53 protein-coding genes (2 of these 53 running past the window's edge) are annotated in these 56865 nt (G+C 64.8%); 36 read left to right on the top strand and 17 right to left on the bottom strand.

Features of this window, described 5'->3' with window-relative positions; genetic code table 11:
• Nucleotides 1–525 carry the start of an FAD-binding oxidoreductase gene (locus DU505_RS10910; protein WP_114479009.1) on the bottom strand. The gene continues 882 nt to the left of window position 1, outside the view, so 525 of the gene's 1407 nt are visible here — the first part of the coding sequence; its start codon is at nt 523–525; its stop codon lies off the left edge, out of view.
• A 149-nt stretch (nt 526–674) separates the two neighbouring features.
• Between DU505_RS10910 and DU505_RS10905 the strand changes: the two genes are divergently transcribed.
• Nucleotides 675–1694, top strand: a complete 1020-nt coding sequence (locus DU505_RS10905) for a GlxA family transcriptional regulator (protein WP_114479008.1) — start codon at nt 675–677, stop codon at nt 1692–1694.
• A gap of 29 nt (nt 1695–1723) precedes the next feature.
• On the opposite strand, the gene DU505_RS10900 is transcribed toward DU505_RS10905, so the two are convergent.
• The 4 genes from DU505_RS10900 to DU505_RS10885 all read right to left on the bottom strand — a co-directional run bounded on the left by DU505_RS10900 (nt 1724) and on the right by DU505_RS10885 (nt 6498).
• Nucleotides 1724–3016, bottom strand: coding sequence for an NAD(P)-binding domain-containing protein (locus DU505_RS10900; RefSeq protein WP_114479007.1), 1293 nt, complete (start codon nt 3014–3016; stop codon nt 1724–1726).
• Entirely contained in the window at nt 3013–3573 is a 561-nt protein-coding gene (locus DU505_RS10895; protein ID WP_114479006.1) for an OsmC family protein, read from the bottom strand. Before DU505_RS10895 ends, DU505_RS10900 begins: the two co-directional genes overlap by 4 nt.
• A gap of 106 nt (nt 3574–3679) precedes the next feature.
• Nucleotides 3680–4231 (bottom strand): DUF4242 domain-containing protein, encoded by a 552-nt coding sequence (locus tag DU505_RS10890; protein ID WP_114479005.1) that lies wholly within the window; start codon nt 4229–4231, stop codon nt 3680–3682.
• Nucleotides 4228–6498, bottom strand: coding sequence for an ATP-binding protein (locus DU505_RS10885; protein ID WP_181872800.1), 2271 nt, complete (start codon nt 6496–6498; stop codon nt 4228–4230). Before DU505_RS10885 ends, DU505_RS10890 begins: the two co-directional genes overlap by 4 nt.
• 161 nt (nt 6499–6659) lie before the next feature.
• Here DU505_RS10885 and cysK point away from each other — a divergent pair, with 161 nt between their 5' ends.
• The 7 genes from cysK to yddG all read left to right on the top strand — a co-directional run bounded on the left by cysK (nt 6660) and on the right by yddG (nt 13100).
• Complete coding sequence (gene cysK / locus DU505_RS10880; protein WP_114479003.1) at nt 6660–8198, top strand: cysteine synthase A; 1539 nt, start codon at nt 6660–6662, stop codon at nt 8196–8198.
• Nucleotides 8199–8212: 14 nt separating this feature from the next.
• Nucleotides 8213–8809 carry a carboxymuconolactone decarboxylase family protein gene (locus DU505_RS10875; RefSeq protein WP_114479002.1) on the top strand — a complete coding sequence of 199 codons (597 nt, stop codon included), beginning with the start codon at nt 8213–8215 and terminating at the stop codon, nt 8807–8809.
• Between the two features lie 40 nt (nt 8810–8849).
• On the top strand, nt 8850–9425 hold the full coding sequence (locus tag DU505_RS10870) for a TetR/AcrR family transcriptional regulator (RefSeq protein WP_114479001.1): 576 nt from the start codon (nt 8850–8852) through the stop codon (nt 9423–9425).
• Between the two features lie 135 nt (nt 9426–9560).
• Nucleotides 9561–9938 (top strand): group I truncated hemoglobin, encoded by a 378-nt coding sequence (locus DU505_RS10865; protein ID WP_114479000.1) that lies wholly within the window; start codon nt 9561–9563, stop codon nt 9936–9938.
• Between the two features lie 357 nt (nt 9939–10295).
• Entirely contained in the window at nt 10296–11381 is a 1086-nt protein-coding gene (gene corA, locus DU505_RS10860; RefSeq protein WP_114478999.1) for a magnesium/cobalt transporter CorA, read from the top strand.
• A gap of 1 nt (nt 11382) precedes the next feature.
• The gene (locus DU505_RS10855; protein WP_245947889.1) at nt 11383–12156 is read left to right on the top strand and encodes an AraC family transcriptional regulator; all 774 of its coding nucleotides are present in this window, start codon (nt 11383–11385) and stop codon (nt 12154–12156) included.
• Nucleotides 12157–12197: 41 nt separating this feature from the next.
• Nucleotides 12198–13100: an aromatic amino acid exporter YddG gene (yddG, locus tag DU505_RS10850; protein WP_114478998.1), complete on the top strand. Its 903-nt coding sequence runs from the start codon at nt 12198–12200 to the stop codon at nt 13098–13100.
• A gap of 45 nt (nt 13101–13145) precedes the next feature.
• Here the strand turns inward: yddG and DU505_RS23040 are convergent, their stop codons facing one another.
• Nucleotides 13146–14084 carry a GntP family permease gene (locus DU505_RS23040; protein ID WP_340148270.1) on the bottom strand — a complete coding sequence of 313 codons (939 nt, stop codon included), beginning with the start codon at nt 14082–14084 and terminating at the stop codon, nt 13146–13148.
• Nucleotides 14024–14596 (bottom strand): GntT/GntP/DsdX family permease, encoded by a 573-nt coding sequence (locus DU505_RS23035; RefSeq protein ID WP_340148269.1) that lies wholly within the window; start codon nt 14594–14596, stop codon nt 14024–14026. The genes DU505_RS23040 and DU505_RS23035 overlap by 61 nt, the downstream gene beginning before the upstream one ends.
• Before the next feature lie 305 nt (nt 14597–14901).
• On the opposite strand from DU505_RS23035, the gene DU505_RS10840 reads away from it, so the two are divergent.
• The 3 genes from DU505_RS10840 (at nt 14902) to DU505_RS10830 (ending at nt 16688) form a co-directional block, all read left to right on the top strand.
• Complete coding sequence (locus DU505_RS10840; RefSeq protein WP_114478997.1) at nt 14902–15105, top strand: hypothetical protein; 204 nt, start codon at nt 14902–14904, stop codon at nt 15103–15105.
• Nucleotides 15106–15413: 308 nt separating this feature from the next.
• A complete protein-coding gene (locus DU505_RS10835) occupies nt 15414–16163 on the top strand; it encodes a helix-turn-helix domain-containing protein (protein ID WP_114478996.1) in 750 nt (249 codons plus the stop codon).
• A 192-nt stretch (nt 16164–16355) separates the two neighbouring features.
• The gene (locus DU505_RS10830) at nt 16356–16688 is read left to right on the top strand and encodes a TfoX/Sxy family protein (protein WP_114478995.1); all 333 of its coding nucleotides are present in this window, start codon (nt 16356–16358) and stop codon (nt 16686–16688) included.
• Between the two features lie 8 nt (nt 16689–16696).
• Here the strand turns inward: DU505_RS10830 and DU505_RS22975 are convergent, their stop codons facing one another.
• Nucleotides 16697–16822, bottom strand: coding sequence for a hypothetical protein (locus DU505_RS22975; RefSeq protein ID WP_255774873.1), 126 nt, complete (start codon nt 16820–16822; stop codon nt 16697–16699).
• On the bottom strand, nt 16819–18027 hold the full coding sequence (locus DU505_RS10825; RefSeq protein WP_114478994.1) for an MFS transporter: 1209 nt from the start codon (nt 18025–18027) through the stop codon (nt 16819–16821). Before DU505_RS10825 ends, DU505_RS22975 begins: the two co-directional genes overlap by 4 nt.
• 161 nt (nt 18028–18188) lie before the next feature.
• Here DU505_RS10825 and DU505_RS10820 point away from each other — a divergent pair, with 161 nt between their 5' ends.
• The 8 genes from DU505_RS10820 to DU505_RS10785 all read left to right on the top strand — a co-directional run bounded on the left by DU505_RS10820 (nt 18189) and on the right by DU505_RS10785 (nt 24985).
• Nucleotides 18189–18371 (top strand): hypothetical protein, encoded by a 183-nt coding sequence (locus tag DU505_RS10820; RefSeq protein ID WP_114478993.1) that lies wholly within the window; start codon nt 18189–18191, stop codon nt 18369–18371.
• Nucleotides 18372–18453: 82 nt separating this feature from the next.
• Nucleotides 18454–19248: an AraC family transcriptional regulator gene (locus DU505_RS10815; RefSeq protein ID WP_114478992.1), complete on the top strand. Its 795-nt coding sequence runs from the start codon at nt 18454–18456 to the stop codon at nt 19246–19248.
• Between the two features lie 146 nt (nt 19249–19394).
• Nucleotides 19395–20429 (top strand): histone deacetylase family protein, encoded by a 1035-nt coding sequence (locus DU505_RS10810; RefSeq protein WP_114478991.1) that lies wholly within the window; start codon nt 19395–19397, stop codon nt 20427–20429.
• Nucleotides 20430–20498: 69 nt separating this feature from the next.
• The gene (locus DU505_RS10805; RefSeq protein ID WP_114478990.1) at nt 20499–20855 is read left to right on the top strand and encodes a RidA family protein; all 357 of its coding nucleotides are present in this window, start codon (nt 20499–20501) and stop codon (nt 20853–20855) included.
• Nucleotide 20856: 1 nt separating this feature from the next.
• Nucleotides 20857–21798 carry a bifunctional Delta(1)-pyrroline-2-carboxylate/Delta(1)-piperideine-2-carboxylate reductase gene (gene lhpI, locus DU505_RS10800; protein ID WP_114478989.1) on the top strand — a complete coding sequence of 314 codons (942 nt, stop codon included), beginning with the start codon at nt 20857–20859 and terminating at the stop codon, nt 21796–21798.
• A complete protein-coding gene (locus tag DU505_RS10795) occupies nt 21795–22913 on the top strand; it encodes a class II histone deacetylase (protein WP_114478988.1) in 1119 nt (372 codons plus the stop codon). The genes lhpI and DU505_RS10795 overlap by 4 nt, the downstream gene beginning before the upstream one ends.
• Nucleotides 22910–23878: a branched-chain amino acid transaminase gene (locus DU505_RS10790; protein ID WP_114478987.1), complete on the top strand. Its 969-nt coding sequence runs from the start codon at nt 22910–22912 to the stop codon at nt 23876–23878. The genes DU505_RS10795 and DU505_RS10790 overlap by 4 nt, the downstream gene beginning before the upstream one ends.
• Before the next feature lie 90 nt (nt 23879–23968).
• Nucleotides 23969–24985, top strand: a complete 1017-nt coding sequence (locus DU505_RS10785; RefSeq protein WP_114478986.1) for an Lnb N-terminal periplasmic domain-containing protein — start codon at nt 23969–23971, stop codon at nt 24983–24985.
• Nucleotides 24986–25585: 600 nt separating this feature from the next.
• On the opposite strand, the gene DU505_RS10780 is transcribed toward DU505_RS10785, so the two are convergent.
• From DU505_RS10780 to DU505_RS10765, 4 genes are all read right to left on the bottom strand, one after another.
• Entirely contained in the window at nt 25586–26344 is a 759-nt protein-coding gene (locus DU505_RS10780) for an RNA methyltransferase (protein WP_114478985.1), read from the bottom strand.
• Between the two features lie 124 nt (nt 26345–26468).
• The gene (gene groL, locus DU505_RS10775) at nt 26469–28112 is read right to left on the bottom strand and encodes a chaperonin GroEL (protein ID WP_114478984.1); all 1644 of its coding nucleotides are present in this window, start codon (nt 28110–28112) and stop codon (nt 26469–26471) included.
• 65 nt (nt 28113–28177) lie between these two features.
• On the bottom strand, nt 28178–28471 hold the full coding sequence (locus DU505_RS10770; protein ID WP_114478983.1) for a co-chaperone GroES: 294 nt from the start codon (nt 28469–28471) through the stop codon (nt 28178–28180).
• A 221-nt stretch (nt 28472–28692) separates the two neighbouring features.
• Nucleotides 28693–29214: an FxsA family protein gene (locus DU505_RS10765; RefSeq protein WP_114478982.1), complete on the bottom strand. Its 522-nt coding sequence runs from the start codon at nt 29212–29214 to the stop codon at nt 28693–28695.
• A 252-nt stretch (nt 29215–29466) separates the two neighbouring features.
• Here DU505_RS10765 and DU505_RS10760 point away from each other — a divergent pair, with 252 nt between their 5' ends.
• Nucleotides 29467–30228 (top strand): SDR family oxidoreductase, encoded by a 762-nt coding sequence (locus tag DU505_RS10760; RefSeq protein WP_114478981.1) that lies wholly within the window; start codon nt 29467–29469, stop codon nt 30226–30228.
• A gap of 89 nt (nt 30229–30317) precedes the next feature.
• Here DU505_RS10760 and DU505_RS10755 read toward each other — a convergent pair whose 3' ends face one another.
• From DU505_RS10755 to phhA, 3 genes are all read right to left on the bottom strand, one after another.
• Nucleotides 30318–30596 (bottom strand): ComEA family DNA-binding protein, encoded by a 279-nt coding sequence (locus DU505_RS10755; protein ID WP_114478980.1) that lies wholly within the window; start codon nt 30594–30596, stop codon nt 30318–30320.
• Nucleotides 30597–30866: 270 nt separating this feature from the next.
• Complete coding sequence (locus tag DU505_RS10750) at nt 30867–31208, bottom strand: 4a-hydroxytetrahydrobiopterin dehydratase (protein WP_114478979.1); 342 nt, start codon at nt 31206–31208, stop codon at nt 30867–30869.
• 35 nt (nt 31209–31243) lie between these two features.
• Nucleotides 31244–32074, bottom strand: a complete 831-nt coding sequence (gene phhA / locus DU505_RS10745) for a phenylalanine 4-monooxygenase (protein WP_114478978.1) — start codon at nt 32072–32074, stop codon at nt 31244–31246.
• Nucleotides 32075–32395: 321 nt separating this feature from the next.
• On the opposite strand from phhA, the gene DU505_RS10740 reads away from it, so the two are divergent.
• Nucleotides 32396–33955 carry a sigma-54-dependent transcriptional regulator gene (locus DU505_RS10740; protein WP_114478977.1) on the top strand — a complete coding sequence of 520 codons (1560 nt, stop codon included), beginning with the start codon at nt 32396–32398 and terminating at the stop codon, nt 33953–33955.
• Nucleotides 33956–33957: 2 nt separating this feature from the next.
• Here the strand turns inward: DU505_RS10740 and DU505_RS10735 are convergent, their stop codons facing one another.
• Nucleotides 33958–35943: a RecQ family ATP-dependent DNA helicase gene (locus DU505_RS10735; protein WP_114478976.1), complete on the bottom strand. Its 1986-nt coding sequence runs from the start codon at nt 35941–35943 to the stop codon at nt 33958–33960.
• A gap of 58 nt (nt 35944–36001) precedes the next feature.
• Here DU505_RS10735 and DU505_RS10730 point away from each other — a divergent pair, with 58 nt between their 5' ends.
• From DU505_RS10730 to urtB, 15 genes are all read left to right on the top strand, one after another.
• Nucleotides 36002–36583 (top strand): endonuclease dU, encoded by a 582-nt coding sequence (locus DU505_RS10730; protein ID WP_114478975.1) that lies wholly within the window; start codon nt 36002–36004, stop codon nt 36581–36583.
• A gap of 97 nt (nt 36584–36680) precedes the next feature.
• Complete coding sequence (locus DU505_RS10725) at nt 36681–37334, top strand: dienelactone hydrolase family protein (RefSeq protein WP_114478974.1); 654 nt, start codon at nt 36681–36683, stop codon at nt 37332–37334.
• Nucleotides 37335–37398: 64 nt separating this feature from the next.
• On the top strand, nt 37399–38988 hold the full coding sequence (locus tag DU505_RS10720; protein ID WP_245947887.1) for a hypothetical protein: 1590 nt from the start codon (nt 37399–37401) through the stop codon (nt 38986–38988).
• A complete protein-coding gene (locus DU505_RS10715; RefSeq protein WP_245947885.1) occupies nt 38985–39848 on the top strand; it encodes a hypothetical protein in 864 nt (287 codons plus the stop codon). Before DU505_RS10720 ends, DU505_RS10715 begins: the two co-directional genes overlap by 4 nt.
• Complete coding sequence (locus DU505_RS10710; protein WP_114478973.1) at nt 39845–44752, top strand: coiled-coil domain-containing protein; 4908 nt, start codon at nt 39845–39847, stop codon at nt 44750–44752. Before DU505_RS10715 ends, DU505_RS10710 begins: the two co-directional genes overlap by 4 nt.
• 723 nt (nt 44753–45475) lie before the next feature.
• Nucleotides 45476–45784: an MTH1187 family thiamine-binding protein gene (locus DU505_RS10705; RefSeq protein ID WP_114478972.1), complete on the top strand. Its 309-nt coding sequence runs from the start codon at nt 45476–45478 to the stop codon at nt 45782–45784.
• Between the two features lie 274 nt (nt 45785–46058).
• The gene (hppD, locus tag DU505_RS10700; protein WP_114478971.1) at nt 46059–47159 is read left to right on the top strand and encodes a 4-hydroxyphenylpyruvate dioxygenase; all 1101 of its coding nucleotides are present in this window, start codon (nt 46059–46061) and stop codon (nt 47157–47159) included.
• 163 nt (nt 47160–47322) lie between these two features.
• Entirely contained in the window at nt 47323–48783 is a 1461-nt protein-coding gene (locus tag DU505_RS10695; RefSeq protein WP_114478970.1) for a sodium-dependent transporter, read from the top strand.
• 118 nt (nt 48784–48901) lie between these two features.
• On the top strand, nt 48902–50626 hold the full coding sequence (locus DU505_RS10690) for an ATP-binding protein (protein ID WP_114478969.1): 1725 nt from the start codon (nt 48902–48904) through the stop codon (nt 50624–50626).
• Between the two features lie 70 nt (nt 50627–50696).
• Nucleotides 50697–51443: a response regulator gene (locus DU505_RS10685; RefSeq protein ID WP_114478968.1), complete on the top strand. Its 747-nt coding sequence runs from the start codon at nt 50697–50699 to the stop codon at nt 51441–51443.
• A gap of 254 nt (nt 51444–51697) precedes the next feature.
• Nucleotides 51698–52696: a tripartite tricarboxylate transporter substrate binding protein gene (locus DU505_RS10680; protein WP_114478967.1), complete on the top strand. Its 999-nt coding sequence runs from the start codon at nt 51698–51700 to the stop codon at nt 52694–52696.
• A gap of 126 nt (nt 52697–52822) precedes the next feature.
• Nucleotides 52823–53305, top strand: coding sequence for a tripartite tricarboxylate transporter TctB family protein (locus DU505_RS10675; RefSeq protein WP_114479028.1), 483 nt, complete (start codon nt 52823–52825; stop codon nt 53303–53305).
• Nucleotides 53306–53345: 40 nt separating this feature from the next.
• Entirely contained in the window at nt 53346–54845 is a 1500-nt protein-coding gene (locus tag DU505_RS10670; RefSeq protein WP_114478966.1) for a tripartite tricarboxylate transporter permease, read from the top strand.
• Nucleotides 54846–55158: 313 nt separating this feature from the next.
• Nucleotides 55159–56553 carry an urea ABC transporter substrate-binding protein gene (gene urtA, locus DU505_RS10665; protein ID WP_422667016.1) on the top strand — a complete coding sequence of 465 codons (1395 nt, stop codon included), beginning with the start codon at nt 55159–55161 and terminating at the stop codon, nt 56551–56553.
• Between the two features lie 103 nt (nt 56554–56656).
• A protein-coding gene (gene urtB / locus DU505_RS10660; protein WP_114478965.1) for an urea ABC transporter permease subunit UrtB crosses the window boundary here: on the top strand, nt 56657–56865 show its 5' portion. Its footprint extends 1465 nt past the window's final position; only the first 209 of its 1674 coding nucleotides appear in the window; the start codon lies at nt 56657–56659; the stop codon falls past the right edge of the window.

Genomic DNA, 56865 nt, shown 5'->3' with positions numbered 1-56865 from the left:
GGTGTAGACCACCTCGCCGTTGCCGGTGACGACCTCGGCACCGATCAGGTTGTCGCAGGTGAGGCCGTGCTTGCGTCGCAGCCAGCCGAGCCCGCCGCTGAGGCAGAGCCCCGCGATACCGGTCTTCGATACCAGGCCGGTCGGGGTGGCCAGGCCATGGACCTGGGTCTCCCGATCGACATCCTGCAGCAGGGCCCCGCCCTGGACGCGGGCAACGCGCGCGTTTGCGTCCACGATGACCGTGTGCATGAGCGACAGGTCGATCATCAGGCTATTGTCCCCGACCGCCGTGCCAGCGACGTTGTGGCCGCCACCGCGGACCGAGATCGGCAGGTCCCGCTTACGGGCGAAGGCCACCGTCGCGACCACGTCCGCCGTTCCGCGACAGCGCGCGATAAGCGCCGGCCGGCGATCGATCATGCCGTTCCAGACCTGGCGTACCTCATCGAAGGCCGGGTCATCGGGACCCAGGAGGTTGCCTCCAAGGGTCATTTTCAGGGTTTCGGTGCTTGCATCAGTGATCATCGTTCTCTCCCCCATGATGTCGAAATCCGTCTTTCTCGTGTCGATCGGTCGAATCCGACCGACTGCTGGCAGTTTGCTCGCGAGCGGACTTGCGGCGCAGAGCGGGGGGCGCCAAATTTAGGGTAGATTCCCGTCAAGCAGGGGGAGCCATGCATGATGTGACGGTCGTTCTGGTCGAGGGGGGAATGCCGTCCACGGCGGTCGCGCCATTGGAGATCTTCGGGACGGCGGGCGTGCTGTGGAATTTCATGTGCGAGCGACGCGCCGAGCCGCGGTTTCGGGTGCGCACGGTGTCCAAGGATGGCCGGCCCGTGCGTACGGGCGTCTCCCTGCTCCTGCAGCCGGATTGCGGGATCGAGGCGATCGAGTCCACGGATCTGATCCTGGTCGCTGCGGTGGGTGCCGACCTGGAGGCGGCTTTTCCCCTTCATGCCGCCCTCTATCCATGGCTGCGGGAGTGGCATGAGCGCGGTACCACCATCGCCGGTGTCTGTGCCGGCGTGGCGTTGCTGGCGGAGGCGGGGATACTCGATGACCGGCCGGCCACCACCCACTGGGCGGTCGTCGATGCCTGTCGCCGGCGCTATCCCCGTGTCCACTGGCAGCCCGAGCGCGTCATCACCGAGTCCGGCAATGTACTCTGCAGCGGCGGCGTCTACGCGGCGGTGGACCTGAGCCTGTACCTGATCGAGAAGCTCTGCGGTCACAAGCTGGCCATGGAGACGGCACGGGCGCTGGTGCTGGAGACGCCGCGTACCTGGCAGATCGGCTACGGGGCCGAGCCACCGGAGTATGCCCACGAGGACCAGCGAATCCAGAAAGCGCAGGAGTGGCTGTTCCGTCATTTCACCGATATCGCCTCGATGGAGCAGTTGGCCCGGAATGTCGGCATGAGCGAGCGTACCTTCGAGAGGCGATTCAAGCGCGCGACCGGCGAGACCCCCAGGCATTATCTGCACCGGGTGCGCGTCAATGCGGCGCGGCACCTGCTGGAGAATGAGCAGCAATCGGTACAGGAAGTGAGTAGTGCGGTGGGATATGACGACGTGAGTCACTTTCGTCGCCTCTTCAAGCGTCACACGGGCATGACCCCGCAGGCATATCGGGAGAACTTCGGCGCCTTCGTCTCCGGCAACGTCGCCCGAGTCGGGCGTACGCCGCATCACTAGCAAGGATCCGGGGGCGCCGGCGGTTAGCCTCAGCTCGGTAGGGCAATACCCCTGTTGCTTCTAGCCAGCCAGGCGTCCAGGTGTTCGCTGAGTTCTCGGGCATCGTCGTCGGCGCCGTGGATGGCCCCCGACTTGCGTCGACGCATGAAGGGCAGGCCCATGGCGTAGAGGCCTGTCGCTACCACGCCACCGTCGTGCCGCAGGCGCCCGTGGGCGTCGAATACCGGCATGTCGAGCCAACTGAAGTCGGGTCGAAACCCGGTGGCCCACAGCACCGTGCGGATCTCGCCGCCGGCCAGGTCGAGCCCAAGGCAGGGCCGCTGCGGTACGCGCGTGGAAGGCAGGTGCTCCGGGGCGGGCAGGGCATCGTGCCAGCCGTGGGCAAGGGCCCAGGCATTCAGGTTGTCGAGCAGCCGGGCGAGCTTGAGGTCCGCCGCCGCGGCGTGCAAGGCAAGCGAACCCGAGAACTGCAGCCGGGTGCCGGCGATGCCCGCCAGGCGCCCCACCAGGCGTACGCCGCGCCCACTTAGGGCGTTGAGGTCCAGGTCCTTGGGCTCGGCGCTGCCCAGCAGTTGCGGCGAGGGCTGGCGTCGGGCGCGGGCCAGGTCCTCCACTTCGTCGAAGCGCTGGTCGAGCATCCCGGCGTGCTCCAGCCACCACTGGATGTCGCGGCCACGGTAGCGCCGCGGCAAGCGCAGGTGTTGCCCCACGGCCAGGGTCACGGGGCGGCCGCTGCGCTGGATCTCGTCGGCCAGCTGCACGCCGGTGGCCGAGGCGCCCACCACCAGCACGCCGCCCGGCGGCAACTGCCCGGGGTGGCGATACGCATGTGGCGTCAGGCTTTCCACCCAGGGTGGCAGCGCCTCGGCCATGGAGGGCACGACGGGAAGCTGGCAGGCGCCCGTGGCGATCACCACCGCCCGGCAGCGCCAGTCGCCCCGGTTGGTCACCACCCGGTAGCCGCCCTCCGCCGGCCGTACCGAGACCACCTCGGTGCCGGTATGGACCGGGGCCGCAAGGCCCCGGGCATAGCCGTCGAGCAAGGCGATCAGCTCCGGCATGCTCATGAAGCCTTCCGGCTCCGGTCCGTCATAGGCCAGCCCGGGCAGCCGGCACTGCCAGTTGGGCGTGAGCAGGCGCAGCGAGTCCCAGCGTTCGTTGCGCCAGGCGTTGGCCACCTCGCCGCGCTCCAGGATCACGTGGTCGATGCCGCGCCGCGCCAGGTGGTGGCTCATGGCGAGCCCGGCGTGTCCCGCGCCGATGACCACGGTGGTCACGGCGCGGGCCTGGCGGTGCAGCGGGCGTGAGTGCCCCGCGGTCATTTCACCTTGACCTGCACGTGAGTGGGGTTGGTGAGCAGGTCGTAGACCGCCGAGCGCTTCTGCGACTGGGCCACCAGCGCCTCGATGTCGGCGCGGCTGGCGTCGGCATCGATGTCGAAGGCCACCCGGATGTCGTCGAAGCCGTTGCGGACGTCGGGGTCCATGCCGAGGATGCCCTGGATATCCATGTCGCCTTCCACCGTGGCCTTGACCGAACGCAGCTGGATGCCGCGATGCTGGGCCACGGCGGCGACACCGGCGGTGAGACAGGCGGCCAGGCCCACCAGCACGTATTCCACTGGGGTGGGGCCATGGTCCTCGGCGGCGAACACCTCGGGGTGGTCCGCATTGTAGGTGAAGCGTGAGCGGTGCTGCTGTGCTTCGCCGAGGCCATGGAAATCCTCGACGGCAATGCGGGTATGGGTGCCGCGGACCCACTCGCTGTGGGCACGCCAGGTGAAACGGGCAGCCTGGGGGGCCTGGGATAGCGCCTCGCGGGCGCCCAGCAGGGCTTCGACGTTGACGCCGTTGTCGATCTGTTGGGTAGCGGTGTGCATCTGGACTCTCCTCGTGTTGTTGTGTCTCGTCATGGGTTGACCTCTGCGGTCAGGAACGAGATTCGGCGGGCCCTGTGTGAGCCAGCGTGGGAGAGGGCGTGGTTTTTCAGGGTTGCGGCGTGGAATCCGCCGCTGGTGCGACGCGCTGGAAGGCCCAGGTACGCGTCACCGGCATGCCGGCCTGACGCTGGGCCAGGCGTACCGATTCGGCATCCGGAGCGTGGTAGAGGCAGCACATGCGCTGCCGGTCGAGGGAGAAGAAAGTGCGCAGGAAGCGCACCTGATGATTGTGCAGGCATGCTGACCCGGCATCTTCCAGGGCCTGGATCGCCTCGAATGTCACCGGGGCGGCGAAGTGGCGCTCCACCATGACGTTGACGTTGGCCAGGTCTGTGGCTTTGAGTTCGGGGGCGTCGTATACCCGGCCGCCCCACAGCGAGCTGACGTCGGCTCCGGCCTGGCGCAAGCCGATGCGTGCCGATTCCGTGTCGGGTGCCACGAAATGGCAGACCAGACGGCGTCCGTCCCGTGCCAGCAGGCTCTCCTGCCAGTGGATCCGATGCAGGTCGAAGCAGGGCTGGGCGGCCAGGGACAGCGAACTTACCAGCTGGGATTCTAGAGGGCGGTCGAAGCCACGTTCAAGGAAGACGTCGATCACGACTCATCCTCCGCTGCGGGCTGGGCCAGGAGTGCCTGCCAGCGCCGTCGGGCCCAACCGGCGACAGGCTCCTGTGCCAACGCTTCGGCGGCCTGGGCATGGTGGCGCCAGCCGGTTTCGTCGACGAGGCGTCGTGCGGATTCGGCCAGCAGTGCGTGAGCCAGCAGCTGCTCGCTGCGACGTTCCAGCACCCGTGCGTGCTCCAGGGCTTCGCTGGCGCGACTTCTGGTGCTTTCGGCCCGACCTCGTGCGAGGTCGAGCCGTGCCGCCTGCAGCAGTAGCACGGCCAGGCGGTGGCGGGCATCGGCGTGGCGCAGGGGGACGAGTGCGACGCCGAAGGGGTCGGAGTCGTCCTCCTGGGCATAGTGGCAAAGGGCCTCCGCGGCAGCGGCATAGGGCGCCTCGCTGCCATCGCGCAGGCGTTTGCCGAGTTCGCGCAGCTGGGCACTGCGCTCCCGGGCCTGTGCGTAGTCGTCCCGCTCGAAGTCCATCAGCAACAGCGTCTCCTGGGCCTGGAACTCGCCCAGCCTGTCACCCATGGCCTTGCACAGGGTGCGGGCCTCCTTGAAATAGCTCTCCGCCTTATCGAAACGATCCTCGTGCAGGCTGAGCAGGCCTTGGGCCAGCGGAATGGCGGGATGGCCGATATTCTGCTGGATGGCCAGTTCGCGTGCCTGGACGAGCAGTTCGGCGGCCTGGTGCAGGTCGCGCTCCAGCATGGCCAGGCAGCGGGCGGTTTCGGCCATGGCGATGACCTGTTCGCGGCCTTCGCCACAGCGCGTCGCGCGTTCCGCCTGCAGTGTCTGCTCATGAGCGTCGCTCCACTGGCCGTGGGCCCAGCGGATATGGCTGGCCAACTGGTAGCCGAGCCGTGCATGGGCCAGGGCACCGTGCTCCAGGGCCTGCTCGGCGAGCGCGACCACTTCGCCGGCGCCGGCCTCCCAATCCGCCATGGGGGCGGCACTGTAGAGAATGTCGTGAAGCTCCAGGCCCAGGCAGATGCGCCGAGTCCCGGTCATGTCCTCGGTCAGTGCCAGACCTTGCTGGGCGAAGCGCTGGGCTTCCTGGTTGGCGAAGATGCGCAGGCAGAAGCGTCCGGCTTCGACCATTGCCTGGGCGGCCAGCTCCAGGTCGCCGCTGGCATGGGCGTGGTGTGCCAGGCTAGTGGCCTGGCGTATGTCGCTGAGCGGCCTTTCGGCCAACCACTCGGCAATTCGCCGATGCATGGCCTGGCGCCGCGCCGGGGTAATCGCGTGGTAGAGCTTGGTGGCCAGTTCGCCCTGCGTGAAGCACAGCCCTTCGGCGCCGATGGAGAGCCACTGGTGCCGTTCGGCCACCTCCAGGGCCATGCCGATACGGTTGGTGTCGAGCCCCGAGACCTGGCCCAAGGTGGCGGGGTCGGGATCGGGGGCCAACAGCGCCGCCCAGCGCATCACCTCGAGGGTATCGCCTTCCAGGGCATCGCTTTGCAAGGCGGCAGGGCCTTCATCGGCAGTGAGATGAGGCGGTATCGTCGTGCCGGCATTCGCTGCCAGTGGGCCCGGCGCATGCCTGGGTTCCCGCCAGGCACGCAGCAGCTGGCCGTTGAGCGGCAGACCCGCCTCGCGGATCAGCCGCACACCCAACTGCAGCTGCTGTTCGGCTTCCCGCGGCCGGTGCAGGGCCAGCAACAGGCGCACCAGCTGTGCCCGTGCCGCTTCGCTGAAGGGGGCGAGGCGCACCCAGGAATGAGCGTGGGGCAGTGCGCGCTCGGGGTTGTTGGAGAGACGCTCGACCAGGGCCGTCAGCAGGGCCATTTGGGCGCGTATGGCGGCTTCCCGCTCGGCCAGGCACCAGCCATGGAAGTCGGGGAAGCGGTCCAGCTCCAGGCCTTCCAGGAAGGGGCCGCGGTAGCGGCAGGCGGCGCGTTCGAGAGTCTCGATGGCGGTCGTTGTCAGGTTGGTGCCTTGCAGTGCATGCAGGCCGACCACGTCGATGTCGATATCCGTGGTATCCAGGCTCACGCCGAGCCGGTCGGCCCTGAGCCGGGGCCGGCCTGGGGTATCCACCAGGCGGCGCAGCTTCGACAGGCTCCAGCGCAGCGAGCCCCGCGGGTCGTCGGGCAGCTCCCACAGCAGGTCGCAGAGGTGTTCGCGGCGCAGGGGGCGGGAGTGTCGGGCCAGGTAGGCGAGCAGGGCACGGGTTTTCCTGGAGGGAGGCAGCGCCAAAACCTGACCATCCCGAATCACTTCGAGATCGCCGAGCAGGTTGAGGGTCAGCGCGTTCATGTCAGGACCCGATGCAGGGGAACTATTGGAGTATAGTCCGTGCGGCCGCAGCGTCTGACACATCCTGGCTCTCGGTGCTGGCAAAAAACCACGCTGGCTACCACGCCGGCTTCGTCGGCACGGGGCAACCCTTCGGGCATAGCCAACCGAGGAGACTCACCATGCCCCGCTACGCCAGCATACTGGAAACCATAGGACGTACCCCGCTTGTGCGATTGGCCCGTCTCGTGCCGCCGGACGTCAACGTGCATGTGAAGGTGGAGGCCTTCAACCCCATGGGCTCGGTCAAGGACCGCATGGCGCTGGCGGTGATCGAGGCCGCCGAACGCAGCGGCGCCTTGCGCCCGGGCCAGACGGTGATCGAGGCCACCAGCGGCAATACCGGTATCGGCCTGGCCATGGTGTGCGCACGCAAGGGCTACCCGCTGGTGGTGACCATGGCCGAGAGCTTCAGCCTCGAGCGCCGACGCTTGCTGCGCTTCCTGGGCGCGCGGGTGGTGCTTACACCGGCCTCCGAGAAGGGCAGCGGCATGCTGGCCAAGGCGATCGAACTGGCCGAGACCCACGGCTACTTCCTGTGCCGCCAGTTCGAGAACGAGGCCAATGCCGAGGTGCATAGCCGCACCACGGCGCGAGAGATTCTCGACGACATGCAGGGTGAGCCGATCCATGCCTGGGTGACCGGTTTCGGCACCGGCGGCACCCTCAAGGGCGTCTCCCGGGTGCTGAAAGCCGCCGATCCGACGACCCGCGTGGTGGTCGCCGAGCCGGACAATGCCCCGCTGCTGGGCAGCGGCGAGGCACAGCCACAAGGCAAGAGCCACCCGCGTTTTCGCCCGCACCTGATGCAGGGCTGGAGCCCCGATTTCATCTCGGCGCTGACCCGGCAGGCGCTGGCCGCCGGCATGGTGGACGAGGTGGTGCCGGTGGCGGGGGAGGATGCGCTTCGCCTGGCCCGCGAGCTGGCCTGCAAGGAGGGTATCTTCGTCGGCATTTCTGCCGGTGCGACCCTGGCTGCGGCCTTGCAGGTGGCCCGTCGGGCGCCGGCCGGCAGCCATGTAATCTGCATGCTGCCCGACACCGGCGAGCGCTACCAGTCCACGTCGCTGTTCGAAGGCATCGAGGACGAGATGAACGCGGAAGAGCTGGCGCTGTCGCGTTCCACGCCCGGTTGTCGCTTCGATACGCCCGCGGCTACGCCGGCCCCCCGGCCACCCGCCACGCCCGTGGCACAAGATGCCACAGGGCAGGTAGCGTCCAGCGATGAGAAAGCGTCCAGTGATGACAAAGCGCCAAGCGATATCGAGGCCGAGCGTCGGCTCGACGACTACCTGACTCAGGCGCCGGTGGTCATGTTCGCCCTGGCCTGGTGCGAGTTCTGCTGGGCCGCGCGCAAGCTGTTCGACCGCCTGGGCGTCGAGTTCTTGAGCGTGGAGCTGGATGCCCCGGCCTGCCAGGCCCATGACATGGGCGTGCGCCTGCGTCCGGTGCTGGCACGGCGGACCGGCGCGCCCACCATTCCGCAGATCTTCATCGGCGGCGAGCCGCTAGGTGGCTGCGGCGAGCTGTTCGAGGCCTGGCGCGACGGCAGCCTGGGCGAGCGGCTCAACGCCTGCGGCATCGCCTACGATGCCGAGGCCGAGATCGATACCGAGCGCCTGCTGCCGGCTTGGCTGCATCCACGCTCCGCTACGGCCTGACACAGGAGAAACCCATGAGCTTTATCCAGACGATTCCCCCGGAGCTGGCCGAGGACGAGGTCAAGGCGATGTACCAGCGCCAGGAGGCCCACTTCGGATTCTTGCCCAACTATGCCCGCGTGTTCTGCCATCGACCCGAGGTAATGAAGTGTTGGGCGGCGCTGATCGCGACCATCCGCCGGCCCATGGAGCCGCGCCGGTATGAGCTGGTGACGCTCGCCGCCGCCCGTGCCCTGGGCAACAGCTACTGCTCGCTGGCGCACGCCAAGGTCCTGTCGGGGCTGCTGGGCATGGAAGCGACCCAGGCCATGGTGACGGGCGAGGCGGGGCCGCTCAGCGAGGCGGAACGCGGGATGATGGCCTTCGCCGCCAAGGTGGCCTGCCGCGCCCAGGAGGTCGGCGCCGAGGATATCGAAGCGCTGCGGGCTCACGGCTTCGCCGACGACGAGATCTTCGACATCGTCGCCGTAGTGGCGGGGCGCGCCTTCTTCACCCGTATCCTCGATGGCCTGGGTGCCGAGCCCGATGCCGCCTTCCGCGAGCTGCCGCCCGATCTGATAGGACCACTCAGCGTGGGCAGGCCGATAGCACTTGACGAAGCGCAGGCTTGAGCCACACTGCTAGTAGACTGGTCGGTCTAGTGGATGACAAATGACTCATGTAACGAAGGAGCGGTTGCTCGAGGCGGGGCTCGCCATGTTGCTGAAGCAGGGGTACAGCGATCTAGGAATTCAGGCTTTGCTGGCGGCAACGCAAACGCCCAAGGGTTCTTTCTACCATCACTTCAGCAGCAAGGAGGACTTCGCGCTTCAGGTCGTCGATCGCTATATGATGGATGTGCATTACGGCCTGGACCTGAGCCTGGGCAATACCTCGCTGGCCCCCGTGGAGAGAGTTCGTCGGTTCTTCGAGCTCTCCTGGGAGAAGTACCGCCAGGAAGGTTACCTCGGCTGCCTGCTAGGCGGCCTGGGCCAGGAGCTTTCCGGTATCAGCCCGGCATTTCGCGACAAGATCGAGAGCTGCTTTGTCGCTATCGCCGAGCGTATCACCGGCTGCCTGGAGGAGGCTCAGAAACAGGGAGACCTGCCGCCTGACAGCGACCCCAGGGAAATGGCGGACCTGCTGGTGGATTGCTGGGAAGGCGCGGCGCTGCGCAGTCGCCTGCGTCGCAATTCCGGCCCGCTCGAACGGATGCTCGACTTCTATTTTACGGCCGCTTCCCGATAGAGAGGTATGGCTTCGATCCGCCGAGGTCGTTGTTTTGAGCAAAAAGTGTACCGACTGGTCTATTCCGGGTAGTCATCCCGGCTGCCCCAAACCAGTGGTAAGGGTTGGCGATTCGGCCAGCCCGGGAGGTACAAGATGACAGCTAGCAGCCTCTATGAGCGCCTGGGCGGCGAGCGGGGCATTGCCTTGCTGGTCGACGATATCGTCGCGGCCCACATGCAGAATCCGAGCATTCAGGCACGATTCCTGCCTTACGCAGAAGATCCGGACCATCTGGAAGAAGTGAAGGGCCACCTGCGGAATTTTCTCTCGGCAGGAGGTGGTGGGCCCCATGAGTATCACGGCAGGAGCATGCCCGAAACGCATCGCGGCATGAACATCAGCGAGGCGGAGTACATGGCCGCCATCGATGACATTCTAGGCGTACTCGACAAGCATGAGATCGACCCCCGGACGCGCCAGGAGATGCTCGGTATTGCCTACTCGCTCAAGGACGAGATCATGCACGTCTGACGGCAAGGCACGTCAGAGCATCGTCTCGACGTACAGGCCCGGCGCCTCATGGCGCCGGGCCTCTTTCGTCACAGGAAAATGGCTTGAAGGCGCTCTTGCCCCCCCCCCACCATCACGCCTGCAGCCGCGTCTCCAGGCAACCATCCAATGCCTCTGCCACGGCCTCGATCGATTGCGGGTCGACCTCGGTGCCAGGCGCTCCAGGGCCTCCAGCGATCGGTCGTGGCCCCCCTCGAGTCCGATCTCGATGAGGCCGCCGTATGTGGTTTCGGCTGCCATGTGAAATACGACAGGGTTCGCCATTGGGCCAGAGCATGCCAGTATTAGGGTTGGCTGAACCGCCAAGGATATCGACCGATGACCCGACTGTTCCACAAGCACTACCACCCGGCCGGCACCGCCCCCGGAACCCTGCGCGAGCTGTCGATGGAGCAGGCCGCTCTGCACGGGCCGGCCACGTTCTCCCTGGCTTGCCGCGATGCTGGCCGCTGGGGTGAGGTGTGTGAGATCGGGCCTGAGTCCATCCCCGAGTCCGGCCCGGACAAGCCGCTGTGCTGGCTGCACGTGCAAGGCATGCCCACTGCCGAGGAGTTGGAACGGCTGGGGGATCGCGTGGGGCTGCATCCGCTGGCCCAGGAGGACATCCTCAATGGCGGCCAGCGGCCCAAGGTCGAGCGCTTCGATGCGTCGCTGGTGGTCATTCTCGGCATACCCGAGGTGGATGCAGAGGGCGGCCTGCATCTCTATCAACTATCGCTCTTCATGGGCAGCAATATCGTCGTCAGCGTTATCGCCGAGAACCTGGATCCCTTTATCGAAGTGCGCCGTCGGCTCAAGGAGCGCGGCGGACGTGCGCTGGGAGAACCGGACGATCTGCTTTATGGCTTGCTCGATGCCGGGGTGGACCACGCCTTCCCGGTGCTGGATGGCGTGGGCGAGCGCATCGAGGAGCTCGAGATGGAGATCCTCAATCGTCCCGACAGCTCGACGCTGGAGCGGCTGCATGGCCTGAAGCGGGAGCTGATCATGCTGCGCCGCTATTTATGGCCCACCCGCGAGGTGATCAATCAGCTGCTGCGCGATCACAACGACCTGTTCACGCCCGATACGCGCTTGTGGATGCGAGACGTCTACGACCATACCGTGCAGGTGATGGACCTGGTGGAAAGCTATCGCGACATGACGGCGAGCCTGCTCGACATCTATCTCTCCAGCATGAGCAACCGGCTCAACGAAAGCATGCGTACCCTGACCATCATCGCCACCATCTTCATGCCGCTGACCTTCATTGTCGGCGTGTACGGCATGAATTTCGCCCACCCCACCAGCCCCTTTGCCATGCCCGAGCTGGGCTGGTATTGGGGCTATCCTATGGTGTGGGGCCTGATGATCGCCGTCGCCATCGGCATGGTGGTTTGGTTCAAGCGCAAACACTGGTTCTAGCATGGGTACCGACACTCTGGAACGTCCCGTCATCGAGACACGCCGCTATCCCGATCGTGTGCTGAGCGACCGCCATGGATATCACCAGCTGCTGCTGGGGCTCGACGGCGCGCTGGAGCTCGAGTCGGGAGGCCGGCTCATGCACGTGACCCGCGGTATGCTGGCCCCGGTGGCAAGCGGAGACGTGCACCACTACCTGGCGCCGGGCAACAACAGCGTTCTGGTGCTCGACCTGCCCGAGGCGTGGTGCGAGGTGCTGGCCTTCGAGGGGCTGTTGCAGGGGCCGCCGCGGTGCCTGCCCGAAGCGCTGGTGAGTAGGGCCCAAAGGCTTGGTGGAACGGGTGAGTCCCTGGGTCGCTGGCTTGAGCTGGCCCTCGCGGACGGGGGCCGGCGCGCCTTACCGCCGCGGCTGAAACTGCTCGAGCTGTTGCCTGCCGTACGCGCCGACCTGGCGCATCCATGGCGCGTTGCCGACATGGCAGGCCGCTGCCACCTGGCCGAGGCTGTCTTTGCCCGGCAGTTTCGTGCCCTGACCGGCCTGTCGCCCCACGAATGGCTGGTGCAGCAGCGGCTGGCGCGAGCCCGCGAGCTGCTTCGGGTCGGTAATGCCTCGCTCACCGAGGTGGCCCAGGCCTGCGGCTTTGCCGACAGCGCCCACTTCTCGCGCAGCTTCCGCCGGCGGCATGGCGTCTCGCCGAGCGCATGGCGGCGGCTAGAGGCCGCGGGCGGCGCCTCGGAAAGAGGTCAGGATTCGACAAGCCGTGTTGCGACATGAAGTAGATGCTGGGACCTCGACAATGCTGACGAGGTCTCATCATGTCCACCCTGACCCGGCGCCAGGCCACGGCCATCGGGGCTACCACCATTCTCAACTGGGCGCTGCTCGCCACCCTGACCCAAGTCTCGGGGCCGGTGCCACCGTTCCTGCTCACCGGCCTGGCATTCGGCATCGCCTTCTTCTGCTTTCTCGCCTGGAGCCTCGGGCGGGGCGAGTCGTTCATTGCGCCGCTGCGCCAGGGCCCTTCGGTCTGGGCGCTCGGCGTTGGTGGGCTGTTCGGCTACCACGCGCTCTACTTCGTCGCCCAGCAGAACGCGCCGCCGGCCAATGCCGGGCTGATCAGCTATTTGTGGCCGCTGCTCATCGTGCTGTTCGTCGGCCTGTTGCCGGGGGAGCGACTGCTGGCCAGGCACGTGGTCGGTGGGTTGCTGGGCTTCGCCGGGGCGGCAGTGCTGATCGGCGACGACCTGGGCGGCGGTGGCAGCACGCTGGGCTACGGTGCCGCCTTCGCCTGTGCCCTGGTGTGGAGCGGCTACTCTGTACTGTCGCGTGCGAAGAAGGCGGTCCCCACGGCTGCGGTGGGCGGTTTCTGCCTGGCCACGGCGCTGCTGGCCTTCACTTGCCATGGGCTATTCGAAGCGACGCGCTGGCCTCAGGGCGTTCAATGGCTGGGCGTGATCGGCCTGGGCCTGGGGCCGGTGGGCAGCGCCTTCTTCACCTGGGACATCGGCGTCAAGCACGGTGACCTGCACCTGTTGGGATTGCTGGCCTACGCCACGCCGCTGCTCTCCACCCTGGTCTTGATCGTGGCCGGCTATGCCGAAGCCACACCGTTGCTGGCGTTGGCGGCCGGGGTGATCACATTGGGCATGCTGATCGGCAGCGGTGCGCTGGCCCGGCGCAGGAAGCGGGAGCCTCCGGCACGTCCCGATGCCGTCTGAGCCGGGATGGCCAAAGTGCTTAGAATGAGCGCTCGTACGAGCCGTTCAGAACGAACCGACCAGCGAGCCCACCACGATCAGCACGACCAGGGAGATGATGGGTCCCACCACGGCCACCGCAGCGATGTCCAGGTAGGCCTGGCGATGCGTCAGTCCGCAGATGGAGAGCAACGTGATCACCGCGCCGTTGTGGGGCAGGGCGTCCAGGCCACCGGTAGCCACTGCGGTGACCCGGTGCAGCAGCTCGGGTGCGATACCGGCCGCCTGCCCCATGGCCAGGTAGGTGTCGCCGAGGGTGGCCAGTGCGATGCTCATGCCACCGGAGGCAGAGCCGGTCATGCCGGCCAGCAGATTCACCGCGATGGCCAGCGAGATCAGCGGGTTGTCGCCGCCAGCGGTGGTGACCCAGGCGCTGATAGCCTCGAAAGCCGCCAGCGAGGCGATCACCGAACCGAATCCGACCAGGCTTGCGGTATTGAAGATAGGGAGCAGCGAGGCGTTGGCGCCGCTGTCCAGCGAGGCGGTCAGGTTATGCAGTCGCTGCCAGTTCAACGCAATCAGCAGCAGGATCGAGAGCACCAGGGCGGCGATGACCGACCAGACGCCGCGCACCGACTCGATGCTGGTGGCACCATAGGCCGGATCCGACAGGTAGCCGGTGTCCATGGCCGGGATGATCACCGCGGTGAACAGCAGGTTCAGTGCGATCACCATTACGATGGGCAGCAGTGCCAGAGGCAGCGACGGCAGCCCAAGGCGGGGCTGCGGATCGACCTCGGCCAGGTCGAAGCCTTCGCCTGCGGCGCGTTCGCGCAAATGATCTTGGGGTGTGGGTTCGGTTTCCTGCTCGCCGTAGCCTTCACCGGCCGCTCGGGCCTGCCTGGCGCGGTAGCTCAGCCAGGCCTGGCCCAGGCCCAGCATGATCAGCCCGGCCATGATGCCAAGCCCCGGTGCGGCGAAGGGTGAGGTGCCGAAGAAGGGCATCGGGATGGCGTTCTGGATCGCCGGCGTGCCGGGCAGGGCAGGGCAGTCATGGTGAAGGTGAAGGCGCCCAGTGCGATGGTGCCGGGGATCAGCCGCTTGGGCAGGTCGGCCTTGCGAAACAGCGCCGCGGCGATGGGGAAGACGGCGAAGGCCACCACGAACAGCGATACGCCGCCATAAGTCATTACCGCACAGGAGAGCACCACGGCCAGGATGGCTCGCCTTTCGCCAAGTCGTTCGACAATGGCTCCGGCCAACACCTCGGCGCTGCCGGAATCCTCCATCAGCTTGCCGAAGATCGCCCCCAGCAGGAACAGCGGGAAGTAGCTGACGATGAAGCTGCCCGCCGAGCCCATGAATACCTGGGTGTAGCTTGCGAGCAGCGGGGTGTCCACGGAGACCAGCGCCACCAGGGCGGCCAGCGCCGGGGCCAGAATCAACAGGCTCAGGCCGCGGTAGGCCAGGTACATCAGCAGGACGAGGGCTGTGACGACAGCAAGGATGCCGGTCATGCCTTTATCTCCTCAGGCGTCTCGAGACAGCGCCATGCCGTTACCCCGCTTGAATTGTCACCTTGGCTGCCGTGTGCAATGGGCTGGTTTGCTTCCCTGTGCATGCCATCTCCTGCGTCCATTATGTTGCGATGCAGTATAGGCGGTCCGAGGCGGCATTCCTACATTCTGACCATTCAGAGTGAAGGCTTGGCTGATGTATTGGTTGGCGAATAGAATTGAACTAAAGTCTAAGGACATGGATAATGTGGAAATTGCTTCCATAAATCACATTGAGGCGGTTCGCCAAGAACCGTAGGGAATACATGACGACACTGCGTTTCAACACTATCTGGGATCAGCCCCTGGTCAGCCGTCGCGACACGAGCGAAGCAACAGTCGACGCCGAGACCGACAAGGCATCACCCACCGAGCGCTTTCTGACCATCTGGGACAGTCCTCGCCCGCCTCGGGCCAAGGCGGCCGCGAGCAAGCGTGCCCGGCGCAGGCTGGCGAAGTTCTACATGTAAACTGTTTATGCGAGCTGTATAGGTACCCTTTAGCGCGACCGTCGCTAGATGACCTGCGGGACAAAGCGAAGCGCCCATGCCGATCGGCATGGGCGCTTCGCTTTTGTGGCTTGTTCTACTCATAGGGAGTCATGGCCGCCAGCAAACCCACCCAGTTGCTCAATTGTCATGATTTTTTTCTAGCCTTGATGCATCTCAAGCACTGAGCCACTGTATAAGAGGCATAGGACGTACGGGTTTTCCACGCTCTGCGAGAGGTGGGCATAAGAACTGGTCACGAGAACTAGCCACAAGACCAAGGAGAGAAAATGACGTTCGTATCAGCTCGGCACCTGCCTTACGTCGGCGCCCGTTGTGAGCGTTGCAGCCTGCATTCGCGCTGTTTGACCATGGGCCTCGAGGGAGCAGTTCTTGCCGACTTCGATGCAATGCTTGAGCGACCACGTCCGCTCAAGCGGGGCGAGACTCTGGTACATCAGGGTGATCGCTTTGCCAATCTCTATGCGGTGCGTTCAGGCAGCTTGAAACAGGTGGTGGCCCAGGGAGAAGTGCGCGATCAGGTCACGCACTTTTATCTGCCCGGTGAGCTAGTGGGCCTGGACGGAATTGGTGGAGGGGATTGCCCCGGCAACTTGGTGGCACTTGAATCGACTTACGTATGCGAGTTCCCGTTCTCTCGGCTGGAAGTGTTGATGCAGGATTCCTCCGCGTTGCAAAACCGGCTCTTTCACACCATGGGGGAGGAGCTGCGCGACCATCAGCGCATGATGTGCCTTCTCTCAGGGCGCACCGCCGATCAGCGCATGGCGAGCTTTCTGTCGGGGCTGTCGGAACGTTTCAGGCTGCGCGGTTACTCACCTACCTGTTTTTATCTTTCAATGTCGCGTGGCGATATCGGTAGCTATCTAGGGCTAGCGATCGAGACCGTCAGCCGCGTGCTCGGTCGTTTTCAACAGCAACAACTCATTACGCTCGAAGGGCGTCAGGTCTCGCTTGTGGCTCTTGAGAAGCTGAGGCGTATCGCGGAAGAAGGCGCCGGTCGTCACTCAGGGGGCTGACTGTCGCATCGAAGTAAAACAGAGTGCCACCACTGCTGCTTGTTCTTCTGGCCCACAGTGGCTATGGGATTGTCGTCACCAACGATACCGCCTGAGCGCTGTTGCAAGTCGTTATTGCAGGTGAGGTTGCAAGGCGAGGTAGCCCGGCGAGAATGATGTATAGCACGCTACTCATCAGTATGGGGCGGGTGCATGAGCGAATACACGGACTATCTGCAGGATGTCTTCGCACAGTTCGGCCCGGTGTCCGCACGAGGCATGTTCGGCGGATACGGGCTTTATCATCAGGGTTTGATGTTTGCCCTTGTGGCCGACGATACCCTCTATCTGAAGGCGGATGCCGGCAACGTCGGCGACTTCGAGCGGGAAGGGCTAGAGCCGTTCCTCTACCTCAAGGGTGGCCGCGAGGTACGCATGTCCTACTATCGAGCGCCGGAGGCGATCTTCGAGGACCATGAACTGGCGGCGGAGTGGGCGGGCGGAGCCTTCCAGGCGGCGTTACGCGCCAAGGCGGGTAAGCGCTGATATCGAGCTCAGCACAGTCGGGTGCCGAGCAGAAGCAGCGAGGCGTCGGCGGTCTGCCAGCCCCACCAGGCCAGGGCCAGGGCGCCCGTGATTGCTACCGCGGCCACCAGCTTGAACAAAAGCGTTTGGGTCATGCCTGGACCTCCGTGGGCTTGGGACGCTTGACTGGTGCTTCACTGATGAACCAATGCAGCAGTGCCGCAACCACCGAGAGCAGGATGGCGAGCTTCCATACCACATCATAGTCGCCATGCAGGTCGTAGAGCATGCCGCCCAGCCACACGCCGGTGAACGAGCCGACCTGGTGAAACAGGAAGACGATACCGCCGAGCATGGAAAGGTGGCGTACACCGAAGACCGAGGCGACGATACCATTGGTCAGCGGCACCGTGGAGAGCCACAGCAGGCCCATGGCGATGCCGAACAGATAGGCGCTCGCGGGGGTCAGCGGCAGAAACACGAAGGCGGTGATCACCGCGCCGCGTGTCAGGTATAGCCAGCTCAGTAGTCGCGGCTTGGAGTAGATGCCTCCCAGCCAGCCGGCGGCGTAGGTGCCGAAGATGTTGAACAGGCCCACCAGCGCCAACACCGTACTGCCCACCCCCACGGCCAGCCCGTTGTCGAACAGGTAGCCGGGCAGGTGCACGCCGATGAATACCACCTGGAAGCCGCACACGAAGAAGCCGAGGCACAGAAGCCAGAACCCGCGGTGCCCGGCGGCTTCGTCCAGCGCGGCGCGCAACGAGAGATCGGTGGCCTGGCGTGCCGAGGGGCGGTCCTTGAGCATGGCACCGAGTGGCAGCATCATGGCGGCAAGGGCCCCCATGGCCAGCAGCGCGGTTGACCAGCCGAGCCAGCCGAGCAGGCCGAGGGTTCCCGGTAGCATGGCGAACTGGCCAAACGAGCCCGCCGCGCTGACGATACCCATGGCCATACTGCGCTTCTCCGGTTCCACGGCACGGCCCACGGCGCCGAGGATCACCGAGAAGGTGGTGCCGGAAAGCCCCAGGCCGATCAACAGCCCGGCCGAGAGCGACATGCCCAGCGCTGATTCCGAAAGCCCCATGAACGCCAGCCCCAGCGCGTAGAGCGCACCGCCGACCATTACCACCCGGGCGGCACCGAAGCGGTCCGCCAGCGCCCCGGTAAAGGGCTGGGCGAACCCCCAGATCAGGTTCTGGAGTGCCAGGGCGAAGGCGAATACCCCGCGTCCCCAGCCCAGCTCGCTACTCATCGGTTCCAGGAACAGGCCGAATCCATGGCGCAGGCCCATGGCCAGGGATATGACAAGGCTGCCCAGGATGATGATCAGCAGGGAGTGACGACGAAGGGCGTCCATGGAAAGGGCCTGTTTGCAGACTAATGAACCCCGACTATCGCGTGTTATCCGTGGGCTGACAATGTCGCTGTTTGGCGACCCGTTTGTAGCCGCGGTGCCACATGTGTACGGGCGTTGTCATTCGCTATGATGAACACCGTTCGTCAACCTGGAGATACGTCATGTCACGACGCCTGTTGTTCCCTGTCATCCTCGTCCTGGCCGCCATGTTGGTGGCGGGCTGCAGCTACCAGCCGGCCCGTATCAAGTCCCAGCCCCTGGTGGTCATCGACGAAGGGTATGGTGGCCATTCCCACGGTTCACGCTTCTGTCCTCCCGGGCAGGCAAAGAAGGGCCGTTGTTGAAATGTAACGGGCCAGTTTCATGATGCCGCTTGGCAGGGTAGTGTAGGAGTTCCCTTGACCGAGCGGACATCAAGAAACTGTCATGTCTCTACTCGACCTGCGTGCCTGCAACCTGGGGCAAGAACACATTGCCCATGACCATCCCCACCATCAACTGATCCTGGCGACCTGCGGTAGTACGGACCTCGAGGTCGAGGGCATGGGCGACCGTGTCACTGGTGGGCGCGGCTGCCTGATCCCCTGTTCCTACCATCACCAATACGAGGGCGATGGTCGCAACCGCACGCTGGTGCTCGACATTCCCCTGCCCGCACTGGGGGAGATACGCGACGGCCAGGGCCTGCAGCGGCTGTTCGAGCGGCCACGCTTCTTCCTCGTGCCGACCCGGCTCAATCGGCTTGCTGCCACGCTGATGAGCCAGCTCGAGCAGTTTCCGGCCCTGCATAGCGAGATAGCCGCGCTGCTGCTGCGTGCCCTCTATCTGCATTTTCAGGAAGAGGCGCCCGGCCTTGCGTCTCTCTCTTCTTTGCCTCAATCCCGGCGACCCGTTGAGCGTATCGATGTCGAGCGCCTCGATGCCTGGATCGATCGGCATCTTGCCGACGAGATACGAGTGGAGCAGATGGCCGCGCTGTGTGCCCTCAGCCCTGGGCATTTCCATGCCTTGTTTCGAGAATGCACCGGTGTCACGCCGCTGGCCCATGTCCAGCAGCGTCGGCTCGAGCATGCACGCACGCTGGTCAGGCACAGTGGCCTGAGTCTGGGCCATATCGCGGCGCTGGTCGGCTTCCAGGATCAGGGCAGCTTTTCTCGCGCCTATCGGCGCCATTTTGCCGTCACCCCTTCCGCAGAGCGCCATGCCCACGCTGCCAATTAATGAGTCTGGGGCAAGTCTTCGGTAGTTGCGGGCAAGCGACACGCCTCGACACGTTCTAATCTCAAAGACAAACAGAGGTGCGACGCCGGCCGGGTCCAGGCTGGAATGCGGGTCGTCTCCGGTCATGCGTCACGAAGGAACCCAAGATGAAGCTCTTCTACCATCCTGACCAGGAACGTCATGCCCCGACGACCTTCCTGGTGCGTGGCCAGCCCACACCGTCACCGGAGGGGCCGGTGCGTGCCGAACTGCTGGCTGGCGGGCTATCGAAGGTGGGGCTTTCCCTGACCGCCCCCACCGAGACAGACAGCCCAACGCTGCGTAGCCGCCTGGTCAAGATCCATACGCCACGTTACCTGACGTTCCTCGAAACGATTCATGGGCGCTGGAGCGAGCTGCCAGCCGCGTCGGAGCTGGTGTCGCCCAACGTTCATCCCTGTGGCGGCGGGCATCACTATCCGCGTCACCCCGTGGGACAGGCCGGCTGGCATCTGCATGACATGGCCTGTCCGATCGGCGCCGACAGCTTTGTCGGTCTCCTGGCCAGCGCCGCCACGGCACAGGCCGCCGCCGAAGCGCTGTTGGGCGGCCATGGCACCACCTACGCGCTATGCCGCCCCCCGGGTCACCATGCCGGCCCCGATCGGGCGGGCGGTTTCTGCTTTCTCAACAATTCGGCACTCGCCGCCACCGTGCTGCGCGAGCACTTCTCCCGGGTGGCCATCCTGGATGTCGATCTTCATCACGGCAACGGGACCCAGGATATCTTCTACTACCGCGGCGACGTCTGGACCGGATCGCTTCATGTCGATCCTGCCGATTTCTACCCCTTCTTCTGGGGAGGCGCCAACGAGGAGGGCATGGGCGAGGGGCTGGGCACCAACGTCAACCTGCCACTACCGCTGGGCAGCGATGGCCAGGCCTTTCTCGACACCCTGGATGAACTGATCGAGCGGATGAACGATTTTCGACCCGAGGCGCTGGTGGTGGCGCTGGGCCTCGACGCCCACCGCGACGACCCCCTGGCCGGCATGGCCCTGGAAACCGCGGACTTCACTGCCATCGGGCGTCGCCTGGCGGCGCTGTCGCTGCCCACGGTGCTGGTGCAGGAGGGGGGCTATCCCACCGATCACCTGGGCGACAACCTGGCCGCCTTCCTGTCCGGTTTCACCGGCGGCTGAGTCGTTGGTCCCCCAGGCGATAGCCCGCAATCCCACGACGATACGAAATTGAAACCAGAGAGGAATGACATGAGCATCAGCTATCACGACAGCAATGCCCGCATGAGCCAGGCCACCATTCACAACGGTACCGTCTACCTGGCCGGCCAGGTGCCCCAGGACGCCAGCGCCGACATGCGGGGCCAGACGGAGCAGGTGCTGGCGCGCATCGACGAACTGCTGGCCCAGGCCGGCACTTCCAAGGAACGCCTGTTGTCAGCTCAGATCTGGGTGACCAGCATGGCGGAATTCGACCAGATGAACGCTGCCTGGGACGCCTGGGTGGTACCGGGTCGACCGCCGGTTCGCGCGGCCCTGGAGGCCAAGCTGGCCAAGCCCGAATGGAAGGTCGAGATCATGGTCGTGGCGGCGCTGCCGGAGGCCTGAGATGCGCATCGTATCCGCTGAAGAAGTCGCTGCAGCGCTTCCCTGGCCGGCGCTGGTGGAACGGCTGGCGACCACCTTTCGTGCCGGGGTGGAGTCGCCACCGCGACACCACCACGCGATGCATCGGCCTGATGGCGAAGCCACCATGCTGTTGATGCCCGCCTGGGAGCGCGCCGGCTACATCGGGGTGAAGATGGTCAATGTCTTCCCCCAGAACGCAGACCATGGCCTGCCTGCCATCTCGGGCGTCTATTTCCTCAGTGAAGGCGCCCACGGGCGGCCGTTGGCCTGCCTGGACGGCAGTGAGCTGACGCGTCGTCGTACGGCCGCCGCTTCGGCCCTTGCCGCACGGGAACTGGCGCGGGAGGACGCCTCGTCACTGCTGGTGGTGGGGACGGGCAAGCTGGCGCCCATGGTGATCGAGGCTCATGCTGCGGTACGACCGATCACGCGGGTACGTATCTGGGGTCGCAACCCCGAGAAGGCGCGGCAGCTGGCCGCGGTGTATGCCGATCGATTCGAGACCGAAGCGGTGACAGACCTGGAAGCGGCGGCCCGCGAAGCCGATCTTATCAGTTGCGTGACGCTCTCAACGGAGCCGCTGATTCGCGGCGAGTGGCTCGCCACCGGCACGCATCTGGACCTGATCGGCGCCTTCCGTCCGAACATGCGGGAAACCGATGGTGAGTGTCTGCGCCGCGGCGAGGTATTCGTCGACACCTTTGCCGGTGCCCGGGGCGAGGCCGGCGATATCCACCAGGCCATCGACGAGGGCGCCTTCGATTTCGACGAGATTCGCGCCGACCTGGCCGAGCTGCTGCTCGCCAAACAGCCTGGACGCTCTTCCGACGCGGCCATCACGGTGTTCAAGTCGGTGGGGGCTTCCCTCGAGGACCTGGCCGCTGCCATCGAGGTCTGGGAGCAGTTGGAGGCGCAGGCATGAATGCGAAAAGGGGAACGGGGTTTTTCTGGCATGAGCGCTGCTTCTGGCACGACCCGGGGCCTATTGGTGTCTTCTCGTCCCGAGGCGAGTACCTGCAGCCTCAGCCGGCGTCGGAGAGCCCCGAGAGCAAGCGACGCCTGAAGAACCTGCTCGAGGTGTCGGGCCTGATCGATGAACTCGAGGTGCGCAAGCCGCCGGCGGCTGCCCGGGAAGACCTGGCGCGCTTTCATACCGCACGCTACCTCGACGAGCTGGAGAACGGCGACCAGGCCCAGGGCGGCGAGGCTGGTGAAGCGGCTCCCTACACCCCGGGCAGCCTGGCGGCGGCGCAGCACTCGGCGGGCCTGGCCATCGCCGCGGTGGAGGCAGTGGCGACCGGCGAGGTCACCAATGCCTATGCGCTGTGCCGGCCCCCCGGGCATCACGCCGAGGCTGACCGCGGACGCGGCTTCTGTCTGCTCGGCAACATTCCGGTGGCGGTCATGCGTGCCCGTGCCCTGGGCCAGGTGCAGCGTGTAGCGATACTCGACTGGGACGTGCACCACGGTAACGGCCATCAGACGGCCTTCTACGACGATCCGGACGTGCTGACGATCTCGATCCACCAGGCCGGCAGCTACCCGGTCGATACCGGCTTCTTCGAGGAGCTGGGGGAGGGGGCCGGGTACGGCGCCAACCTCAACCTGCCGATGCCGCCGGGTTCCGGAATCGGCGCCTACCGCTATGCCATGCAGGAGCTGGTGCTGCCGGCCATCGGCGGTTTCGCCCCGGACCTGATCGTGGTGGCCTGTGGCTATGACGCCTGCGGCAAGGATCCGCTGGGCAAGATGCTGCTCAACAGCTCGGCGTTCGCCGCCATGACGCAGCAGGTCTGTGCCCTTGCCTCGCGCATCAGCGAGAACCGGCTGGTGATGATTCACGAAGGGGGCTACTCGGAAGGCTACGTGCCACTGTGCGGTCACGCCGTGATACAGGCACTCTCAGGCAGCCGAATCTCGGTTCCCGATCCTCAGAACGACGAGATTGCCGCCTGGGGCTATCAGTCCCTGCAACCGCACCAGCGAGCGCTGATCGACAGCTGGCGGGAAGGCTGGATGAAGGCGGCTCCACTATGACCCCCCTATATGACCGTGACGGCTGGATCTGGCACGACGGCGAGTGGCTGCCCTGGCGCGACGCCCGCACCCATATGCTGACTCATACTCTGCATTACGGCATGGGATGCTTCGAGGGGGTGCGAGCCTACCAGGGCCTGGGGGGCACTAATCTGTTCCGTGTCGCCGAGCACACCCGGCGATTGCTGGACAGCGCCCATGCGCTGGACATGGCGATGCCATTCACCGACGACGACCTGATCGAGGCACAGCGGCAGTGCCTGATCCGCAACGACCTGGCCAATGCCTACCTCAAGCCAACGGTCTACTTCGGCGCCGAGGGGCTGGGGCTGCGGGCGAAGGGACTGACGGTTCACGTCATGGTGGCTGCCTGGGACCTGGGCGATTACATCTCGCCGCAAGCCGCCTCCATCGGCCTGCGCGCGCTGACCTCCTCCTGGGCCCGGCATCACGTCAACATCAGCCTCTGCCGTGCCAAGACCAACGGCCACTACGTCAATTCGATGCTGGCACTCAATACGGCGGTGAAGGCGGGCTTCGACGAAGCGATCATGCTCGACACGGAGGGATACGTCGCCGAGGCCTCGGCGGCCAATATCTTTCTGCTGCGCGATGGCGTGCTGCATACACCCGAGATCACTTCCTGCCTTCAGGGCATCACCCGGGACAGCGTGATCCAACTGGCCCGCGAGGTGCTGGGTATCGAGGTTCGCGAGCGCCGTATCACTCGCGACGAGCTCTATACCGCCGATGAAGCCTTCGTCACCGGCACCGCCGCCGAGCTGCTGCCCCTGCGAGAGCTCGATGGACGTCATATCGGCGGCAGGGTCGGCGCGCCGGAGCCGGGCAAGCCGATTGCCGATGACTCCCTCACCGCCCGACTGCAGCGGTTGTACCGGCGCGTTACCCGCAATGAGCTGGGTGACGATCTGGAGCGTTTCCGTGACTGGCTGACGCCGGCATGAGCGGGTCGTCGGTGTTCATCTGAAGCCAGCGTCGATTCCATTCATTGCGCAACGTGCTACCGTGCGACTATCTGAACAAGATGGACCGAGATGGCACAGGCAATCGTATGGATCGCGCTCTTCACGCTGCTGACGCTGGGCATGCTATGGGGGCTGGCAGCCCTCTGGTTTCGGCTCGAGCTGCCCTCACCGTGGCGCCAGGTCACTCTGGGTCTATGGGGGCTGCTGATCCTTGGCCTGGTCGTGCTGGGGGTGGAGGAGTCCGTCACGGTTCGCCGCGACTGGTCGGCGCCGATTGGACAGCTGCTGCTGATGACGGTGCTCATGACCTGGTGGTTCCGGCTGCGGCCGTCCCATGACCGCCCCTGGGCCGACGATGTGGTGCACCTGGCGACCGGTGAGGTCGAGGGGAACCGCCTGACCCTGCATCATGTCCGCAACTTCGACTGGCGGACCCGCGACGACGCAACGGTTTGCTGGGAGCGTCGTCACTATGATCTTGACCGGCTGGACTCCGTCGACATGATCGTCTCCAGCTGGGGGCGACCGGGAATCGCCCACGTGATGGTCTCCTTCGGTTTCGGTGGCGATGACTTCGTCGTCTTCTCGGTGGAGGTGCGGCGCCAGAGGGGTGAACGCTTCTCCGAAATCGGCGGCTTCTTTCGCCAGTATGAGCTGTCAATTGTGGCCAGCGACGAACGCGATGCCGTGCGCCTGCGCAGCAATGTGCGTGGCGAACAGGTGCGGCTGTTTCGTATCGCCATGCCGCGTCAGACCATGCGTTCGCTGCTTCTCGCCTACGTCGATGAGGCCAACCATCTGTATGCGACCCCCCGGTTCTACAATACGATCACCGCCAACTGCAGCACCCTGGTGTTCGCCATGGCACGTCGTATCGGCGCCGGGTTGCCACTGGACTACCGGATGCTGGTCACCGACAGGCTGCCCGAATACGCCTTTTCGATGGGTGGCCTTTGGCAGGGCTACTCGCTGAGCGAGCTGGAAACGCAGGGAAATATCGTCGAGAGGGCGCGCCAGGCCCACGACGACCCGACTTTCTCACGCCGGATTCGCCGCGGTGTGCCGGGCTGGGAGGCGCTGCTGTAGCCGGAGGTTAGTCTCGAGACTATATTGAAGCGGTGAAATCTTGCCACATGACTTGTGCGCAAGAAATCAGTTGGCAAGATGATGGCGGGCCAATATAAAGAACGCCACGGGAAAGCCCGTGGCGCATGTCCTCCCTGGGCATCCTCGGGATGCCGTACCTCTCCCTGGCAGGCGTCCTGCCCGCTCGCATCCGTGTCGCATCACTCAGCAGTGTCCATTGCCCGTCCCCTTAGGGGACACAGCCTTTATCACTCACCCGGATGACAACGTAGCAACAAGGAGATGAAAGGTATGTGATGCCAGCCCTTGGAGTTTAGGAGCCGATCGGCATTGGCGCGACTTCCAGGCTGTGCCGCTTCGCTTATTCCTGGAATCCACCATGCCACACCGCAAGAACGTGTCGTTGTCGGAGGTAGCTTTAGCTCCGGTCCGACGCATCGGCGACTGGAGGCCGAAGGACTCCCGGCGGTGTTGCCAATGTTCCCGAACGTCCCCCACGCTTCAGCCTCCGCCGAGGCGCCTGGCGGCGCCAGTCGCGACGCAGAGCGGCGCTCCAACAATGATACTTTCCACCGACGGTGCTACGCCGCTGTAGGAATCTCATGTCCGATCATCCTCGGAAGTCGAGCGGGTCACTGCTGTGTCCGGTTCCAGCGACCTGAGCAGGCCGCGCAGCAGCGAGAGTTCCTTGCGGCTGGGCTGGGCGCGTGCGAAGAGCGCCTGAAGCTGGGTCTCGGTGCGGGCGTGGGGCTGCGTCAAGAAACCGCTCTGCCGCATGACGCGACTCAGGTGCTCATGGAAGTGCTCCAGTTGCTCGCGGGTGGGCTGGCGCTCCTCGGCGGGACGCGGCTGGCGATAATCGCTCTCGGGACGCTGGCGCCAGGCCTTGAACGTCTCGTAGGCCAGCACCTGTACCGCCTGGGCAAGATTGAGAATGCCGTAGCCGGGGTTGGCAGGAATACTCACCTGGTGGCTGCAGCAGCGGATCTCATCGTTGGTCAAGCCGAAGCGCTCCCGGCCGAATACCAATGCGACCGGATCGTCGGCATTGTCGACCAGCTCGCGTGCCATCGCCTCGGGCTCGTCGAAGTGGGGCAGCGGCAGGCTGCGCAGCCTCGCGCTGGCGCCAACGACCTGCACGCAGTCTGAAACCGCCTCTTTCAGCGAGGTGACCACGCGGGCACTGTCGATCACATCCTCGGCGCCGGCTGCCAGGCGCGAGGCTTCGGGATCGGGAAAGCAGCGGGGATTGACCAGCACGAGATCGGTCAGGCCCATGGTCTTCATGGCCCGCGCCGAGGCGCCGATATTGCCGGGGTGGTAGGTCTGGACGAGAACGACACGAATATTGGCAAGCATGAGAGTGGCCGCGGAACTAGGAAACAGGAAACCGGAAAACGGCGATGGTACCAAAAAACAAGCCCCGCACGTGGCGGGGCTTGCTCTGTCTTGCAGGCCGGAAAGGCCTAGAGGGTGGGGCTGATTACATCATGCCGCCCATGCCACCCATTCCACCCATGCCGCCCATGTCCGGAGCGGAGTCCTTCTCTTCCGGATCGTCGGCGATCATGCACTCGGTGGTGATCATCAGGCCTGCCACGGAGCCGGCGGACTGCAGAGCAGAGCGGGTCACCTTGGCCGGGTCGAGGACACCCATTTCGAACAGGTCGCCGTACTCGCCGGTCTGGGCGTTGTAGCCGAAGTTGCCTTCGCCTGCCTTCACCTCGTTGAGGATCACGGAGGCTTCCTGGCCGGCGTTGGTCACGATCTGACGCAGCGGCGACTCCATGGCGCGCAGGGCGATGGCGATACCGTGGGTCTGGTCGACGTTGTCGCCCTGGAGGTCCTTGATCTTGGTCAGCACGCGGACCAGAGCGGTACCACCGCCAGGTACGACGCCTTCCTCAACGGCGGCGCGAGTGGAGTGCAGGGCGTCTTCGACGCGGGCCTTCTTCTCCTTCATTTCCACTTCGGTGGCGGCACCGACGCGGATGACGGCAACGCCGCCGGCCAGCTTGGCGACACGCTCCTGAAGCTTCTCGCGATCGTAGTCGGAGGAGGTATCTTCGATCTGGGCGCGGATCTGGTTGACGCGGGCTTCGATGTCACCCTCGCCACCGGCACCATCGATGATGGTGGTGTTTTCCTTGGACATGGTGATGCGCTTGGCGCTGCCCAAGTGATCCAGCGTGGCCTGCTCGAGGGTCAGACCCACTTCCTCGGAGATCACGGTGCCGTTGGTCAGGATGGCGATATCCTGCAGCATGGCCTTGCGACGATCGCCGAAGCCGGGTGCCTTGGCGGCGGCGACCTTGACGATGCCGCGCATGGTGTTGACCACCAGGGTGGCCAGCGCTTCGCCTTCGATGTCTTCGGCGATGATGGCCAGCGGCTTGCCGGCCTTGGCGACGGATTCCAGCACCGGCAGCAGTTCGCGGATGTTGGAGATCTTCTTGTCGACCAGCAGCAGGTAGGGGTCTTCCAGCTCGACCGCCATGGTGTCCTGGTTGGTCACGAAGTAGGGCGACAGGTAGCCGCGGTCGAACTGCATGCCTTCGACCACTTCCAGCTCGTCTTCCAGGCCACGACCTTCGTCGACGGTGATGACGCCTTCCTTGCCGACCTTCTCCATCGCTTCGGCAATGATCTCACCGATACGGGCGTCGCCATTGGCGGAGATGGTGCCGACCTGGGCAATGGACTTGCGCTCGGTGCAGGGTACGGCCAGGTTCTTGATTTCCTTGACCGCAGCGATGACCGCCTGGTCGATACCGCGCTTCAGGTCCATCGGGTTCATGCCCGCGGTCACGCCTTTCATGCCCTCGGTCACGATGGACTGGGCCAGCACGGTAGCGGTGGTGGTGCCGTCACCGGCGACGTCGGAGGTCTTGGAAGCCACTTCCTTGACCATCTGGGCGCCCATGTTCTCGAAGCGGTCCTTGAGTTCGATTTCCTTGGCGACGGAGACGCCATCCTTGGTCACGGTCGGTGCGCCGAAGGACTTCTCGAGAACCACGTTGCGACCCTTCGGGCCCAGGGTGGCTTTTACGGCGTTGGCCAGGATATCAACACCACGGGCCATGCGCTTACGGGCGTCATCGGAGAACTTGACTTGTTTCGCTGTCATTTTTTGCTACTTCCTGTGAGTTCGTGAACGTCGTATGGAATAAGGAGGGTAAGAGCAGGAGCGGCTCAGCCTACGACAACGGCGAGGATATCGGACTCGCTCATGATCAGGACTTCCTCACCATCGATCTTCTGCTTCTCCACGCCGAAGCCTTCTTTGAAGATCACGGTATCGCCGACCTTGACGTCCAGCGGGCGGACATCGCCGCTGTCGAGAATCCGGCCGTTACCGACGGCGAGCACTTCGCCACGAGTCGGCTTTTCCTGGGCGTTGCCCGGAAGCACGATGCCGCCAGCGGTTTTTTGCTCTTCTTCAACGCGACGGACGACGACGCGATCGTGCAAGGGACGGATGTTCATTGCTCACGTTCTCCTGATAGTTTGCAGTGCCATGATTCAACACATGGCGGTTCATCTTCATCCTTCCAGTCACCTGGAAGGTGGAGGCGAAGGACGCCTTCCTTGTCGAAGGTGCCAAGCTCTGCTCGGCACCGAAGCCTGGTGCTGACGGTGAAATGGGGCCGGGCAATTCCCTTTCAAGGCCCAGTCGCAATTTTTTTTATGCGATGTGCCTCATCGACTTAACGGCTCGTCTCGTCACGGCTGATGAAATCCCCCTCCAGCGGCCGGTCGTCGCCGTCGTCCTGGCCAGGGTGACGTGGACCCTCCTTTCCGGGCTGTTCGCCGCTTGCCTGCTGCCAGTCGCCGGCCTGCCCTTGGCGGCTGCCACCGCGGCGCGAGGCCAGGACCTGCAGGCGAACATTGGCGATGGCCAGCAGCCTGGCAAGGACACGCCTGGCCCCGGGAATCACACAAAGGAAGCCCAGTGCGTCGGAGAGGAAGCCGGGCGCCAGCAGCAGGGCGCCGCCGAAGATCAGGGCGGCGCCGGTGAGCAACTCGCTCGACGGCAGCTCACCCTGTTCCATGCGCAGCCGAGCACGGGCGAGGGCGGCGGTGCCTTCCCGGCGAATCAGGTAGAGCCCGACAAAACCGGTGCCCAGTACCAGCGCCAGGGTCGTCAACAGGCCGATGTTGCTGCCGACGGAAAACAGGATAACGAAATCAAGCAGGGCAAAGAGCGTGAAGATAAGAAGAAAAGGCATGACGGCTCCGGGAGGGTCAGTTGCCGAAAGGATGGGGGCGAATCCGGGAAAATCAAGCCTACCGGGCCGTTTGGCGGTACGAAACGAGTCTCGATAGCGGCCTATTCTTTATTGCAGTGCACAATAATGTTAAGATGCAGCTTAAGCTTTCCGCCATTGCGGCCGAAAAAGCAGAAGAGCCGAAACGAATAATCGAAACGAAAAATGAAGAGCGGCGCTGATGCTGCCCCATACCATTTCCCGAGGAAGCCTATGAAACTGGACAAGTCTGTCATCGCCATTACCGGTGGGGCTCGCGGCCTCGGCTTCGCCATGGCGCGTCGCCTGGGCAAGCAGGGTGCCACCCTGGCACTGCTCGACATGGATGCGGACGCATTGGACCATGCGGTATCAGCTCTGTATGGCGAAGGCATCAAATCCAGTGCCTTTCAGGTCAACGTGGCCGACGAAGATTCGGTGAAGCAGGTCTTCCGCGACATCGCGGCCTCATTGGGGCCGGTAAGCGGCCAGGTCAATAATGCCGGTATCCTGCGCGATGCGCTGCTGGTGAAGGCCAAGGACGGGGTGGTGGAGAAGACCATGTCGCTGCAGGCGTGGCAGCAGGTCATCGACGTCAACCTGACCGGGGTGTTCCTGTGCGGCCGTGAAGCCGCTGCACAGATGATCGAAGCGGGCCATGAAGGCGTGATCGTCAATATCTCCAGCATTTCACGGGCCGGCAACATGGGCCAGAGCAACTATGCCGCCGCCAAGGCCGCCGTAGTATCGCTGACCACCACCTGGGCCAATGAGCTGGCGCGCTACGGAATTCGCGTGGGCGCCGTGGCACCGGGCTTCATCGAGACCGACATGACGGCCTCGATGCGTGAGGACATGCTGGAGAAGCTGACCGCGGGTGTGCCGCTAAGGCGTCTCGGCGATCCCGATCATATCGCCCAGAGCGTGGCGTTCATCTTCGAGAACGACTATTTCACCGGCCGCGTGATCGAATGCGATGGTGGGCTGCGCCTCTGAGTGCATGCCGCTAAGCGGTAAGGGCTGAACGACGAGGCCGGCGGTGAAAACCGCCGGCCTCGTCGCGTTTCAAGGTAGCGCCCCCATCCTCAGAATTCGACTTGATCGCGGAAGGCCTCCACCGTCGCCGGCCCGATCCCGCTGACCCGGGTTAGGTCGTCGGCACTCTCGAAGCTGCCGTTGGTCTCCCGCTCCTCGATAATGGCCTCGGCCCGGCTGGGCCCGACGCCCGGCAGTTCTGCCAGCAGCTCGGCGTCCGCGGTATTGACGTTGATGGGGGCCAGCTCCTGGGCCTGGGCCGCAGAAGACAGTGCCAGCAGTACACACAGAATCAGGCCGATCGCAGCGCCGTGGATGTTTCCTTTCATGATTCTTCTTCCTCTTGTGTGATGGTTAGTAACACCAAGCGGTGTCCCGTTCAAAGCTATAAGAAAGGGCGCGATGATGGGGTCGGCATATGACGTTTTTCTACGTAAGAAAAAGCCGATTATCATGGAGGTCATTTTCGCAGCCGGTTGTGGGACATGGCCTAGGCGAGACGGTGGAAGAGAACTTAAAAATCGCCCGACTCCGCCAGAAGGCGGGTCGGGCGAGGTTTTATACGGCACCAAGTGCGGGTCAAGTGCGGGGCGCGGGGCTTACTCGGTGGCGGCTTCGTCGGTACGGGCTGCCAGGATGAAGTCGTTCTTGTGCAGGCCCTTCATTTCGTGGGACCACCAGGTCACGGTGACCTTGCCCCATTCGGTGAGCAGGGCGGGGTGATGGCCCTCCTCTTCGGCGATTTCACCGACACGGTTGGTGAACGCCAGCGCCTGCTTGAAGTTGCGGAACTTGAATACGCGCTCGAGTTGCTTGACGCCATCGCGTTCGACGATCTCCCACTCCGGGATATCGCGATGGTAGGCCTGAATCTCTTCGTCACTCACGTGGGGTGCGTCCCAGCCGCAGGCTTCGCACTGCTGTTCGGATAGTTGGCTCATGCCGTCTCCTTGTCGTCGTCGGGGGTTGTCGTTGCTCAGGCCTTGGCACGCTTGGGGGCCGGTTCGAAGAGCGGCTCGTGCAGGCCCTGTGCCATGGCCTGCTGCACCATGCTCATGATGTCCTTGTGGGAAAGGTCGTGCAGGGTCTTGAGGTCGTCAAGCACGTAGTAGAGCGGCTGCAGGATATCGATACGGTAGGGCGTGCGCAGTGCCTCGACCGGGTCGAATGGCACGTGAACCGGCGCATCGGACAGGGCATGCAGGGTTTCCTTGGGCGAGGAGATGATGCCGCCGCCGTAGATGCGTCGCCCCGCCGGGGTGTCCACCAGCCCGAACTCCACCGTCATCCAATAGAGGCGAGCCAGATAGATCCGCTCCTTGGGCGATGCCGCCAGGCCCAGCCGCCCATACGTCGCGGTGAATTCGGCGAAGGCCGGGTTGGTGAGCATGGGGCAGTGGCCGAAGATCTCATGGAAGATATCCGGCTCCTTGAGGTAGTCCAGCTCCTCCGGTGTACGAATGAAGGTGGCCACCGGAAAGCGCTGGCTGGCGAGCAGGGCGAAGAAGGTGTCGAAGGGGATCAGCGCCGGCACCTGGGCGGTTTCCCAGCCGGTGCTGGCCTTGAGTACGCGGTCGATATCGGCGAGCTGTGGTACGCGGTCCTCCGGCAGGGCCAGGCGCTCGAGGCCATCGAGATACTCCTGGCAGACGCGTCCCTCGATCATGCCGAGCTGGCGTTGCATCAGGGTCTGCCAGGTGGCGTTGTCCTGCTCCGACCAGGCGATATGGCCACTGTCGTCGGGCAGGCGTGCGCGATAGCCGGTCTTGCTGGCGACATCGCTGAGATGAGCGTTGGATGACGTCATGGGGTCTCCCGCTGGCGGTTTATGATTGTCTTGTACGATCGTCTTGTACGAGCCTTGGAATGGCTTCGAGTCTAGACAGGTCTGCCGCCGCCACGTGCCCGGTTCGCGCCCCTTTTGGCCTCCGGAAGGGGTCTTGGCGTAAAGAAAACGTTACGAATGGATCGGCCCAGCGGCCAGCTTGAGGAAAGTCACGGGCAAGGCGGATTGAGACCTTGAGGGTGTCACGTTATCTTGACAGGAGAGTCACGGTGGCTTGACGCCTTTCTGCTCCGGCGCCTGGTCCTGACGATCCTTTGCCCGTTTCTGATTCGAGTACTCCTGATGAGACTGAGGTTCCACTGCCAGAACCGCATCGGCATTCTGCGCGATATCGTGTCGCACTTCGTCGATTACGGGCTCAACGTGGCGCGCGGTGAGGTGGGGGGCGAGCACGGCAATGCCATCTACCTGCATGTGCCCAATCTGCTCAATGCCCAATTGGCGACCCTCAAGCCGGTCCTGGAAGCCGTGCCCGGCGTGTTCGGCGTCCGTCGGGTCAACCTGATGCCCAGCGAGCGTCGCCACCTGGAGCTCGATGCGCTGCTGTCGTCGCTCTCCGACCCGGTGATGTCCATCGACATGGAGGGGCATATCGTGGCGGCCAACCGCGCCGCCGGCCAGTTGCTTGGCGTACGCATCGACGAGGTGCCTGGACTGTCCCTGAACCGCTACCTGCCCGACCTCGACCTGCCGGCGCTGATCCGCCGCAACAACGCGCGGGTCAACGGCCTGCGTATCACGCTGCGCGACGCCACTTTCCTGGCCGATATCGCCCCCCTGCACCGGGAGCACCTCGATGACGTGGCATCGCTGGCCGGTGCGGTGGTGACCCTGCACAGCGTCGACCGCATCGGTGAGCGGATCTACCAGGTCCAGCGGCAGGAGCTGCGTGGCTTCGATGCGCTGTTCCAGGCCAGCCCCCGCCTTGCCGCGCTGATTCGCGAGGCCCGCCGCATGGCACCGCTGGAGGCGCCGCTGCTGATCCAGGGCGAGACCGGCACCGGCAAGGAGCTGCTGGCCAGGGCCTGTCATCTGGCCAGCTCCCGTGGCCAGGCGCCGTTCATGGCGCTGAACTGCGCCGGCCTGCCGGAATCCATGGCCGAGACCGAGCTATTTGGCTATGCGCCGGGGGCCTTCGAAGGGGCGCGCCCCGAAGGCAAGCTGGGGCTGCTGGAGCTGACGGCGGGCGGTACCATCTTCCTCGATGAAGTGGGCGAGATGAGCCCACGGCTGCAGGTCAAGCTGCTGCGTTTCCTGCAGGACGGCGGCTTTCGCCGGGTAGGCAGCGACGAGGAGACCTATCTGGACGTGCGGGTGATCTGTGCCACCCAGCAGGACTTGCCCGGGCTCTGTGCCGAAGGCCATTTCCGCCATGACCTTTACCATCGCCTCAACGTGCTGTCGCTGGCGGTGCCGCCGCTGCGGGAGTGCCTGGACGGCATCGAGGCGATGGCCAACCACTTCATCGACCGGGCCGCGCGGCAGATCGGCTGCCGTGCGCCGTCGCTGTCGCCGGCGGCCCTGGCCCGGCTATCCGGCTACCATTGGCCCGGCAACGTGCGCCAGCTGGAGAACGTGCTGTTCCAGGCGGTCTCGCTCTGCGAGGGCGAGGCCATCGAGCCCGCCCACCTGCGCCTGCCGGATGTGGGCGAGGCGCCGGGCCTATCGGGCATCGACCTCGACGGCTCCCTCGCCGACATCATGGGTGATGTGGAGCGTCGAATACTGGCCTCGCTCTATCCGCAGTATCCTTCCAGCCGACAGCTGGCCAAGCGCCTGGGTGTCTCCCACACCACTATCGCCAACAAGCTGAAACGCCACGGCATCGGCACGGAGGAGTAGCGTCAGGCGGGCGAAACCAGCCCCGATCGGATCACCAGCTCACGCACCTCGGCGTAGTGGTGGGCTTCCAGCGCGGCGAAGCCGCTTAACCGCCGCGCCTTGAGTCGGGTGAGCAGCGGCGTGGTGAGGCCGCACAGGAAGCGTGTGATCAGGTCGGGGGTGAGCGGATGACGATCCTGGCTGGCGGCGAGCTGTCCGATAAGCTCGCCCGCCAGCCCCTCGATGGCGTCGATTTCCAGCGGTGGTGGCGCCTCGCCCTGAGGCAGGCGGGCGACCTGCCCGTGACAGGCGGAGCAGTGGCCGCAGTGCTGTGGCGCCCGGTCATCGCCGAACCACTCGGCCAGGCGGCGGCTCAGGCAGGCCTCGCTTTCGAACAGGGCCAGCATGGCGTGGAGTCGCTCCACTTCCGCCTGCTCCTTGTCGCTGAAATAGCCATGCAGTTCATCGCTCAGGGCGGCCGCGTCGATGTCCTGGCGCAGCACCTCGTAGACCTCGGTCATCTGCTTGCTTTCCAGCGTCATCCAGCCCTTGGTGACGAAGTAGTCCAGTGCCGTGATTACCCGGCCGCGCTCGGTATTCACGCCCCGTTCGCCGCCCAGGCGGGCGAGTGCCTCGAAATCCAGGGTGTGCCAGGTCCGGGCGCGCTGGGAGGCGTCGAGGATCGCCTGCACGAAGGCGGCACGCTCGCCCTCGAAGCGGGCGACCAGTGCCTCGGGCTCCTCGTCCAGGCGGAAGCGGTATTCGGCGAAGTAGCTGTAGCGCGGGGCGATGATGCCGCGCAGCTCCAGCTGAACCAGCAGGGTCTTCAGCGGCAGTGGGCGAATGTTGCTCTGCTGCGAGAGGCTGTTGAGCATCAGTTCCCACTGGCTGCCGGCGCCGCCCTGGCTCACCGCGACCACCTCGTCGATCACCTGGCGAATGCCGTAATGTTCCGGGGTGTCGCCGAAGACGAAGTTCTCGAGCACGTTGAGGTGGTCGCGCCCGGCCAGCATCAGGCAGTCGGAAGGCTGCCCGTCGCGGCCGGCCCGGCCGATCTCCTGGCTATAGTTCTCGATCGACTTGGGCAGGTCGAAGTGCACCACGTTGCGAATATCGGCCTTGTCGATGCCCATGCCGAAGGCGATGGTGGCGACGATGCAGGGCATCCGGCCCGCCATGAAGTCGCGCTGGATACGCTCGCGGATCTCGCTGTCGAGACCGGCGTGGTAGGCGGTGGCGGGGAGCCCGGCCTTGGTCAGGTAGGCGGCCAGGCGTTCGGCGGTCTGCTGCAGGGTGACGTAGACGATGGTGGGTGCGGGTGGCTGGGCGTCGAGCTTGGGTCGCAGCCACTCGACCAGGCGTCTCGGCCGCGACTCGGCCGGCACCGGCGCCACCTCCAGGTTCAGGTTGGGACGATAGAAGCCGGTGGCGGTGACGTCGCTTTCGGCGATGTCGAAGCGCGAGCGCATGTCGGCGATCACCCGCGGGGTAGCCGTGGCGGTCAGCAGCAGTACCTGGGTAATGCCGAACTCGAGCCGGTAGTCGGGCAGCTTGAGGTAGTCCGGCCGAAAGTTGTGGCCCCACTCGGAGATGCAGTGGGCCTCGTCCACCACCATCAGCGAGATCGGTACGCGGCGGATGAAGGCGCGGAAGCGTTCGTTCTTGAGCCGCTCCACCGATATCATCAGGATCCGAATATCGCCCCGCTTGACGCCCTCCATCACGGCAGCGGCCTCCTCGCGGCTCTGGCCCGAGTCGATGCTGGCGGCGGCGATCCCGTGGCGCTCGAGGAACGCCAGCTGGTCCTGCATCAGCGCCAGCAACGGCGAGATGACCAGGGTCAGGTGGGGCAGGTGCAGCGCAGGGAGCTGGTAGCAGAGCGACTTGCCGGAGCCGGTGGGAAAGATTGCCGCCGCCGAACGGCCCGCCGTTATCGCCTCGATGACCGGGCGCTGCCCGGGGCGAAAGTCGTCATAGCCGAAGACCTGCTGTAACGTCTGGTCGATCATGTAGGCACTCCCTGCGCTGCAGTTATTGTCCTGAAAGTCTGTTCTGAAGGCGGAGGCCATGGCGACCACCGAGCGACACCGAACATTCTCGCATATCGTCGGCTTCGACGACTGCCCGTTCCCGCGCGGGCATCGGGGCGACGTCGCCATCGTCGGCGCGGTGTTCTCGGGGTTGCGCCTTGAGGGCGTACTGTCGGGTCGGGTGCGGCGGGATGGCGTCAACAGCACCCGCGAGCTGATTCGCCTGGCCGGCGGCTCCTGTTTTGCCGGCCACCTGCAGCTTGTCTTGCTGCAGGGCATCGCCCTGGCCGGTTTCAATGTGGTCGACGTGCCGCATCTGCATGCCGAGCTGGGCCTGCCGGTGCTGGTAGTGGCGCGCCGTGCGCCTCACCGTGAGGCCATGCGCCGGGCGCTGCTCGAACGGATTCCGGGCGGGAGCCGCAAGTGGGCGCTGGTCGAACGCCTGGGCGAGATGGAGCCGCTGGCGGGAGTCTATGTTCAGCGTATTGGGCTGAGCGAGGCAGAGGCGGTAGGGGTGATCCGTGCGACCACGCCCCATGGCAAGATTCCCGAGCCGCTGAGGGTGGCGCATCTCATTGCCGGCGGGGTGACGACTGGCGAGAGCAGGGGGCGAGTCTAGCGGGCAACGGGCTCGATCCAGAGCCTATCGTCGCGAGGCAGGGCCTACACTCAGGTTGGACGGAGCATTCACGGTAAAGGAATCCGGAGGTGCCTGTATGACGACACAAGCCAGGAGTATCGAGCTCAATGCGGATGGCGTCGCGCTCGAAGGCGATCTGATTATGCCCGAGGGCGCGACCGGCATCGTGGTTTTCGCCCATGGCAGTGGCAGCAGCCGCTTCAGTTCCCGCAACCGCCGAGTCGCGCAACACCTTGCCGATCAGGGGCTGGCCACGCTGCTGTTTGACCTGCTGACCGCCGACGAGAACGAGGTCGACGAGCGGACCCGGCAGCTGCGCTTCGACATTCCCTTGATCGGCTCGCGCATGACCGCGGCGGTGGGCTGGGTGGCCACGGCCGACCCGACCCGGCATCTCTCGATCGGTCTGTTCGGGGCCAGCACCGGGGCGGCGGCGGCTCTCATCGCGGCTGCGGAGCGTCCTGAGCAAGTGCGTGCAGTGGTATCCCGAGGTGGGCGGCCTGACCTGGCCGGCCGGCATCTGGCTGCGGTGAAGGTGCCGACCCTGCTGCTGGTCGGTGGCGATGACGAGCCGGTGATCGAACTCAACGAGAAGGCCCGGGACCAGATGAGCGAGGCCAGTGAGTGCGAGCTGGTGATCGTTCCCGGCGCGACGCATCTATTCGAGGAGTCGGGCAAGCTCGAGGAGGTGGAGCGGCATGCGACCCGCTTCTTCTTGAAGTATCTATAACACGACGTCATGACCCGACCGCTCCAGGTTGGCATAATGCTCCTTTTGCCCGCAGGGAAGACCCATGACCGCCTGGAGCAAACTGCTCGTCGCCACCACAAGGCTGATCGACCTGCATGACAGCGCCCACGAGCCGGGTTCGGCCTTCGTGCAGGTCAGCCAGGAGCAGCGCCGCGGCCTGCGTGACGGCTACTGGCTCGATCTCGGCTGCCTGCTGCTGGACTACCTGCTCGATGTGGATTTCGCCACCAACAGCGCCTTCGTCTCGCAGACGCGCTGCCTCAACCACCTGCGCGATACCTATCCCGAGCTGCCCCATGACGACCTGACCTTCGTCATCAACCTGCTGTCGACGCCGAGCGAGCTGAACTTTCGACAGGCGTCCCCGACCCCGGACGCGCGCCAGCCGTCCCCGAATCCGGACGGGCGACAGGCGTCCGCGAATCCGGACGGGCGACAGGCGTCCGCGAATCCAGATGCCGGTGAGGCGAGCGGTGCGGTGCGCTCGCGGCGCAGCACCAAGCGTACGGCGCTGATCGAGAAGCAGGGCCAGACGGGCCAGGTGCGCCTCACGCCGAGCGGACGCCAGGCGGTGACCCTGGCCAGCCAGGTCGAGGACCTGCTCTATTCCGAATACGATGCCGCCAAGGTGCTGGCGGCGCTGGCCCGGGGCGACTTCGCCCGTATTCCCGATATCACCAACCAGATCCTGCTGGCCATTCGCGCCCTGACCCAGGAGCTGCGACGGGTGCGCGAGAATCCCACCCGCGAGGGCAAGTTGGTTGCGCTGCTCGACAACGAGCGCCACTACCATAACGCGCTCTCCAGCATCCAGCAGACCCTGCTCGATGGCCGGGCCCAGCTGACGACGCCCAAGCTCATGGAGCGGTTCGACATCTGGCGGGAGGAGCAGCCCGACGAGTGGGATCTGCGCGTGCTCTCCGGCGCCATCGGCCGTGTGCTCAACGCCATCGAGAACCTGTCGCGGCGACTCTCTGAGCTGCTGGCCGATATCGCTGAGGGCCGAATTCAGTCCATGGGCGTGGTGGATTTCCAGGACATGGCGCGCGAGTTGCTGGCCGCGCCCGCATCGCCACGGCTGCAGGAGGCGGTGGTCCGCCGCATGATGCCGCTGCATGCCCAGGCGGTGTTTCCCCGCCTGGCGCCGCTGGTGCCGCTGCTGGAGAGTCGCCGTGCCGAGGCGAGCCACGCCGCGCTGGTCTTCGACGAACAGCATGATGCCAGGCCGGAAGACCCGTTGCTGGCCCGCTTCCTCGAGGCCCGCGGGCCGGCGCTGCGCGAGCGGATCCACCAGGCCCCGCTGTCGCTGCCCCAGGCGCTGGAAGAGGGCTGGCACCGTTTCGAGGAGGGCGACTGTCTGGCGCAGCTGCTCAACACCTTTGTCGACACCGAATTGCTCGATCGTCGTCTCACGGTGGGCATCGAGAGTGAGCCCTTCACGTTGCAGCTGGCCGATGGCCGGCGTATCGACGGTGCGGTGACCCCCTCGCTGGGCTTTTTTCAGGCGCCGCTCTCTATGGCGCCCGAAGCCGCGCCCGAAGCTGCGCCTGAAGGCGCGCCCGGCGATGAACAGACTGCGCCCGGCGATGAACACAGCGCTACCAACCGAATCGATCAGGACGAGCCCGTATGAACATGACCGAAATGGGCGAGGTGGTCGCCTACCTGCTGCGCTATCGCAGCGCCGAACGCTTGCCCGGCAGCGGCCGCAAGCGGCGTGCCGCGCGGGAGGGCCAGCTCTCCGAGCGCGATGTCTGTGCGCTGATCGATGATGCCAGCGATATCGAACGCGAAGGGCTGCGCGATTTTCTCGCCGGACAGGGGCTGCGGCTCAAGGTGTTCGAGACCGGCGACTACCCCGGCATCGCCCCCGGCTCGCGCTACTACGCCATGCTGCCGGACCCGGAGCTGGAGCAGCCGCCGCTCTATACCCGTGAGCCGGTATTCGAGGCGCTCAAGCTACGCCAGGAGAGCCGTGCCGAGCTGGCCCAGTGGTACCTGCAGCTCTGGCTGCTGATGCACACCCTCTTATATACCCGCTACAACCGGGCGCTCTCCGACGTCAGCCGCTATCAGGAGGCGACCTTCAGCGGCGTGGAGCTCGCCGAGCTGATGCGCGAACAGCTTGAAGCGCTGCGTGGCCTGGGCGAGGCGGCGCCAGAAACGAGCCGCGGGCTGCTCGAGGAGCGCGGTGAGGATATCACCCGCCGGGTGCGCGCCTTCATCGAGCTGCAGGTCCGGGCCGGGCTGCTGGAGAGCCCGCGGGATTCCGGCGAGGCCCTGGCTGTGGACCCAGACGGCGAGAGCGCGGGCGAAGTCTGGCAACAGACGCTGCTCGGCGCCCTGGAAAGCGAACAGATCGGTATCCATCAGCTCGGCCATCTCCAGGCCCTGTCCCGAGGGCTGACGGAAGCGCCGGGTAGTGGTCAAGAAAGCGGCGCTCAGGAGGATGGCATCGAGAGTGACGGTCACGACGAGGAGGCCACCGCATGAGCGTGATCAACCGCATCGAGATCGCCAACCTGCTCAACAAGCACGGCGATGTCGCCTCGCCATGGGACGCCAAGATGCGTCACCTGCTGCTCGACCTGCGCGGCCAGTCCAGCGCCATCAGCATGGAGAACGGCTTCGGCAAGACCACCCTGGCCGAGGCGCTGATCGGGCTGCTCTCCCGCGACCGTACGCTGCTGGCGCGCACACGGCGCAAGTGCACGCCCTCGTCGGTGGCGGGCGAAGGTCGGAGTTGGAGCCACCTGCGGGTGGAGTTTCGCTCCCGAAGCGTCGGTGCCCGGCAGGACGACATGCTGGCGGCCGCGGGGGAGGAGGTTGCCGGCGAGACCTTCGTCTTCGGTTTCTACGGCTACAGCGATGGCAGCGGGCTCTCCTTCTATCACTATGCCGGTCGGCTGGAGGACATTCCGGTTCACCACCTGACCCGGGACGGCAAGCTTGCCCTGCATGCCAACAGCGATATCAAGACAGCCATGAGCCAGCGCGGTGTGCGCCTGACCCATAACCGCGAGGAGTGGCTGGAGGCGGTGGGCGCCCATGTCTCCCGCCGCGAGCTCGCCCAGCTCGCCGCCTTCCAGAAGGAGGGCGGCGCCGACAAGAGCCAGATCTTCAATGCCATCAAGCCGCGTCAGGGCGAGAAGGCGGATCAGGCCTTCTTCTTCGAGGTGCTGGCCCCCGAGATCCTCTCTGGTGCCACCCGGGGCGAGACCGACGAGAGCGAGGAGCTGATCGAGGAGGTGATCCTCAACTCCGGCACCAACATCACCGAGTTGCGCCACCGGCTCGAGGAGGCCGAGAGCGACCAGCGCCGTGCCAGCGACAAGGTCGAGCGCCTGGCCGCCCTCAAGGGCCAGGGCGAAACGCTGCGCGCCGCCCGTGACCAGCTGCTCGAGCTCGACCGCGGGCTGGCAGCGAGCGAGGCCCTGCTCGGCGGGCAGGCCCTGCTCGGCCTGCCGGGGCTGCCGCGGCGGCCCGCTGTTGTCGATGGTCAAGATGCTGCCGATACAGAGCCGGGCGAGCACGAGACCGTCCAGGGCTTCGCCTGGGCCGTGGGCGATACCGGCCGTCCCCGGGTCTCCACCTGGCTGCTGGCCCGGCTCTCCGGGCTCACCGAACGCGCCGTGCGCCAGGCGCTCTCCGAGCGGGGCGCGCGCCTGGACGTTCACCGCCGCCTGATTCACCTGGCCGAGGCCGACTGGCCGGCGGGCCGGGATATCGGCCATGTGGCCTTCGCCGCCGCCCGCGACTGGCTCGCCGAGAGCCTCGCCTTCAGCGATGACAGCGCGCGCTACCGGGCGCTGAGCGCGTTGGACGAGGGCGCCGAGGCATTCGAGGCCCTCGACGGCAACCGCTTCCGCGAGGAGGTCATCGCCGACACCCTTTACCATGAGGAGCTGGGTCGCGACCTGGCCGGGCTGGACGAGCACCGCGATGGCCTGGAGCAGGCCCGCGAGCGGCTCGAGTCGCAGCAGCGGGATTTTGTCGATAACCAGAGCTTCTACACCCAGGCCCTGGCCGAAGGACTATTCGATGAGGCCGAGCTGGAGGTGCCCGAGGCCACCGCAGAGGTGGCCCGGGAGCAGGCGTCATCCGCCAGGCAGGCCTTCAATGCTCACCTCGGGCGCATCGGTGAACTAAAGCAGGTCGCCGCTTGGCACGAGGCCTTCCAGCGCCAGCAACCGGGTGCCATGCCCGGCGAGCTGTTGCAGGAGAAGCAGGAACGCGAGGCGGAACTGGCGGAAACCCTGGAGGGGCTTGCCCGTGAGCGCGACGAAGCGACCGTGGCCCTGGAACGGGCCCGCGGCGAACGCGAGCGGCTGAGCGGCGAGCGTGAGCGACTGGCCGGCGAGCAGGGGCTGCTGGCCCGGGGGCAGGCACCCTGGCGGGCCTTTGTCGAGGGTTGGCCCAACGAGGAGATCGGCGGCTTCTGGTCCCGTCGCAAGACCGCCCTGGCCGAACTCGACACCCGCTGCCGTGAGGCCGACCGGCGTCGGCAGGATGCCGAGCGCACCCGGACGCGGCTGGCCCCGCTGGCCCAGGCCGCACGCTACTACCAGGAATTGCACGCCGACGACGACCCGGTGCATCTGCGTCAGCGCCTGCGCGACCGGGAGCGCACCCTGGCCGACGAACAGCACCGCCTGGAAGCCGAAGAGACTCGGCTGCGTCGACTGCACCGGGCACGGCTCGCCTTCGCCGACAACAGCGAACTGACGCCGGAGGCCTGGCTGCAGGACGCCAAGCGTCGCTATCCACGCCTGCTGCGCGAGGCGGAAACGCTGGAAGTCGATATCCAGGCGCGGGAGCGTTACCTGGAGAGCCTCGCCGGCGACCCGCTGGAGCGCCGCGCGGTCGAGGCCGAGGCGCACCGCCTGCTCGACGAGACGGGTGTGGCCTGGCAGCCGCTGCACGAGGTTCTCAATCATGCCGACTCCCCGCTGGAGCGACGGGGTGAATGGCTGGCCCAGGCCGCCGGCCTGCTGTTCGCCCCGGTGGTGGCCGGCAGCGATGCGGCGCAGGATGCCGCCGCCGCGCTGATCGAGGCCGGACTCGCGGTGCCGGTTTTCGAGGCCGAGCGGCTCTCCTCGCTGCTGGCTCGCGGCGAGCCGCCGCTGGGCGCCGTGCAGGGCGTCGAGACCCTGGCGGTGAAGGCCGCCCTGGACCCGAGCTATCTGGAAGCCCTGCGCGAGGCCACCGAGAAACGCCTGGCCGCCGACCGCGAACGGCAGAAGGCGCTGGCGGCCGAGTGCGCTCGTCTCGACCCCCATGGCGAGGGCTATGCCCTGGCACTGGAGGCGCGGGCTGCCGACGAGGAGGGCGTCGAAGCGTTGCTGGAGGCGCTGGGGGTGGCCCAGGGCGAGCTGGCTGAACGGCAGGCGGCATTGGCGCCGCGGCTGACCGATGCGGCATTAGCTTGCATTGATGACTTCCAGCGCTACCTGCAGGAGGGGGGCGATCTCGCCCTGGAGGAGGCCGCCGAGGCCAGCCTCGAGGCCGAGACGGCACTGGCCGAGCTGACGCCGGAGCGGGAGCGTGCCACTCGCGAACTGGAGGCCCACGGCCAGACCTGGCTCGCGGCCGAACAGTTCAACGATGCCGGCGGTGTCGAGCGGCTGCAGGCGCTCGAGGCGCGATTAGCCGAGCTTGAACGGCACCTGGCTGAGGCCGCCGAGCGGCTGGAAGCCGCCGTGGAGAGGAATGAGCTGCTGAATCAGCAGCACGCCGATGCCGAGGCGCAGCGGCGTCGCATCTTCGGCGATGGGGAACGCGACCGCCTGCGGGCACTGGCCGCCTTCGAGGAGGAGGGCGGGGTCGCCTTCATGGCCAGTGCCGCCGAGGTACAGGCCGAACTCGAAGCGGCGCTGGCCCAGGCAAGCCGGCGCGCCGACTTCGATTTCAGCCGCATACGTGCCTATCTCGACGTGCGCGATGCCGGCGGTGGCAGCCAGAAGCTGGAGCGTGAGATCGCCCGGGTCAAGCGCGAGCTGGGTGAGGCGCGTGACGCGCGCAAGGCCAAGGCAGCCGAGCGCGATACGGTGGAGGGTCGCCTGAACGATCAGCGTCGTGCCCTGGAGTGGGTAGATCAGCTTGCTATCGACTGGCTGCGTGCGCTGCGTGAACTGCCGCAGGGTTGGGCGCATCGACTGGCGGCGCTGGAGGACCTGGCCGGCGCCAGCCGCTGGCCCCACGACGATGGCGACCACGAGACCCGTGACGAGGCGCTCGAGACCTGGCATGCCATGGCGGGGGAGACGTCCGAGCTCGATGTCACCGCCCTGGAAGCCTGCCAGCAAACCCTGCTGGACGCCCTCGGCGAACTCAACCTGGGCGAGCGGGCCCGCAACCGGGAGCGTCAGGCGAAGCAGGTCGAGACGAGCGAACGTCGGCTGGCGGAGTCCCTGGAAGAGGCGGCCCACAGCCGGCTGTTCAGCGATACCGAGCGCGCCAGGTTGGCCATGCTCAAGGGTGCCAGCGCCGCCGCACTGAACGACCTGCTCGCACTTCACGAACAGCTCTTCGACCAGCTTGGCGACCATCGCCAGCGGGTCGATAGGCTGCACGCTTCCCGGGAGCAGATCGAGGGTACCCTGGTCGAGCGTCTCAGCTCGATCATCAGCGATGCCGCCGGCAATCTCGACATTCTCCGGCGGGTGGCCCGCAGCAGCGGCGAGGGCGGCGCCTTCTTCGAGGTCAAGGCGGCGCTGATCGGCCCCGACCAGCTGCGTGAGCTGATCACCACCCTGCTGGCCGATATCGACGAGCATCAGGCGGCCATGCGGCGTCGTGCCGAGCGTGATGGCGGCGTGGTTGACGGCGAATCGCGGCGCCGCGACGACGACCTGCTGCGCCAGATCCGGCGACGCATCTATCGCGGGCTCTTCCACGATGTCTCGATCCGTCTCAAGCACGATGCCATCCGCCCCCACGGCCGGCTCTTCTCGCTCAACGAGGAGATGTCGGAGGGCCAGCGGGAGGCCGTGTCGCTGATGTGGCTGGTCAAGCTCTCGGAATTCGCCATCGAGCGGGAGCTCCGCGAACTCCCGGGGCACCACAAGCGTCGTGCCCGCAGCAGCCGCGAGAGCGTGATCCTGCTCGACGGGCTATTCTCCAAGCTGTCGCATCGTCGGCTGATTCAGGACTCCCTCGAATCGCTGCGCAATACTCGCGGGCGATTCCAGATGATCGGCCTGATCCACAACCCCAACTACGAGAACGACCCCGAGATATTTCCCACCTACCTGGTGGGCAGCGTCATCGGCGGCGCCCAGGGGCAGGGCGGCCACGTCATGGTGCGCGACGGTCGCATCACCGCCCCCGAGGAAGTGGGGCGGAGCCAGGGCGAAGCCAGCCTGTTCGGCATTCACGTCACAGAGGCGGTGGAGTGAAGGATCATAAGGGTGGCAATCGCTTGTCATGGCAGGAAATATTAGCTGTTGGAGCGCTGGTTCCCATCGCGACTGGCGCCGGCAGGCGCCTTGGTGAAGCCTGAAGCGTGGTGATGGTCGCGAACGTTGGCAACACCGCCGGGAGTCCTTCGGCCTCCAGTCGCGATCTAAAGATGCTCCTACAATGCTGTAGCGCCGTCGGTGGAAAGGGTCACTGTTGGAGCGCTGGTTGCCATCGCGACTGGCGCCGATAGGCGCCTTGGCGGAGGCCGCAACGGCAGCAGTGTTCGCCAGCATTGGCAACACCGCCGGGAGCCCTTCGGCCTCCAGTCGCGATCTCAAGATGCTCCTACAATGCTGTAGCGCCGTCGGTGGAAAGGGTCACTGTTGGAGCGCTGGTTGCCATCGCGACTGGCGCCGATAGGCGCCTTGGCGGAGGCCGCAACGGCAGCAGTGTTCGCCAGCATTGGCAACACCGCCGGGAGGCCTTCGGCCTCCAGTCGCGATCTAAAGATGCTCCTACAATGCTGTAGCGCCGTCGGTGGAAAGGGTCACTGTTGGAGCGCTGGTTCCTATCGCAACTGGCGCCGGCAGGCGCCTTGGCGGAGGCCGCAACGGCAGCAGTGTTCGCCAGCGTCGGCAACACTACGGTCGCCGAAGCGTCGGACCGGAGCTGAAGCTACCTCCGACAGCGACTTTCTTATTAGACGAGGAGTACACGGCATGCACGTCATCATCGATCTCTGCGTAGTCCCCCTGGGCGTGGGGGTATCGGTCTCACCGCAGATCGCCGCCTGCCAGCGTGTCATCCAGGCATCGGGCCTCAAGCATCAGATGCACGCCTATGGCACCAATATCGAAGGCCCGTGGGATGAGGTGATGGCAGTGGTCAAGCGCTGCCATGAAGTGGTGCACGAGATGGGCGCGCCACGCATCACCACCACCATCAAGCTGGGGACCCGGACCGACCGCGAGCAGCGCATGGGCGACAAGGTGACGAGCGTGGAGGAAAAGCTCGGCGGTAAAGAGTGAGTGCGACGCTTGGGCTGTCAGGTTTTCGTTACGCCCTGTCAGGATTTTGAACCGCCCTTGGAGCGTGACTGGCCGGCTTCGTCAGGGTGTAAGCATTGCTTTACGGCGGTCGGGGTGGCGCCGACGCCGACAGCGGTGGCAAGGGGGTATCTAGACGTTCCGGTGGGAGCGGCGTGGCACTAGGCTGGGGGCACACCACGGCGCCGCAGGGCGCCCATAACAACTGTGTCAAACCCTTGTTTCAGACCCTGGCCAAACTCCCTGGAGAATTTCCATGAACGCGCCTGCCAAGACCGTCGCTCCCCTCAGCCAAGAGAACCCCATCGGTACCAATGGCTTCGAGTTCGTCGAGTATACCGCCCCCACCCCCGAGGGCATCGAGGAACTGCGTGCGCTGTTCAACCGCATGGGCTTCACCGAGACCCGCAAGCACCGCTCCAAACAGGTATTCCTGTTCCAGCAGGAGAACGTCAACTTCGTGCTCAATGCCGAGCCGGAGAGCCACGCCGCCGAGTTCGCCCGCGTGCACGGCCCCAGTGCCTGTGCCATGGCCTGGAAGGTGGCCGACGCCAGGCAGGCCTTCGACTACGCCGTGGCTCACGGCGCCGAGCCGATGGAGAACCCGGTCGGCCCCGGCGAGGTGGGCATTCCCGCGGTGCGTGGTATCGGCGGTTCGCTGCTCTACTTCGTCGACAACAAGGTCGACAGCGAAGGGCGCACCATCTATGACATCGACTTCGAGCCCATCCCCGGCCGTACCCCGCAGGACAGCAGCGTGGGCCTCAAGGTTCTGGATCATCTGACCCACAACGTCGACCGTGGCCAGATGGACTTCTGGGCGAATTTCTATACCGACATCGCCAACTTCCGCGAGAACCGCTATTTCGATATCAAGGGCAAGAAAACCGGGCTGCACTCCCGCGCCATGACCGCGCCCTGCGGCAAGATGCACATCCCGATCAACGAGTCTGCCGACGACACCTCGCAGATCGCCGAATTCCTGCGCGAGTACAACGGCGAAGGCATCCAGCACCTGGCCATGGCCACCGACGACATCTACGCCACGGTGCGTGCCCTGCGCGCCAACGGCGTGACCTTCCTCTCCACGCCGGACACCTATTACGAAAAAGTGAACCAGCGGGTGCCCAACCACGAGGAGAACGTCGAGGATCTGCGCGAGCTGAGCCTGCTGATCGATGGCGGCCCCGACGAGGGCGTGCTGCTGCAGATCTTCACCGAGACCGTGATCGGACCGATCTTCTTCGAGATCATCCAGCGCAAGGGTAACGACGGCTTCGGCGAGGGCAATTTCAAGGCTCTGTTCGAATCCATCGAGGAGGATCAGATCCGTCGCGGTGTGCTCAAGGACGACTGATCGATGAAGCGGCCCCCGTCATCCGATGGGGCCGTGCTTGTTTTCGTTTGTCAGGTTTAACGTCCGAATTACTGAAACTAAACAATAAAATTACGTTGCAAGATTGGTATTATGCCGGTCATATTGCTGCGTCAATTGCTAACAACGCATCCCCTGGTGATCCATGACGACTCCTCAACAACCTCGCGCTCAGTGGCTCGGCCGCTGGGGCTTCGTGCTGGCGGCAACCGGTTCCGCCGTCGGCCTGGGCAATATCTGGAAGTTTCCCTACATCACCGGCGAGCACGGCGGTGGGGCCTTTGTGCTCGTCTACCTGGCCTGCATTCTCGCGGTGGGTGTGCCGGTGATGATGACCGAGATCGCCTTCGGCCGTCGTGGCCGTGGCAGCCCCATCGACGCAGTTCGCCGGGTGGTGACCGAGTCGGGGCGCTCATCGGCCTGGTCGCTGTTGGGCTGGCTGGCGATGCTGGCCGGTTTCATGATCCTGTCGTTCTACGTGGTGGTGGCCGGCTGGTCCTTCTCCTATCTGTGGAAGATGCTGACAGGCGGCCTGGCTGGCAGCGGCGTCGACGACATGGTGGCGATCTTCGTTGCCAATAACGAAAACCCCCTCAACCTGGGCTTCTGGAGCACTCTGGTGGTGGTGCTGACCATGCTGATCGTCGGCAGGGGGGTGCAGGCCGGGATCGAGCGCAGCGTGACCTGGATGATGCCCGGCATGGTGATCATGCTCTTGATCCTGATCGGCTACGGGATGACTTCCGGAGGGTTCGGCGAGGCCTGGCGCTTCCTGTTTTCCTTCGATACCGGAAGTCTCTCCAGCGACGGCATGCTGGCCGCCCTGGGTCATGCCTTTTTCACCCTGTCGCTGGCCTCCGGGGCGATTCTTACCTATGGCAGCTATCTGCCGGCGCGGGCCTCCATCGTGCGCACCACCTTCAGTGTCGCCATGGCCGATACCCTGGTGGCGCTGATGGCGGGGCTGGCCATCTTCCCGGTGATCTTCGCCAATGGCATGGATCCGGGGGAAGGGCCTGGACTGATCTTCATGAGCCTGCCGCTGGCTTTCCAGGCCATGCCCATGGGCACCCTGTTCGGGATCCTGTTCTTCGTCATGCTCTCCATGGCGGCGCTGACCTCAGCCATCTCCATGGTCGAGGCCACCGTCTCCTGGCTGTGCGACAACAAGGGGCTATCGCGTCGCGCCGCGGCCTGGGGGACCGGCATCGTGCTGTGGCTGATCAGCACCATGGCCATGTTGTCATTCAACGTCGGTGCCGACTGGACGCTGTTGGGTCGCCATTTCTTTGACTGGCTCGACTATCTCACCTCGCGCTGGATGATGCCGCTGGGTGGCCTGGGTATGGTGTTGCTGGCAGGCTTCGTGCTGAAAAGTGAGACGTTCCGTGATGAGTTGGGCCTGTCGCCACGCTGGCATGCTCTCTGGCTGTTCATGGTGCGCTATGTCAGTCCCTTTGGCATCCTGGTGATCTTCGTCGACGCGCTGGGGATCGCTCGCATCGAGTTCGGCATCCACTGGCCATGGCTACTGGCCGCACTGGCGCTGGCCACGCTGATTGGTGAACTGGCGAGCCCTCGTCTACGGCAAGCGTTGGCGGGATGATTGCCTGCAAGCCCGTCGGTATCGTCCGATGGGCTTGCCCATTGCCCAGAATCGCTGAGGTGCCCCGGCTTCGGCAGCATGCGACAATGACGCTTTAACCAGCGCCGAGCCTCAGCCCATGTCCTCCCCGCGCAGAGAATCCATTGCCGAGCTCCAGCGTATGCGTCGTGGCCGTCCGCGGCGCGGTTGGCTCATGCGAAGTTTTCGCCTGCAGGTGATGCTGCTGGTCGGTGCTCTACTGGCCGGCATGCTGCTGGCCCAGGGCGCCTACCTCAATCATCGCAAGGGTGAGATCATCAGCGACCAGATCGGTCAGCGAGCCCTGGCCGTGGCACTCAGCGTGGCCAGCATCCCTGAGCTGATCGCCGCCTTCGATGACCCCGAGCCCAGCGTCACCATCCAGCCCATTGCCGAGCGCATCCGACGCGAGACCGGCGCGCGCTATGTGGTGGTGGGCAATACCGAAGGGCTTCGCTATTCCCATCCGCTGCCCGAGCGGCTCGGTAAGCCCATGGTCGGCGGTGACAACGACCGGGCGCTGCTGCACGGCGAATCCTATGTCTCGGAAGCTACCGGCTCGCTGGGCGAGGCCATGCGCGGCAAGACGCCGGTCCTCGACGCCGAGGGCAATATCATCGGTATCGTGTCGGTGGGCTTCATGCTCGACCGGGTGGCCATGGACGTGATCGAGCACACCAGCCTGGGGTGGTGGCTGGTGGCACTCATGATCGTGCTCGGCTTTGCCGGCGCCTATGGCCTGTCGCGCCATCTCAAGCGGGTCATCCTTGGCCTCGAGCCCTACGAGATCGCCCGCCTGGCGATGGAGAAAGAGGCAATCCTGCAGTCGATCCACGAGGGGATCCTGGCGGTGAATCGCGAAGGACAGATCACCCTGGTCAACCAGCAGGCTAGGCGCTTTCTGGGCCTGCCGCCGGTGCATGCGGTGGTAGGGCAGCCGGTTCAGGACATCGTTCCCAACTCGCGTCTGCTCGAGGTCATGGAGCGAGGCGAGCATCAGTTTGACCAGGATATGTGGCTGGGGGACCATCCGGTGGTGGTCAACCGGGTGCCCATCCATCACGCGGGAGAGATCGAGGGGGCGGTGGCGACCTTCCGCAGCCGGCGCGAGATCGTCGAGCTCTCCAATGCGTTGAATGCCGCCAGCCGGGACGTGGACATGCTGCGTGCCCAGGCCCATGAGTTCTCCAACAAACTCTATACCATCTCCGGGATGCTCCAGCTCGGCCGCATCGAGGATGCCATTGCCCTTATTCATCAGGAGAGTGCGCATCAGCAGGCCCAGATGACCTTCCTGATGAAGCATGTGGGCGACCCGGTGGTCAGCGGTACCCTGCTCGGCAAGCTGACCCGGGCCAGGGAGCTCGGTGTGCTGCTGGAGATCGATGAGCAGAGCTCGCTGGTCGAGCCGCTCACGGTGACAGGCCAGGAGGTGCTGATGACGGTGATAGGCAACCTGCTGGACAACGCCTGCCATGCGGCACTCCAGGGCGATCGTCATAACGATGAGGGGCCGCGGGTCAGGCTGTTCTTCACCGATCTGGGAGAGCAGCTGCTGATCGAGGTGGAGGATAACGGCCCCGGAGTCCCCCACCAGCACGTCGAAGCGATTTTCCAGGAAGGCTTCTCTACCAAGCCGGGCAAGCATCACGGTATCGGCCTGGCCCTGGTCAGCCGCCTGTGTCGGGAGAACGGTGGCGCCATTACGCTGGAGGAGAGCGAACTGGGAGGGGCCTGTTTCATCGCCGTGCTCGATCGCTCCTTGTGCCGGCCGCCTTCGACGGGTGAGGACCGGCCGTTGCAGCCGGGCACGATAGGGCGCTGAAGCACTCATCAGCACAAGCACAATCATAAGCACAAGACGATGCCAGAAGACATCGCGGGGGTAACGAGACATGCATGAAGCGGGCGATTCGCCGTCGGAGTTTGGCATCCTGATCGTCGAGGACGACTTTCGCATTGCCGATATCCATCGCGCCTTCATCGAGCAGAGTGAAGGCTTCCGTGTGGTGGGCATGGCCAGAAGCGGCGCCGAGGCGCGGTCGTTGATGTCCCGGCAGGCCGACACGGTTCATCTGGTCTTGCTCGATGCCTACCTGCCGGACGTGGAGGGGCTCGAGCTGCTCTGGTCGCTGCGGCGGGATTACCTGCGGGTGGATATCGTGATGATCACCGCTGCCCGGGAGGTGGAAACCATCGCCGAAGCCCTGCGTGGCGGTGTCTTTGACTATCTAATCAAGCCGGTCGAGGCTTCGCGCATGGCACAGATGCTTGCCCGCTTTCGCCGTGAGCGTGCCGCCCTGACCGCCCGCAGCGAGATGAGCCAGGAGGAGTTGGACAGGGTACTGACCCGGCTGCGTCCTGAGGGGGCGACGGGAGGCGCTGTGCGCAGCCTGCCCAAGGGCATCGATCGCCTGACGCTACGCACCGTAGTAGCGGCGCTCGAGCATGCCGCCACCCCGCTGGCCGCCATGGAGGTGGCCCGGTCCATGGGTGCCAGTCGTTCGACGGCCCGTCGCTATCTGGAGTTTCTGGTATCGGTCCAGGTGGTGGACGCCGAGCTGGGCTATGGCGACGTGGGGCGACCGGAGCGTCGCTACCGCCTGGTGGGCGATACGTCGCCATGGTGTGAGGAAGGCTAGCTGAGGAAAGCGAGTTGAAGAATGCTAGCTGAAGAGGGGTAGCTGAAGAGGGGTAGCGAGTAGGGGGGAGGAGAACTCGAAGGCATCCGTGAACAGAATGGACAGAATGGGCGTAAAGGACTATTTGTCATTTATGTTCAGAAGCTTGTGGCCAAGGTGTCGCTTCTTCTAACGTTCACATGGTAGCGCCCCAGGGCGACCACATGACGATCACAGAATGATCACACAACAAGATGCCGAACCCGGAGAACGCCATGACTACCAAGCTTTCCCTCAAGCGCCTGACTTTGCTGGCACTGCCGCTGGCCGCTGTCGCGGGTGCCACTACCGCTGCCAGCGCCGATGAATGGACGCCGAGCCGTTCCATCGAGTTCATCGCGCCGGCCAACCCGGGCGGTGGCTGGGATACCCTGGTGCGTACCACCTCCCGTGTCATCCAGTCAGAAGGTCTGGCCGAGCAAAACTTTGCGGCCATCAATGTGCCGGGAGGCGGTGGCGCTGTGGCCTGGGCCCAGATCGCCAGCGATAAAGGCAATCCGCACAAGTTGTTCGCCACCAGCCCGCCCATCATTCTGGTGCCGCTGGCAGGAACCTCGCGATATGACCATACCGACTTCACGCCGATCGCGCGCCTGATCACCGATTACTCCATCGTACTGGTGCCACAGGATTCCGAATATCAAGATCTCAACGATCTGTTCGACGCCATGCGCGAGACGCCTTCAATGAGTGTCGGCGGTGGTAGTGCGCCGGGCTCCATGGATCACATCGCTATCGCTGGTGTGGCGTCCGCGGCCGGGCTCGAGGCGTCAGGCGTGAATTACATCGCCTTCTCGGGAGGCGGCGAAGCAATGACTAACCTCATGGGTGGTCATGTCGAGGCCGTGATCACCGGTGCTGGCGAAGCCGCAGGGCAACTGGGCCCTGATAGCGACATTCGAGCACTGGGAGTTTCCTCTCCCGAACGAATGGGTGGCCCCCTGGCCGATGTTCCGACCTACCAGGAGCAGGGTATCGATTATACCTTCGACATCTGGCGCGGTGTCATGGGAACGCCCGACATGCCGGCCGAAGCCGTTGCCTATTATGAAGACCTCTTTGCACAGATGCTCGAAACAGAAGCCTGGCAGGAAGCCCGTGACCAGTTGGGCTGGATCGACGCCTATCAGACCAGCGAAGAATTTGGTGCTTTCCTCGACGCCCAAAGGGAAGAGTTCAGTGGCGTGCTGACCGAGCTCGGGCTGATTCGCTGAACGCCAGCAGATTCTCACCCTAAGTGATTCTCTTGAGCCCTGCTTACCCAGGGCTCAATCTTTTCGAAGGTAACACTCGAGCTCGTGGCCAGGCTTCATCTGGCGTGAGAACGAGGTGGAATGCTCATGACACGACTCAACACCAATCAGATTATTGCGCTGATCGTCGCACTGTTCTCGGTGGGTTACCTGGTAATGGCTTTCCAGATCCCCACTTTCCCACTTCCCCGGCCGATCGATTCCGATATCTTTCCCAAGGTGCTGGGGTTTCTCCTGCTTGGGCTTGCCGTGTGTCTGTTCCTGGAAAAACCCAAGGCTCAGGATATTCCCGAAGAACCGAGCCCTGAGGCGCTGAACCAGCCATTACTGTTCCGTCCCTGGTCGCGGATCGTTATCACCTCGCTGGCGATTATTGCTTACGCCCTGCTGATGGTACCGATCGGTTTCGTGGTGACCTCCACTGTGTTGGCCTTCGGCCTTGGTTTGTATTACGGCTACCGTCGACACGGTGTGAATTTGGCGACCTCGCTCGGGGTGGTGCTGGCGTTGTATCTGACCATGACCCGGATCATGGACGTCTACCTGCCCACGGGAATCCTGCCGATCTGATGTTGTATGACACGATCAGCCCGCGAGAGAGATATTGCTCATGGAAGCTTTGAATAACTTGATGTTCGGCTTCGGCATCGCACTGCAGCCCATTAACATCGCTTATGTCTTCGGTGGCGTCTTCGCCGGCACTATCATCGGTATGCTGCCTGGCCTGGGGCCGATCAGTGCCCTGGCGCTGATGATCCCGATCACCTTCGCCATGGAGCCGTCTTCAGGCCTGATCCTGATGGCCGGTGTCTATTACGGGGCGATCTTCGGTGGCTCGAGTTCGTCGATCCTGCTCAACGCCCCCGGCGTGGCCGGTACCGTGGCGACCTCTTTTGATGGCTATCCCATGGCCAAGCAGGGGATGGCCGGCAAGGCCCTGGCTATCGCGGCTTATGCATCCTTCGTGGGTGGCACCATATCCGTTGTCTTCCTGATGATGGTGGCCCCAATGCTGTCGAAGGTCGCCGTGGCGTTCGGCCCGGCAGAGTACTTCGCGCTCATGGTGCTGGGCCTGACGGCAGTGGTGTCGCTCTCCGACAAATCACTGGTCAAGGGGCTGATTGCCGCCGTGGTAGGGATCATGATCTCTATCATTGGCATCGATCTGCAGACCGGTACGGTGCGCTTTGCCTTCGGTTCCGCGCACCTGCTGGATGGCATCGACTTCCTGGTGGTGGCGCTGGGTATCTTTGCCCTGGCCGAAGTCTTCTACATGCTGTTGCGCGGTGGGGGTGGCAAGGAGCAGCCGCGCAATGCCATCGGTTCGCTGAAGCTGACTCGCAGCGAGGTTCGCGAGATTGCGCCGCCTATTGCCCGCAGCTCCGTCCTGGGTTTCTTCACCGGTGTATTGCCGGGGGCCGGTGCCACTATCGGTTCATTCCTCGGCTACAGCATGGAGAAGCGTCTGGCCAAGGATGGGGATACCTTCGGCAAGGGCAATATCAAGGGTGTCGCGGCTCCCGAAGCCGCCAACAATGCCGCCTGTACTGGTTCTTTCGTCCCGCTGTTGACCCTTGGCGTTCCTGGCTCAGGTACCACGGCGGTCTTGTTGGGAGCCCTGCTGGTCATGGGGATCAGCCCAGGGCCGGCCATGCTGGTGGACCGTCCCGACGTGTTCTGGGGCGTTATCGCCAGTATGTATATCGGCAATATCATGTTGCTGGTCCTTAACCTGCCGCTGATTCCCTATATCGCCAAGATTCTCGAGATGCCGCGTCCGCTGCTGCTGGCCCTGATCCTGATCTTCTGCCTAGTCGGTGTCTACGGCATGAGCTTCAGCGTGATCGACTTGTTGTTCCTTCTTGGCTTCGGCCTGCTGGGGCTCGGCATGAGGCTGTTCGGGTTTCCGGCGGCTCCCCTGATTCTGGCATTGATCCTGGGAAGCATCATGGAAGAGTCCATGCGTCGTGCCCTGCAGATCTCCGGTGGCGACTGGATGACCTTCATCGACAAGCCGATTTCCATGTGGCTGCTGATCATCGCCGCGCTGTCGCTGCTACTGCCGGTGGTGAAAAAGGGCATGGCTCGGATTCGCAGCGCACGCGCCTGATCGATTGCACAACGTTTCGTCCTTGGGGTGCCGGTGCAGACCGGCGCCCCTTTTTTGTTCGCTGTGCACGCCAACGGTGCAGTGCGAGGCGTGACATGGCGTTTTTGCTGCACCAAGGCGGTGCCATGAGGCATATCGCTGGCGCAACGGGGTAGCTCCATTTCATTGAAACTCATTGCTTTATCGGTTTATGCAAGAGGATGGCGCAGGCCTTGCAATGGCTGATGGCTGAGACCCGCACCGGCGGTCCCTCGACCCCGCTGCGATGCCATCACAATGAAACCTTCCTGCAGGAAGGTGCAAGGAGTGACAAGTGAACGCATACCGACGCAAGATTCTGCCCCGTCCCTATTTCCGTAACAATCTCCGTACCAGGCTCTGTACCAAGTTCCGCCCCTCGCAGCTGGCGGCCGCCGCCCTGGTCACCACTGCCAGCCTTGGGTTCAGCAGCCAGGTATTGGCCGAGGACCCGATCAAGGTAGGCATCCTCCACTCCCTCTCCGGCACCATGGCGATCAGTGAGTCGACGCTCAAGGACACCGTGGAAATGCTGATCGAGCAGCAGAACGAGCAGGGTGGCCTGCTGGGTCGCCAGCTCGAGGCGGTGGTGGTCGACCCGGCTTCCAACTGGCCGCTGTTCGCCGAGCGTGCCCGCGAGCTGCTGGCCCAGCATGACGTCGATGTGGTCTTCGGCAACTGGACCTCGGTCTCGCGCAAGGCCGTGCTGCCTGTCTTCGAAGAGCTCAATGGCCTGCTGTTCTATCCGGTGCAGTACGAGGGGGAGGAGTCCTCCGAGAACGTCTTCTACACCGGAGCGGCGCCCAACCAGCAGGCCATTCCCGCCGTCGAGTACCTGCTGAACGAGGTGGGCGTGGAGCGCTGGGTGCTGGCCGGCACCGACTATGTCTATCCGCGCACCACCAACCGTATCCTCGAGGCCTTCCTCAAGGAGGAGCACGGGGTGGCTGATGACGACATTCTGATCAACTACACGCCCTTCGGGCACTCCGACTGGCAGAACATCGTCGCCGAGATTCGCCGCTTCGGCAGTGAGGGCAAGAAGACAGCGGTGGTGTCCACCATCAACGGCGATGCCAACGTGCCGTTCTACCGTGAGCTGGCCAACCAGGGCATCGATGCCGCCGACATTCCCGTGGTTGCCTTCTCGGTCGGCGAGCAGGAACTCTCCGGTATCGATACCGCCCCGCTGGTCGGCCACCTGGCCGCCTGGAACTACTTCATGAGCGTCGACACCGACGAGAACTACGACTTCATCGACGCCTGGATCGACTACACCGGCGACGAGGAGTCGGTAACCAACGATCCCATGGAGGCCCACTACATTGGCTTCAACATGTGGGCCGAGGCGGTGCGCAAGGCCGGCACCACCGACGTCGACGCGATCAAGGATGCGATTATCGGCGTCACCGTGCCCAACCTGACCGGCGGCTATGCGGCGATGATGCCCAACCACCACATCACCAAGCCGGTGCTGATCGGTGAGGTGCAGGACAACGGCCAGTTCGACATCGTCTGGCAGACGCCCTCCACCGTGGCCGGCGACGCCTGGTCCGACTACCTGCCCGGCTCCCGTGACCTGATTGCCGACTGGCGTGCACCGATGCGCTGCGGCAACTTCAATGTCGCCACGGGCTCCTGTGGCGGCAGTACTGCCGCCGAAGAAGCCGAGGCTGCCTTGGCAGAATAAGCCCAGCCAGCCGATCGCCTCGTCGCCCACCCGGGCGGCGAGGTCGCACGCCATCTCGTCTCTATCCAGAGGCCATCTTGTCTCGATCTAGAGGAAAGCTCCGATGCGGATTTTCCCGTTGCCCTGGCCAGTGGCGGTCAAGGCGAGTGCCGGCAGCGTTGCTGGTCGACCTTCTCGCTGCCTGGTGCTACTGATCCTGCTGCTCTCCCTGTGTCTCACGGCCGTGGCTGCGCAAGCACAGTCTCCCGACGCTGCCGAAGACGCTGTGGCCCTCGAGCTGCTCGAAGCGCTCGATGTGGACTCCTATCCGGC

The organism is Billgrantia montanilacus (genome assembly GCF_003336675.1).
Classification (GTDB): Bacteria; Pseudomonadota; Gammaproteobacteria; order Pseudomonadales; family Halomonadaceae; genus Halomonas; species Halomonas montanilacus.
Note: the sequence above shows the minus strand (reverse complement) of the source record. Positions and strands in the feature narration are given on the sequence as shown.

Bases quoted from the DNA above. Each gene is read 5' to 3' on its own strand.
- DU505_RS10905 (WP_114479008.1), top strand. From the start codon at position 675: ATGCATGATGTGACGGTCGTTCTGGTCGAGGGGGGAATGCCGTCCACG.
- DU505_RS10900 (WP_114479007.1), bottom strand. From the start codon at position 3,016: ATGACCGCGGGGCACTCACGCCCGCTGCACCGCCAGGCCCGCGCCGTG.
- DU505_RS10895 (WP_114479006.1), bottom strand. From the start codon at position 3,573: ATGCACACCGCTACCCAACAGATCGACAACGGCGTCAACGTCGAAGCC.
- DU505_RS10885 (WP_181872800.1), bottom strand. From the start codon at position 6,498: ATGAACGCGCTGACCCTCAACCTGCTCGGCGATCTCGAAGTGATTCGG.
- cysK (WP_114479003.1), top strand. From the start codon at position 6,660: ATGCCCCGCTACGCCAGCATACTGGAAACCATAGGACGTACCCCGCTT.
- DU505_RS10875 (WP_114479002.1), top strand. From the start codon at position 8,213: ATGAGCTTTATCCAGACGATTCCCCCGGAGCTGGCCGAGGACGAGGTC.
- DU505_RS10870 (WP_114479001.1), top strand. From the start codon at position 8,850: ATGACTCATGTAACGAAGGAGCGGTTGCTCGAGGCGGGGCTCGCCATG.
- DU505_RS10865 (WP_114479000.1), top strand. From the start codon at position 9,561: ATGACAGCTAGCAGCCTCTATGAGCGCCTGGGCGGCGAGCGGGGCATT.
- corA (WP_114478999.1), top strand. From the start codon at position 10,296: ATGACCCGACTGTTCCACAAGCACTACCACCCGGCCGGCACCGCCCCC.
- DU505_RS10855 (WP_245947889.1), top strand. From the start codon at position 11,383: ATGGGTACCGACACTCTGGAACGTCCCGTCATCGAGACACGCCGCTAT.
- yddG (WP_114478998.1), top strand. From the start codon at position 12,198: ATGTCCACCCTGACCCGGCGCCAGGCCACGGCCATCGGGGCTACCACC.
- DU505_RS23040 (WP_340148270.1), bottom strand. From the start codon at position 14,084: ATGCCCTTCTTCGGCACCTCACCCTTCGCCGCACCGGGGCTTGGCATC.
- DU505_RS23035 (WP_340148269.1), bottom strand. From the start codon at position 14,596: ATGACCGGCATCCTTGCTGTCGTCACAGCCCTCGTCCTGCTGATGTAC.
- DU505_RS10840 (WP_114478997.1), top strand. From the start codon at position 14,902: ATGACGACACTGCGTTTCAACACTATCTGGGATCAGCCCCTGGTCAGC.
- DU505_RS10835 (WP_114478996.1), top strand. From the start codon at position 15,414: ATGACGTTCGTATCAGCTCGGCACCTGCCTTACGTCGGCGCCCGTTGT.
- DU505_RS10830 (WP_114478995.1), top strand. From the start codon at position 16,356: ATGAGCGAATACACGGACTATCTGCAGGATGTCTTCGCACAGTTCGGC.
- DU505_RS22975 (WP_255774873.1), bottom strand. From the start codon at position 16,822: ATGACCCAAACGCTTTTGTTCAAGCTGGTGGCCGCGGTAGCAATCACG.
- DU505_RS10825 (WP_114478994.1), bottom strand. From the start codon at position 18,027: ATGGACGCCCTTCGTCGTCACTCCCTGCTGATCATCATCCTGGGCAGC.
- DU505_RS10820 (WP_114478993.1), top strand. From the start codon at position 18,189: ATGTCACGACGCCTGTTGTTCCCTGTCATCCTCGTCCTGGCCGCCATG.
- DU505_RS10815 (WP_114478992.1), top strand. From the start codon at position 18,454: ATGTCTCTACTCGACCTGCGTGCCTGCAACCTGGGGCAAGAACACATT.
- DU505_RS10810 (WP_114478991.1), top strand. From the start codon at position 19,395: ATGAAGCTCTTCTACCATCCTGACCAGGAACGTCATGCCCCGACGACC.
- DU505_RS10805 (WP_114478990.1), top strand. From the start codon at position 20,499: ATGAGCATCAGCTATCACGACAGCAATGCCCGCATGAGCCAGGCCACC.
- lhpI (WP_114478989.1), top strand. From the start codon at position 20,857: ATGCGCATCGTATCCGCTGAAGAAGTCGCTGCAGCGCTTCCCTGGCCG.
- DU505_RS10795 (WP_114478988.1), top strand. From the start codon at position 21,795: ATGAATGCGAAAAGGGGAACGGGGTTTTTCTGGCATGAGCGCTGCTTC.
- DU505_RS10790 (WP_114478987.1), top strand. From the start codon at position 22,910: ATGACCCCCCTATATGACCGTGACGGCTGGATCTGGCACGACGGCGAG.
- DU505_RS10785 (WP_114478986.1), top strand. From the start codon at position 23,969: ATGGCACAGGCAATCGTATGGATCGCGCTCTTCACGCTGCTGACGCTG.
- DU505_RS10780 (WP_114478985.1), bottom strand. From the start codon at position 26,344: ATGCTTGCCAATATTCGTGTCGTTCTCGTCCAGACCTACCACCCCGGC.
- groL (WP_114478984.1), bottom strand. From the start codon at position 28,112: ATGACAGCGAAACAAGTCAAGTTCTCCGATGACGCCCGTAAGCGCATG.
- DU505_RS10770 (WP_114478983.1), bottom strand. From the start codon at position 28,471: ATGAACATCCGTCCCTTGCACGATCGCGTCGTCGTCCGTCGCGTTGAA.
- DU505_RS10765 (WP_114478982.1), bottom strand. From the start codon at position 29,214: ATGCCTTTTCTTCTTATCTTCACGCTCTTTGCCCTGCTTGATTTCGTT.
- DU505_RS10760 (WP_114478981.1), top strand. From the start codon at position 29,467: ATGAAACTGGACAAGTCTGTCATCGCCATTACCGGTGGGGCTCGCGGC.
- DU505_RS10755 (WP_114478980.1), bottom strand. From the start codon at position 30,596: ATGAAAGGAAACATCCACGGCGCTGCGATCGGCCTGATTCTGTGTGTA.
- DU505_RS10750 (WP_114478979.1), bottom strand. From the start codon at position 31,208: ATGAGCCAACTATCCGAACAGCAGTGCGAAGCCTGCGGCTGGGACGCA.
- phhA (WP_114478978.1), bottom strand. From the start codon at position 32,074: ATGACGTCATCCAACGCTCATCTCAGCGATGTCGCCAGCAAGACCGGC.
- DU505_RS10740 (WP_114478977.1), top strand. From the start codon at position 32,396: ATGAGACTGAGGTTCCACTGCCAGAACCGCATCGGCATTCTGCGCGAT.
- DU505_RS10735 (WP_114478976.1), bottom strand. From the start codon at position 35,943: ATGATCGACCAGACGTTACAGCAGGTCTTCGGCTATGACGACTTTCGC.
- DU505_RS10730 (WP_114478975.1), top strand. From the start codon at position 36,002: ATGGCGACCACCGAGCGACACCGAACATTCTCGCATATCGTCGGCTTC.
- DU505_RS10725 (WP_114478974.1), top strand. From the start codon at position 36,681: ATGACGACACAAGCCAGGAGTATCGAGCTCAATGCGGATGGCGTCGCG.
- DU505_RS10720 (WP_245947887.1), top strand. From the start codon at position 37,399: ATGACCGCCTGGAGCAAACTGCTCGTCGCCACCACAAGGCTGATCGAC.
- DU505_RS10715 (WP_245947885.1), top strand. From the start codon at position 38,985: ATGAACATGACCGAAATGGGCGAGGTGGTCGCCTACCTGCTGCGCTAT.
- DU505_RS10710 (WP_114478973.1), top strand. From the start codon at position 39,845: ATGAGCGTGATCAACCGCATCGAGATCGCCAACCTGCTCAACAAGCAC.
- DU505_RS10705 (WP_114478972.1), top strand. From the start codon at position 45,476: ATGCACGTCATCATCGATCTCTGCGTAGTCCCCCTGGGCGTGGGGGTA.
- hppD (WP_114478971.1), top strand. From the start codon at position 46,059: ATGAACGCGCCTGCCAAGACCGTCGCTCCCCTCAGCCAAGAGAACCCC.
- DU505_RS10695 (WP_114478970.1), top strand. From the start codon at position 47,323: ATGACGACTCCTCAACAACCTCGCGCTCAGTGGCTCGGCCGCTGGGGC.
- DU505_RS10690 (WP_114478969.1), top strand. From the start codon at position 48,902: ATGTCCTCCCCGCGCAGAGAATCCATTGCCGAGCTCCAGCGTATGCGT.
- DU505_RS10685 (WP_114478968.1), top strand. From the start codon at position 50,697: ATGCATGAAGCGGGCGATTCGCCGTCGGAGTTTGGCATCCTGATCGTC.
- DU505_RS10680 (WP_114478967.1), top strand. From the start codon at position 51,698: ATGACTACCAAGCTTTCCCTCAAGCGCCTGACTTTGCTGGCACTGCCG.
- DU505_RS10675 (WP_114479028.1), top strand. From the start codon at position 52,823: ATGACACGACTCAACACCAATCAGATTATTGCGCTGATCGTCGCACTG.
- DU505_RS10670 (WP_114478966.1), top strand. From the start codon at position 53,346: ATGGAAGCTTTGAATAACTTGATGTTCGGCTTCGGCATCGCACTGCAG.